The sequence below is a fragment of the Candidatus Pelagibacter bacterium nBUS_27 genome (genome assembly GCF_051200985.1).
Classification (GTDB): domain Bacteria; phylum Pseudomonadota; class Alphaproteobacteria; order Pelagibacterales; family Pelagibacteraceae; genus Pelagibacter.
The window spans coordinates 699,216-754,963 of record NZ_CP172845.1; the positions used below are offsets into that span (position 1 = coordinate 699,216).

Sequence of the window (55,748 nt, forward strand, 5' to 3'; positions counted from 1 at the left end):
TCAAATCTTTAGTGTCGACCCAATCTCCTCTTTTCTGAGACGAGGTAACATCTGAACCCATATCATTATATAAGTTTTGAAAAATTCTATCTTTGTCTTTAAGCATTTTTTAAATCCATAAGTGTTTTTCTATTATTTTCAGGCTCATTATTTACACGACCTCTATAGGAACCCGGTTTAGGTTTTTCACCATTTAAAATCTTTTCTAATATTTCCAAAGTTTTTTCTTTATCAAGATCTTCATAATAATCATCATTGATCTGCATCATAGGAGCATTTACACAGGCCCCAAGACACTCAACTTCCATCCAAGAACAACTTTTATCACTTGATAGCTCTGTTTCATTCTCAGAGATTTTTTCTTTACAAGCTTCAACTAGCTTATTTGCACCTCTAATCATGCATGGTGTAGTTGTGCAAACTTGCACAAAAAACTTTCCAACAGGAGATAAATTGTACATTGTGTAAAAAGTAGCAACTTCATAAACTTTTATGTAAGGCATCTCTAAAAATTTAGCTATACATTTCATTGCAGCTAATGGTATCCAGTTATTGTTTTGCCTTTGAGCAATATAAAGTAAAGCCATCACTGCACTTTGTTGTTTACCTTTTGGATATTTAGAAACAATAGTTTTAGCAGCTTCTAAAGATGAAGAATTAAACTCAAAAGTTTCTGGTTGATCTTTAGCTGGCCTTCTTAAACTCATCTATCCACCTCTCCAAAAACAATATCTAAAGAACCTAAAACAGCTGGAACATCAGCTAACATATGGCCTTTTATTAAATAGTCCATTGATTGAAGATGTGAAAAACCTGGCGCTCTAATTTTGCATTTGTATGGTTTGCTTGACCCATCTGAAATTAAATATACACCAAATTCACCTTTGGGAGCCTCCACAGCAGTATAAATTTCATCTTTTGGCACTCTATAACCTTCTGTAAAAAGTTTAAAATGATGAATCAAAGCTTCCATAGATTGTTTGATTTCTTTTTTAGATGGAGGACTTATTTTTCCATCTAATGACTTTATGGGTCCTTTTTCCATCTTTGCTAAACATTGTTTTATTATAGAAACACTTTCCTTCATCTCTTCAATTCTACACAAATATCGATCGTAACAATCTCCATTTTTTCCAACAGGAATCTTAAAATTTAATTGATCATAACAATCATATGGTTGAGATTTTCTTAAATCCCAAGGTATCCCCGATCCTCTTATCATAACTCCTGAAAAAGAGTAATCCAAAGCATCTTCTTTAGATACAATTCCTATATCTACATTTCTTTGTTTAAAAATTCTGTTATCAGTTAATAAACTTTCAAGATCATCAATAATTTTTGGAAATGTTTGACAAAATTTTCCAATGTCATCTTCTAGTCCAGTTGGTAAATCTTGATGAACTCCCCCAGCTCTAAAATAATTTGCATGAAGTCTTGATCCAGACGCTCTTTCATAAAAAGTCATCAATGTTTCTCTTTCCTCAAAACCCCACAATGAAGGAGTTAAAGCCCCAACATCTAATGCCTGTGTGGTTACATTCAAAATATGACTTAAAATTCTACCTATTTCACAAAACATTACTCTTATGTATTGAGCTCTAATAGGAACATCGATATTCAATATCTTTTCTACAGCAAGAGCAAAGGCGTGTTCTTGGTTCATAGGAGCAACATAATCTAATCGATCAAAATAAGGTACTGCCTGCATATAAGTTTTATTTTCAATTAATTTTTCAGTTCCACGATGAAGTAAACCTATGTGTGGATCAGCTTTTTCAACAACCTCTCCATCTAGTTCTAAGATTAATCTAAGAACACCATGGGCAGCAGGATGCTGTGGTCCAAAATTTAAGTTTAAGTTTTTAATTTTTTTTGTCATTATTGTCTATTTCATCTTTGATATATTTTGTTCCTTCCCAAGGACTTTCATAATCAAAATTTCTATAATTTTGCTCTAATTTTACTGGTTCACTAATAACTTTTTTTTGATCTTCACTATACCTAACCTCCGTATGGCCAGTTAAAGGAAAATCTTTTCTTAAAGGGTGACCTTCAAAACCATAATCTGTTAATATTCTTCTAAGATCTGGATGATCTTTAAAAGACACACCGTACATATCAAAAACCTCTCTTTCCATCCAATTAGCAGATGGAAAAATACTTGTTAATGATTGAATTACCTCGTTTTCATTTATCGAGTAACTCATAATAATTCTTTGATTAAACTCATGGCTTAAAAATAAATAAACCATTTTAAATCTTTGAGTATTCTCTGGGTAATCTACAACTGTGATATCTATAAGTTGTCTAAATTTTGTTTCTTGGTTTGTTTTTACAAAAAGTGTTACATCAATTAAATCCTCTTTATCAATTTCTATATACAATTGATTGTGTTTTATTTTGGTACTATTAATTTTAGTAGTTAACTCTGAATTTATCTTTTTTTCTAAATCTATTAAGTTATTCATAACTATCTAATGAAAGAGCCTTTGTTTCTTATTTTTTTTTGTAGCTGCAATATTCCATATAATAAAGCCTCAGCAGAAGGCGGACATCCAGGAACATAAACATCAACTGGCACAATTCGATCACACCCCCTAACTACAGAGTAAGAATAATGATAATAACCCCCTCCATTTGCACAACTACCCATCGATATCACATATCTTGGCTCAGGCATTTGATCATAAACTTTTCTTAAAGCTGGAGCCATTTTATTAGTAAGGGTGCCTGCAACAATCATAACATCAGATTGTCTTGGGGATCCTCTTGGAGCAGCTCCAAATCTCTCTAAATCATATCTTGGCATTGCTGTTTGCATCATCTCAACCGCACAACATGCAAGACCAAAAGTCATCCAGTGTAGCGAACCTGATCTAGACCAGTTTATTAAATTATCTAATGAAGTCGTTATAAATCCATTCTCACTAAAATCTTTAGCGAGTTGTTTAAATTCTTCTGGAACTTGATCTATTTTATTATTCATTATGATTAATTTTTATTCCCAGTCTAAAGCACCTTTTTTCCATTCATAAATAAAACCAATTGTAAGTATGAACAAAAAAATCATCATTGAGGAAAATCCCAATATACCAATATTGCCTAGTGAGATAGCCCAAGGAAACAAAAATGCAATTTCCAAATCAAATATAATAAATAAAATAGCGACTAAATAAAACCTAACATCAAATTCCATTCTAGAATCTTCAAAGGGCTCAAACCCACACTCATAAGCTGATAGTTTTTCTGGATCAGGTTTTTTTGGTGAAAGTATATAATTTATAACAACAAAAGCACAACTAAGTCCTAATGCTATGACCAAAAATATAATTATTGATAAGTAATCTTTTAAAAATTCAGATAACATGGAAATCTATATAGCAGTTTTTATCCTTAGTTGAAGAGCTGATACGTCACATTTTAATTGATATTATTTAAGTAAATTGAGGAAAAGTGGCGGGAGTGAAGGGACTCGAACCCTCGACCTATCGCGTGACAGGCGATCGCTCTAACCAACTGAGCTACACCCCCACTTTTATTATTTTGGTGGGTAGTAAAGGACTCGAACCTTTGACCCCCTCGGTGTAAACGAGATGCTCTACCAACTGAGCTAACCACCCACAAAATATGGCTACTTATTACATCAACAGTTTGGTAAAGTAAATTAATTATTATTGAATACTAGCTTGAGATTTATCGTCTTTTTTAGATATATCTACCTCAACCCACTCGGTTCTTTTAAGTTCCTTTGTTAGAGCAACTTTTAAAACTTGATCAGCATATTCAACTGGCGTGATCTTAATATCATCAATTATTTTTTTAGGCATATCTACCAAGTCTTTTTCATTTTCTTTTGGTATCAATACCTCTTTAATTCCAGCTCTATGAGCTGCTAAAAGTTTTTCTTTTAACCCACCTATTGGTAAAACTTGTCCAGTTAGAGTCACTTCACCAGTCATTGCAACATCTCTTCTAACTGGAATTCCAGTAATTGATGAAACTATAGATGTAACCATTCCGATTCCTGCTGATGGGCCATCTTTTGGTGTCGCACCTTCTGGCACGTGAATATGAAAATCTTTTTTTTCAAATAGCGGTGGAATAATTCCATATTCTAAACATTTAGATCTTACAAAAGATTTAGCAGCTTTAACAGATTCTTGCATGACATCTCCAAGCTTACCTGTAATTTGCATTCTACCTTTACCAGGCATAGTTACAGTTTCAATTTTTAAAATTTCTCCACCATACTCAGTCCATGCAAGACCAGTTACAATACCTACTCTGTCTTCAGACTCTAATTCACCAAATTTAAATTTAGCTATACCTAGAAAATCAGATAAATTTTTATTATTTATATTTACTTCCTTCTCTTCACCAGCAACTATTTTTTTAACAACTTTTCTTGCTAGTTTTGAAATTTCTCTTTCTAAATTTCTAACACCAGACTCTTTTGTATAACCTCTAATAACTTCTTTAATGATATCGTTTTCTAATTTCATTTCTTTATCTTTCACACCATTGTCTTTAATTTGTTTGGGTAAAAGATATTTGTTAGCAATACTTATTTTTTCATCCTCTGTGTAACCAGCAAGTCTAATTACTTCCATTCTATCTAAAAGTGGCGGAAGGATATTTAGTGTATTTGCTGTTGTAACAAACATTACATCAGACAAATCATAATCAACTTCTAGGTAATGATCATTGAACGTCGTATTTTGTTCTGGATCCAAAGCTTCCAATAAAGCAGATGAAGGATCTCCTCGATAATCATTTCCAATTTTATCTATTTCATCTAATAAAATAAGTGGATTTTTAGTACCAGCTTTTTTCATCATTTGTATTATTTTTCCAGGTAACGAGCCTATGTAGGTTCTTCTATGTCCTCTTATTTCAGCTTCATCTCTCATACCACCTACAGACATTCTAACAAATTCTCTATTAGTTGCTTTAGCAATAGATTTACCTAACGAAGTTTTTCCAACTCCAGGAGGTCCAACTAAACATAAAATTGGTCCTTTAATCTTTTCCATTCTTTTTTGAACTGCAAGAAATTCTATTATTCTTTCTTTAACTTTTTCTAGTCCAAAATGATCTTTATCTAGAATATTTAAGGCTTTTGTTAAATCAATATCAACTTCACTTTTCTTGTGCCAAGGAAGTTCTGTCATCCAATCAAGATAATTTCTAACGACAGTTGCTTCAGCTGACATTGGACTCATATTTTTTAATTTTTTAAGTTCTTGTAAGCATTTCTTTTCAACTTCTTTGGGCATTTTAGCTTTTGTGATAGCCTTATTAAGGCTAGTAGTTTCATCTTTACCATCCTCAATTTCACCTAATTCTTTTTGAATAGCTTTTAACTGCTCATTTAAATAATATTCTCTTTGAGTTTTTTCCATTTGAGTTTTAACTCTACCTCTAATTCTTTTTTCAACACCTATGATGCTTGTTTCGTTTTCCATTATTTTGATAATAGCATTTAGTCTTTTCTTAACATCTACTGTTTCAAAAATTTGTTGTTTTTCAGAAATAGTTGCGTTGATATGAGATGCTATATTATCAGCAATTTGAGAAGGGTCATTTAGTTGTTTAATCGTATTAATAGTTTCACTTGAAACTTTTTTATTAATGGAAGTTAACTTTTCCAATCTTCTTAGCGCAGTTGCCGCAAGTGGGTACAAATCTTCGTCCTTAGCAACAACATCATTATAATGAGCGTAGTCACAAGTTATAAATTTATCATTATCTTTAAAATCTAATATTTTTACTCTTTTGATACCCTCGACTAGGACTTTAACAGTTCCATCAGGTAGTTTTAAAAGCTGTAGAATGCTTCCCTCACATCCATACATAAATATATCTGTTTTTTTAGGGTCATCAATTTCAGAGTTTTTCTGAGTAACTAAAATTATTTTTTTGTCTTTTTTCATTACCTCGTTTAAAGCTGAAATAGACTTGTCTCTTCCAACAAATAGAGGAATTACCATACTTGGGAACACAACTATGTCCCTTAAAGGTAATAGAGGTAATGTGATTTTAACATCCATGACTTTAATATGGATATTATATCTTATATTGCAATAGGTTTTTGGTAGTTATTAAAGATATTAAGCCGCTGATGGCTTGTTAGTCTTTATTTTACTGTCCCCTTTAGTATGAACTAATATAGGTTGAGACTGTCCTTTAGCGGCTCCTGCGTCAACTATAACTTCCTCTATGTTGTCTTGACTTGGTAAATCATACATAGTTTTTAATAAAATATTCTCTAAAATTGATCTTAAACCTCTTGCACCTGTTTTCTTCTTAATTGCTTTTTGAGCAATTTCTTTTAATGCATTTTCTTTAAAAGTTAACTTTGCTCCATCAAGCTTGAATAATTCTTGATATTGTTTTGTTAATGAATTTTTTGGTTCTTGTAAAATTTTTATCAATGATTTTTCATCTAAGTCTTCAAGTGTTGCTATCATGGGTAGTCTACCAATAAATTCTGGAATTAAACCAAATTTTAATAAGTCTTCTGGTTCAAGTGTTTTCATCCACTCACCTGTTTTCTTGTCTTGTGTATTTTTAACATCAGCGCCAAAACCTATTGATGTACCTTTATCTCTTTGAGAAATAATTTTATCCAATCCGGCAAAAGCACCTCCACAAATAAACAATATATTTGTTGTATCAACCTGTAAAAATTCTTGTTGTGGATGTTTTCTACCTCCTTGGGGCGGAACACTTGCAACTGTTCCTTCCATAATTTTTAGTAAAGCTTGTTGAACACCTTCACCTGATACATCTCTAGTGATTGATGGATTTTCTGATTTTCTACTAATTTTGTCAACCTCATCAATATAAACAATTCCTCTTTGTGCTTTTTCAACATTATAATCTGAAGCTTGTAATAATTTTAAAATTATATTTTCAACATCTTCACCAACATAACCTGCTTCTGTTAAAGTTGTTGCATCTGCCATTGTAAAAGGAACATCTAAAATTCTAGCAAGAGTTTGTGCCAATAATGTTTTACCACAACCTGTTGGGCCAACTAACAAAATGTTAGATTTTGCAAGCTCAACATTTTTACTTGTTTTGCTTTCATAATTTAATCGTTTGTAATGGTTGTGAACAGCAACAGATAAAACTTTTTTTGCATGTGGCTGACCAATTACATAATCATCTAAAACTGAACAAATTTCTTTTGGTGAAGGAAGTCCATCTTGATGTTTTACAAAAGTGTCTTTGCTTTCCTCTTTGATAATATCCATACATAATTCAACACACTCATCACAAATAAATACAGTAGGACCAGCAATTAATTTTCTAACTTCATGTTGGCTCTTTCCACAAAAAGAGCAGTAAAGAATATTTTTATTATTTGTTGTCATAATGTTTTTTTAACGAATCAATTAAATTACTGTATTATAGAAGACTCCTACTAATCAAGTTTGGATTATATCGCATCCAATATATGGTGGTTTAAGATCTTTTTTCTACTACTTCGTCTATTAGACCAAAGTCTTTAGCAACTTCCGCAGTCATAAAATTGTCTCTTTCTAGAGCAGACTTAACTTCATCCACAGATTTGCCTGTATGTTTTGAATAAATTTCATTCAATCTTTTTTTTAATGAAGAGACTTCATTTGCATGTATTTCAATATCTGTTACTTGACCCTGAAACCCTGCTGAAGGTTGGTGAACCATAACTCGTGAATTTGGAAGTGAAAATCTTTTACCCTTTGTTCCAGCTGCAAGTAAAAAAGAACCCATTGAAGCAGCTTGTCCAATACATAAAGTTGAAATATCCGGTTTAACGTATTGCATAGTATCATAAATTCCAAGACCTGCTGTAACAAGACCGCCAGGACTGTTTATGTATAAATAAATTTCTTTCTTAGGATCTTCCGCCTCAAGAAATAATAGCTGTGCAGTAACCAATGATGCTACGTTGTCATTAATTTGACCTGTTAAAAAAATAATTCTCTCTTTTAAAAGTCTTGAATAAATATCATAAGCTCTTTCACCCTTATTGGATTGTTCGACAACCATTGGGACTAAAGTGTTCATGTGTTCAAAAATATCTATTGTCATAAGTTGATTCGTCCTAACTTATACAACTTGAGATTACTTTTTGCTAACTTTTTTTGCTGCTGGCTTTGATTTTGAAGCTTTTGAAGGTGATTTTTTTTCTTTAGTAGATTTTGCTTTAACTTTTTTATCTTCGCCATGATCATGTTCATGGTCGTGATTGTGATCATGTTTATGTGCATCTTTTAGAATTTTTTCTGCCTCATCTTTAGAAATCTCTTTTTTATTTGGCTTAGCTTTTTCTTTAATCAAATTAAGAATTTTTTCTTCATAAACTGTTCCTCTTAAACTAGCTACAGCCGAAGGGTTTTTTTGATAAAAATCCATTACCATCTTTTCTTGACCTGGCATCATTCTAAGTTGTTTTTGAACCTCAGCTTGAATTTCTTGCTCTGATACCTGAACTTTATTTTGTTCACCGAATTCATTTAATATTAATCCTGTTTTAATTCTAGTTTTTGCTGTCTCAGTAAATTTAGCTTTATTTTTCTTAGCTTCAGCTTCATCCATACCTTGTGAAAGAATTTTAACTTCTTCTTCAATTAAATTTTCAGGAACCTCGTCTATTTTAATTTTTTCAATTTCTTTTAATATTTGGTTTTTAGATAATTGATCTAATGAATTTTTATATTCATCATTTATCTGTTTTGATATTAACACCTTTAGATCATTTAAATCTTTAGCACCTAAATTTTTTGCAAAATCATCATCAATTTTTACTTCTTCAGGATTTTTTACATTTAAAATCTTACATTTAAATTTAGCAGATTTATTTACTAATTCTTTTTCGGGAAAGTTTTCTGGTAAAACTGCATCTACAATTTTTTCATCATCTTTTTTGACACCAATAAGCTGTTTGTCAAAACCTTTTAAAAACAAATCTTTACCAAGTGTTAATTGAGTATTTTTACCTTCGCTACCTTTAAATTCCTTACCATCTACAGTAGCTTGATAATCCAATGACACTAAATCACCCTCTTTTGCTTTGGTCTCAGCACTTGCTTCTTTAAAGCTAGGTTGATTTTTAGCTATTTCTTTAATTCTTTTATCTGTTTCGCTATTATCAATTTTAACAGAATATTGATCAAATTTTATACTTTCTATGGATTTAACATCTACTTTAGGTAATTCAGTTACAGACAAGACATATTCTAGCTCTTTATCTTCACCGTAAGTTTTTAGATCTAATTTTGGTTGACCCGCTGGTTTAATTTTATTTTCTTCAAGAGCCTTTGTTGATGTATCTTTTAATACTTTATCTAAAACTTCTCCAAATACAGCTTTACCGAATTGTCTTTTTAAAACTTCTTTTGGAACTTTTCCTGGACGAAAACCTTTTAGATTTACAGTGCCTTTAATCTCTTCATATTTTTCATCCATATAAGAGTTCATTGTCTCTTTATCGATAAAAACTTTAACGTCTTTATTTAAGCCTTTTATATTTTCTACAGTTACTTTCATAATATTTTAATGGTAGGGCGAAAAGGACTCGAACCTTCACATCCGAAAATATTGGTTCCTAAGACCAACGCGTCTACCAATTCCGCCATCGCCCCACAAATTACGTGGTTTTATATATTATTGAAACTATTTGTCCAATGACAATTGATCAAAAATTAACTATTTATCACCTATAATTTAAAAAAAATTTTGAAAAATGATAATTTCACCTTGTATTAGTATTTGTAAAACTGATCCCTCCACAGGTTATTGCTACGGATGCGGAAGAAATAATGATGAAAAGAAGATTTGGAAATCTGAAGATACAACAGATGAATGGAAAAAAGAAAATTTAGATAATATTAAAGATAGGCTTAGTGGTTGGCAGCTAGATAGTTTTAATGAGTCCTATCAGCACAAAATTAATAATGGAATTTCTCTATTTAAGAAAAATTTAAAAAATGAATAAATCAACAATTGTAATTATAATTTATATTATAGGTTTAATTTTTGGTGCCGTAGTATTGGATATGTGGAATGCCCAAACTAGTCCTAAAGCTTTAATAGGTATTGGGTGGACAACATTATTATTAATAGGATTATTTTTAACTGAAAAAAATGAAAAAAATTAAATTTTTAAATTATCTGGGTTTAATATTGTTTTCTTTAATTGCAGCTAATAGTCTAAATGCAGAAATTATCATCCTCAGTTCATGTGATAATAAAAAAGATGGTTTCTTAAAGAACGAATACATTTTAGATTTAGAAAAGTCATTAATGACTAGAAATTTTGTTTACAATAATAAAACGTTCAAAAAATATCGTATAACTGATCTCTCGGTTAAAAAAGAAAACACTTTGACAAAATTTATATACCAAGAAGATGATAAAATTTTAACTGATAAAATTGGCTACCCTCAATTTTATACACAATTATTATTTGAAATAGACAATCCAAATATTATGATAAAAACAGTAATTAATAATGAAGAAGGAATTTCTTTTATGTCTTCATGTAAAAAAATTGAAAGATTTGAAAAAGAAAGTTAATTTTTCTTTTTATTTTTTTTTGTAGAATTTTTGTTTTTAAAATTAAACCTACTGCTATTTGTAATGCTACTTCTATGTTTTGCGTAAGCTTGTTTTTGAGCTTGTTTCATTGCTTTTTTAGAAGACATAATATCTATAATCTAATATTCTATTTCCAATCAATATCAATTACTTAAATGAATTATAAATTTAATAGACTGAATAGAACAATTATTAAATGCAAAAAATGCCCAAGATTAGCTAATTTCATTAAAAAAGTTTCTAGAGAAAAAAGAAAGCAAAATATTAATGAAAACTATTGGGGCAAACCTGTTACGGGATTTGGTGATATAAATGCAAAACTTTTAATACTGGGATTGGCTCCTGCAGCACACGGGGGAACAAGAACAGGACGTGCATTTACTGGTGATAAATCTGGAGAATTTTTATTTCATTGTTTGTATAAATCTAAAATTTCTAATCAACCATTTTCAAAAAGTTTAAATGACGGTCTTAAAATAAAATCTACATATATCACAAATATTTTAAAATGTGTTCCTCCTGGAGACAAGCCACTAAATAAAGAATTAGATAATTGTTCTAAATATTTTGATACTGAAATTTCAAATCTTAATAAATTAAAGATAATTATTACGTTGGGAAAAGTAGCTTTCGATAACTGTCTCAAATTTTATAAAAAGAAATACACTTTAACTAAAAAGATGCATTTCAAACATGGAAAATCCTATCTATTACCTGATAATGTAACTTTAATGCCCAGCTATCATCCTAGTCCAAGAAATGTAAATACAAAATTAATTTCTGAAAAAATGATGGTTACTTTATTTAAAAGAGCTAAAAAAATATCTAAAGCTTAATACTATCGCAAAAATAAGGTTTAAAATTATCAAAAATTACATCTGGTACTTTGACTGGTTTACCTTTTTCATTAATGAAAACTAAATGAACTTGCGCCTCAACTATCGAAGATTCGTCTTTAGTAATAAACTGATTCATAAAAAATGATGTCTTTGTAACTGATTTTACAAATGATCTAACAACTAATTGATCCTCAAGATGAGCAGATTTTTTGTATTCAATGTTGCAAGATTTAACAATAATAAGCGCACCAAATTTTTCTTTTATTTGTAAATTACTCAATCCAATTGTTGCTAAAGCTTCTGTTCTGGCTCTTTCAAGGTATTTGAGGTAATTGGCATAATATACAACTCCACCTGCATCTGTATCTTCGTAATATACTTTAACATTGTGGTAAAAGTTTTCATGCATAAAAGTATTCTATCAATAAAAATGATAATTTAATAGAAACTAAGATATAATTTGAATAATAAAAATTTATATTATTTGGTTAATTGGAGTTATTTTGTGGAATTTTGGTTTTCCTAACGCACAACCAATAGAGGATGTTATTGTGGCAATTCTTTTATCTTTTTTAAGTATAGGATTAAAAAAATATTTTTAACTTTAATTAATTGGCAGAAAAATAAATATTTTGAAAATAAGAGACAGCTTTCATTTTTGAGTTATCAGTATCTACCATAATCGCTAAGCCATCTAATTGGCTTACATCTAAATCATGAAATTTTTTAAAATCATCTTTAACATTTGCCTTAACTGTAACCCACTTATCCAAATTTTCTTTTGTGGTTGCCAAAACATTATCTATAGATTTTTTTGTATATGGACTTGGTGAATTAAATCCCACCCCATTATTACTCGAAAATACATAATTTATAGCCCTATTTGATAAAACAGTTGCTCCTGTTTTTTTTATGACAAAAACGCGCGCCGCAAAATCATGTCCCTTTTTGGTATTTTCTTTAATTCCCTTTAAATCTCTCTCTATTTTCCAAGTAATATTGATATATGGAGTTTTATTAAGATCAATATTTATCTCTTTTCCAAGTCCTGAAGCTGCATTATCAGCAACAGCTTTTAAATAATTACCATTCTCATTAGACCCTATAGAATAAACTGTTTTATTATCAGCTCCTCTTACTTTTCTTACTTCTAATTTGGAAAGCTCTGAATTTGTAAATTCAAAAACATTTGTGATATCTGCGTTAGCAGAAGAGAAAGAAATAAAAATTAAAGAAATTAAACTAAAAATTCTGATCATAAAAAACTTATAAATAATTATTTTTTAATTACAACTTTTAGACATATTTTAAACATTCTTAATTCAATATTTGTCATTAAATCAAAATAATGAAAACAATTTCAATTTTTTTATTATTAATCTATTGGTCTGTAATGATTTTTGCACCAGTTATAGGAAAAGATGCTAATATTAATAAAAATGAAAAAATTATTAAAAATTTTTAGCTACTAATTGTATTAATACGTAGATCTACCACCACTAATATCAAACACAGCCGCTGTAGAAAAAGAATTTTCCTCTGAAGAAAGCCAGCAAACCAATGCTGTAAACTCGTGTATTTCAAGAAATCTTCCTCTGGGTACCTTAGAAAGCATTCTTTGAACATGCTCTTTACTCATTTGATCTAAAATTCTTGTTTTGGCTCCTGCTGGTGTTACAGCATTTACAGCTATATTCTTATCAGCAAGTTCTTTTCCAAGAGACTTTGTAAGGCCTATTGCGCCTGCTTTTCCAGAACTATAAGCACTTGCATTTGCATTTCCATCTTTACCAGCAACAGATGCTACGTTTACTATTCTACCATAGTTATTTAGAATCATATTTGGAACTATTGCTCTGCAACAATTAAATGTACCATTAAGATTTATTTGAACTATTTTATTCCACGTCTCAACGTCATACTCCCACAAAGGAGCTGTTGGGCCTGTAATCCCAGCATTATTAATTAAAATATCAATATTTGATTTTGCTGTAATGTCTGAAACTATTTTTTCAATTTGTTTATAATTCGAAACATCTACTACATTATAACTTAAATTAGGATTATTGACTTCATCAACAGCTGATTTGAGCAAGTTTTCGTCAATATCCCAAATAATAACTTTAGCACCAGAGTTTAAAAACCGTTTTGCAATATCAAGACCAAACCCTTGACCACCACCAGTTATTACAGCTGTTCTATTTTTAAAATCAAATTCATTCATAAATTTATTTTTTTGCGAGCAAGTAATAAGTTATTGAGGAGACAATTGCACCAATTATCCATGCGTAAGATTGTAAAAACATTAAATTAACATTCCAAATTGTTGAAGCAGAAAAAATAAAACCCAAAATTAAAGAATATGTTGCTTTGATGTGCCATCCTTTTGAATAATAATATGCGCTGTCGACTTCAACAGAGTAGATATCTTTATTACTTAAGCTACTTTTTTTTATCAGATAATAATCAGTTATTATTACACCAAATAAAGGTCCAAAAAATGCACCAAATGTATCTATAAAAGATAAAATTCCAATTTGACTTAAAAATGTAAGCCAAAAAATTCCAATTAAAAAACCTATAATTGAAATTATATAACTAGCACTTTTTAGAGTTAGTTTACTTGGCATAGAATTAATAAGTGAATATTGAGATGGGATAAAATTTGCTACCAAGTTTGTAGAGGCTGAAGCAACAATTATAAAAAAAAGAACTACAATGGTAATTTGCAAATTATCAAATTTACCAATGATATCTGTAGGATTTGTAAAAATTCTGTCTAAATCTTCAAATTTTTGATTTAAAAATGTGTCAGATCCAATAACAATAAACACAGCAAAAAATGAAAATATAATTAGATTTAAAATTAAACTGTAATTTCCTTTTTCTAAATTTTTCTCATCTTTTACATATCTTGAATAATCTCCAAAACTCAGAATTATTATTGAAAAATATGTAAAAATTGTTCCTGCTACTGTTACTAATGGCACTAAATTATTGATATCTAAAAAATTTTTAAAATCTAAAATGTCAATAAACGCTTTAGATGTGACCTTTACATCACTTAAAAGTACAACAAAGAAAAAAAATATCATTCCAACATAAACTGTAATAGCCGAAATATTAATTAACTTTTTATTAAATTGAATTCCCACACTAAATATTAGTGCTTGAAAAATAATAACACCGCTAAACGATATCCAGTCAATAATGTTTAGTCCTAACAAAAATGTAAGAAAGATTTCTTGATCTAAAAGAGAATTATCAATTGAGAAAATTAATATTCTTATAAGATAACCAATAGCTTTTGATAAAAAATATGTTTGAATACCAAACATAAATATTCCAACAATACTTCTAAATAAACCAAAAAATTTTGCACCTCTAAACCCTAAAGAAGACCTTAATAAAACTGCAAATGGTAAGCCAAATTTTTGTGAGGGTGCACCGATTAAATTTGAAAATAAATAAACTAACAATGATCCTAATATAGTTCCAAAAAAAACTACAAAAGTATTCAAACTATAAATCGTGTATAATGAAGCAATTAAAGAAAATCCTATTATACTTTGAACATTAACGCCCCAATAACAAAAGAGGTCTTTCCAATCCCATTTTTTATAATTTGGGTTAACTGTAACAAGATCCCAGTTTGAAAGAGAATATTTTACTTTTGGCTGATTCACTAAAAATTATAATAAACTAATAATTTCTACTGTCCATATAGATAGGCAGGTAACCACAATGCGATCTTAGGGAATATAATTATTAATACTAAACCTATTACCTGAATAACCATGAATTGCATCATTCCATAATAGATATCTTTTAAATCCCATTCTGGAACAACTCCTTTTAAAAAATATGCAGATAAGGCTACAGGAGGAGACAGCCAGGCCGTCTGGAGATTGACCGCAACTAAGATTGCAAACCAAGTCAAATTAAACCCTAATGCCTCAACTAAAGGTAAGATTATTGGAATTATAATCATGACAATTGGAACCCATTCTAAAGGCCATCCTAGCAAAAAAATCATCACCATGATCAAAGCTAAGATTAAATACTTATTCATCTCAAGACCTAGCAAAAAGTCAGTTAGTAACATTGGAGTTCCAAGTCTTGAAAAAACTGCACCAAAAAAGTTTGAAGCAGCAACTAAAACCATTATTAAAGCTGAAATTTCTAAAGTTTTAACTAATGCATCTTGTAATTTTTTTAATGTTAATTTTTTATATGCTAGAGCTAAAAGCAAAGAACCCATTGCTCCACATCCAGCAGCTTCTGTTGGTGTTGCAAACCCAAATAAAATACTACCAAGTGCTGCAAATACTAATGCTGCAGGTGGAACCAATCCTAAAAAGAACTCAATCCAAACAGCTTTCATACTTGTTGCTCTAAGCTCTGGTGGTAACACTGGACCCAAACTAGGATCAATCCAACATCTAATAGTTGTGTATGCAGCATAAAGAGTAGCAAGTAAAATCCCTGGGATAATCGCTGCTGCAAATAAATCAGTAACGGGTATTTCCATAATCGGTCCCATTACAACAAGCATAATACTTGGTGGAATTAAAATACCTAAAGTACCTCCAGCTGTAATTGTTCCAGCTGCTAATCTTACGTTATATCCTGATTTGTTCATGGACTTTGCAGCCATGATTCCTAAAATTGTAACTGAAGCACCAACTATTCCTGTTGCGGCAGCGAATACCACTGAAACAAATAACACTGCGTAATAAAGTGAACCTCTAACTTTTGCTAACATCAACTGGAATGCAGAAAATAATCTTTCCATTAATCCAGCTTGTTCCATCATTATTCCCATAAAGACAAAGAGCGGGACGGCAGCCAAGGTTTGTTCGGTCATGACCATTGAGAACTGCAAAGTCATTAAATAGAACACTAATTTACCAAAACCTAAGTAACCAAATACAAATCCTAAAAATATCAATGTAAATGAAATTGGAAATCCAACAAATATAGAGAACAACATTACTCCAATTAAAATAAAACCTAAAATCGCTGGATCTACAAACTCTGCTAACATTTATTCTTCTTCTCCCGGCCAAACACCTTTTGTGGCAGCCCAATAACTTTTAAATAACTCTGAAACTCCTTGAATAAGCAAGAAAACTATCCCAAACCATAGGGAAGCTTTAATAGGCCACATATATGGCATCCAAGCTGTATCCATTCCTCTTTCACCTCTCATTATCGACTCTTGAACAAAGCCAGTAGTCATATAAAGAAAAACAATTAATCCTGGGAAATAGAATAAAAGGTATAACCAGAAATCTATTCTTCCCTGTGTTTTGGTTTTAAAATTTCTATATAAAAAATCTGCTCTAATGTGCACACCTTTTGATAGTGCATAACCTGCACCTAACATAAATAAAGCACCGTACATAAATCTGCTCATGTCGTATGCCCACATTGTTGGTGCTGTAAATAATTTTCTGGCTAAAACTTCATATGTCATTGCCAATATTAAAGGAACTGTAATCCAACAAACTGTATTACCAACCCACTTATTAAATAAATCAATCTTTGTAATTGAAGATGCCATCCACTTGGGCATGCTCTTGGGCATTGGTCCTGAACCACCTCTTCTTTCAGCTATCATTTCATCTGAAATATCGAGCTTCATAGGTTTAACTGGTTTTTTGGGTTTGTGATTTCTTGGCATGTAAAAATTCTTTAATTAATAAAAATAAAGCGGACAATTTCTTGTCCGCTTTATATAAAGTTTTAATACTATTTTAATGTCGCTGCGTGAGCCATTCCTAGCTTAGCATTAGACATTTGAGATCCAGACCAGAATGGTACTGCAATATCTGCAAAGTCTTTTTGAGACTGCCATACTTGAGCAAAGAACTTGTTCTTAGCAGCATTAGTCTCTAAAGATTTTTTAGCAGCAGCCATATACGCTGGGAAGTAGTCAGCTGGAGTATCATGTAAAATTACACCATGTTTTCCAGTTAACTCAGCAAGAGCTTTTCCGTTTTCGTATATTCTGTAACTCATTGATTTTGATAGAGATGCATTCGCAGCAACTTCTAAAGCTTTCTTCTCTAAAGCAGACATTTTCTTATATTTGCTTCCTGTTAAATAGAAGTCAGCGTTTACTACTACTTGGTGAAGACCTTGTAGGTAGTAATGTTTTAGAACTTTTTGGAAACCGAATGTCATGTCAGGTTTTGGACAACACCATTCAGCAGCATCAATTGTTCCTGCTTCAAGAGCTGGAAGAATATCTCCACCACCCATTGCAACAGAAGCTACACCAATATCTTTATAAGTTTGTCCTGGAATTCCTGGAGGAGTTCTGAACTTGTACTTTCTAAAGTCTGCCATGCTGTTAATTGGCTCTTTGAACCAACCTAAAGCTTCTGGGCCTACTGGTTGTAACATAAATCCTTTGATGTCTCTTCCCATCTCAGACCATAGTTGGTCGTAAAGTTCTTTACCACCACCATATTGGAACCAAGATAAAAATGCGATGTTATCAATACCAACACCTGCACCTGCTACTGGCGAACCAAATAACATAGCTGCTGGGTGATCACCTGACCAATAGTGAGTCCAAGCGAAACCACAATCGATAAGACCTTTATCTACTGCATCTAAAGTTTCTTTAACACCAACTACTGATCCAGCTGGCATAATTTCGAACTTAAGTGAACCTTCTGTTAGTTCAGTTACTGTGTCCGTGAAATCTTTTAACATTTTCACTTCGTCAGCTTTTGCACTAATTACAGTTTGACACTTAAGAGTTTGTGCAGAATTTGCTCCTGTAACAGTCATTACTGTTAAAAGAAGTGTTCCTACAACTAATGATATGATTTTTTTCATATTGTATTTTCCCTCTTGTTGTTTTTTTTATAAAAAAAGTACCCTGCCAAAATTTTAAAAGTATAACAAGGGCTAATATGTATTTATTCAACATTTTTTAAGTAAATTTGCTATAAACAAATAATTTTAATTTATAAGAGTTCTAAGTTAATGGAAAATTTTGATTTTATAATTCTTGGTGCTGGATCTGCAGGATGTGTACTTGCTAATAGACTATCTAAAAACCCAAATCATAAAGTTTTACTTTTAGAAGCTGGTGGTAAAGATAACTATCCTTGGATTCATATTCCTGTTGGATATTTTAAAACAATGCACAATCCAAATACTGATTGGTGTTATCGAACAGAGCCCGATGAAAGTATGAACAATATTTCCATAAGATATCCTAGAGGAAAAACTTTAGGTGGAAGTTCATCAATTAATGGTCTTCTTTATATAAGAGGTCAACATAGAGACTATGACATTTGGAGACAATCCGGAAATTCTGGTTGGGGGTGGGACGATGTTTTACCCTACTTTATAAAAGCTGAAAATCAAGAGAGAGGAAAAAGTGAGTTTCATGGAGCTGACGGCCCACTATCAGTTTCTGATCAAAGAATTCATTTGCCTCTTTTAGATGAATTCCAAAACGCTGCTGAAGAGTTTGGTATTCCTAAAACTAAAGATTTTAACACTGGTGATAATCATGGATGTGGTTATTTTCAAGTAACCCAAAAAAATGGTTTTAGATGTAGCACATCAGTTGGTTATTTAAATCCAATCAAAAATAGAAAAAATTTAAGAATTGTTACTAATGCTCATATAAAAAAAATAATTTTTGAAAACAAAACTGCTAAAGAAGTAGAATTTTGGCATGGTGATGAACTTAAAAAAGTGCAAGCCAATAGAGAGATAATTCTTTCCTCTGGAGCAATTGGCTCACCTCAAATTTTACAAGTATCAGGTATTGGTAATGCAGAAAAATTAAAAAAATTAGGGATAAATTTAGTACAAGAATTAAATGGAGTTGGTGAAAATTTACATGACCATTTAATGTTAAGACCAATATATAAAGTTCATGGACTAAAATCACTTAACAAAAAAATTAATAGTTTGTTTGGTAATTTGATGATTGGATTAGAGTATGTGTTTAACAGAAGTGGCCCAATGACAATGGGTGCCAGTCAACTTTGTATGTTTGCCAAAAGTGATCCTTCTTTAGAATTGGCAGATTTGCAGTGGCATGTTCAACCAATGAGTATGGATACATTGGGTGCTACTAAAAACCATGATTTTCATGCCTTCACCCCTACTGTTTCAAATATAAGACCCACAAGCAGAGGTCACGTGAGTATAGTAGATCAAGATTCAAGAACTTACGCTAAAATAAAACAAAATTATCTTTCAACTGATCACGATAGAATGGTTGCCGCAAGAGGCCTTAAATTAACTAGAAAAATAATATTAGAGTCTGAAACGTTTAAAAAATATGCACCAGAGGAATATAGGCCTGGAATAAATATTAATGATGATGAAGAATTAGTTAAAGAAGCTTCAAATTATGCACAAACTATATTTCATCCTGTTGGGACTTGTAAAATGGGTCAAGATGATATGTCAGTGGTTGATGAAAAATTAAGAGTTAGAGGTCTTAACAATTTAAGGGTAATTGATGCTTCGATTATGCCCAACATCACTTCAGGAAATACAAATGCACCAACAATAATGATTGCAGAAAAAGGTGCAGATATGATATTAAGCAGCTAATGTTTTCAGAATTATTTGGAGCTGAACAGCTCGTTATTTTAAGTCAAATTATATTTATAGATTTAGTATTAGCAGGTGATAACGCAATCATTATTGGAATGGTTGCTTCTAAATTTCCAGTAGAACAAAGAAAAAAAGTAATTTTTTGGGGCATAGGTGGAGCTGTAATTTTAAGAATTATCTTAACAATGTTAACAGCATACTTACTACAAATTACAGGATTAAGACTAATTGGTGGATTATTATTACTTTATATTGTCTACAAACTTTATGTTGATGTGATCAAAGGTCAATCTAATGAAGAAGATATAAAAGTTGATAATTCAAGCTTCATGAAAGCTATATGGACAGTTTTATTGGCTGATTTTACAATGAGTCTAGATAATGTACTAGGTGTAGCAGGAGCTGCTGGGGATCATTACGTATTATTAATTTTTGGATTAGCTTTATCAATTATTTTAATGGCTACTGCTGCAAATTTAATATCTAGATGGATTAATGAGTATAAGTGGATTGCTTGGGTTGGATTAATTGCTATTCTGGTAGTTGCTATAGAATTAATCTATACAGACTTAAAATTATTTATTTAATATGTATTTACAAAAAATTAACTTAAAAAATAAATACGCATTAGTAACAGGTGCTGGTAAAGGCTTAGGTAGAGCTTGCTCTATTGCCTTGGCTGAAGCAGGCGCAACAGTTATAGCTTTAAGCAGAACTTCATCTGATTTAGATAAATTAGAAAAAGAGATAAAAAAAGTTAAAGGCAAAATTGTTAAAGTTCCATGTGATGTAATGAACTATAATGATTTAAAACAAAAGATAGAAAAGATTAAGATTATAGATGTTCTTGTTAATAATGCGGGAACTAATATTCCTGAACCATTTGAAAAAATCAAACAACAAAGTATGAACTACTTAGTTGATTTAAACCTTAAAGCAGCTTTTAATGTTGCTCAACTTGTGGTTAAAAAAATGTTAAAAAATAAAAATAGACCTGGTTCAATAATCAACATGTCTTCTCAATTAGGCCATGTTGGCATGAGTGGTAGAAATGTCTACAACATGACTAAATTTGGTATTGAAGGATTGACTAAAGGTATGGGTGTTGAGCTGGCTAAAAATAATATTAGAGTTAATACTGTAGCACCTACTTTTGTTGAGACACCAATGGTTAAAAACTTTTTCAAAAATAAAAAATTTAAAAAATTAGCTTTAGGTAATATTCCATTAGGGAAAGCTGCAACAGAGAGTGATATTGCAACATCAGTTTGCTTCTTAGCTTCATCAGCTTCTTCAATGATCACAGGAACATCAATAGTAATAGATGGCGGATGGACAGCTCAATAATCTATAGATTTTTTTTAGTATTTTTAATCTTCACAACCTCTCAAGTTAACGCCATAGAATTTCAAGGGAAATTCACTCAAGGGCATTTTATTTTAGGTAAAACTGATCCTAAAGCTAAAATTAAAGTTAATAAAAAAGAAGTAAAAGTATCCAGAGATGGCTTCTTTGTTTTTGGAATTGATAGAGACAGAAAGTTTGACCTAACTTTTACGAAAACTTTAAATGGAAAAACATCTAAAATTACAAAAAAAGTTTTAAAAAGAAAATATAATATTCAAAGAATTGACGGCCTTGCGGAAAGTAAAGTAACTCCTCCAGAGTCAGTTTATAAAAGAATTAAAAAAGAAAATAACGCTATTGGTGAAGCAAGATCAATTAATTCTAGTTTACTTTTCTTTAAAGAAAAATTTATCATGCCTGTTGAAGGAATCATAAGTGGTGTTTATGGAAGTCAAAGAATATTAAATGGTAAACCTAGATGGCCACATTACGGTATTGATATTGCTGCAAAACAAGGAACAATGATCTTATCTTCTGGAACAGGAGTGGTAACAATGGCTGAAGATGATTTATATTATACTGGTGGAACAATTATAATGGATCATGGCCATGGAATTTCAACAATATATTCTCACCTCGAAAATATTTTGGTATCAGTTGGTGACCAAATAAATCAAGGGGATGTAATTGGGACTGTTGGATCAACAGGAAGATCAACTGGCCCACATTTAGATTTTAGAATTAATTGGTTTCAAACAAGACTTGATCCAATGTCTGTATTAAAATAATAAAGTTATATGAAAAAAACTTTAAAAGATAAACTTTCAGATAAATTAGTTAACGCCTTTCTAAAAAATAAAATTATTGCACCTATTCCAAAAAAATTTACTCAAAAATTAGCAGAAGCAGATAAATTTAGAAAATTATGTGAAAGTAAAATTAAAGAACCAATAATTGGTTATAAAGCTGGTGGGACCGGAATTCCTCTTTTAAAAAAATTAAAAGAAAAAGAACCTTTTTATGCTTCAGTTTATAAAAGAAATTTTTTAAAAAATGGTAAGCGAGTAAAAATAAATAAATCAACTTTAGGAATTGAACTTGAGGTTTGTTATTTAATAAAGAAATCTTTTTTTAACTCAAAGGGTTTAGTTGCAAACAAAAACGTTACCAAATTTATATCTCATATGGCTCCCTGCATAGAAGTTGTTGGCTATAGACAAAAAAGAAAAGGTATTACCTCTTTTGGTGATTTAAGTAGTGATTTTGGAGGAAATGTGAAGTTTTTGATTGGGCAAAAGAAAAAATATAAAAAGATTAATATTGGAAATTTAAAAGCTAATATTTCAAACAAAAAAGTTAAACAAAGTGTCAATGGAAATACAAATGCTGTTTACATTAACCCTCTTAATTCTTTAAGATTTGTTTTAAACAAAATTAAAAAAGATAAAGTTGATTTAGGTAAAGATTTTTATGTGTTTACAGGTTCTACGGTAGGTGTAGTTCCTATTCTTGGTAAAGGTTTGTACACTGGTAAAATCGATAAATTAGGTTCTGTAAAAGCAATTATTTCTTAATGGCACTTCATTTCAGTAAAGAAGAGTTTTCTAATAGAAAACAAGATGTTTTAAAATCAATGAAAGAGCAAAATTTAGATGCTCTTTTAATGTTTAGACAAGAGTCCATGTATTGGTTGACAGGATACGATACATTTGGATATGTTTTTTTTCAAACTTTAGTAATGGATCAAAAAGGAAATGTAATTTTATTAACTCGTGCACCTGATTTGAGACAGGCACAAAATACATCAAATATTAAAGATATAAGAATTTGGGTTGATAAAGATGGAATTAATCCAACAGATGATCTTAAAATAATTTTAGGAGAACTTGATCTAAAAAATAAAAATATAGGTATTGAATATGAAGCTTATGGAATGACAGGACGTAATGCTTTAAGATTAAATAAATCCTTAGAAAATTATTGTAAAGTCGAAGATCAATCTGAATTGATAACAAAATTAAGAGTTATTAAATCTAAAGAAGAATTAATTTATGTAAGACAAGCATCCAAACTTGCAGATAGAGCATTAGATGAAGCATGGAAATATGCAAAAGCTGGTGCTAATGAAGCAAAAATTTTAGCTGAAATGCAAAGAGCAGTTCTTGAAGGTGGTGGTGATTATCCTGCTAATGAATATATTATTGGATCAGGAGATAACGCCCTACTTTGCAGATATCAAGCGGAAAAAAGAAACTTATCAAATACAGATCAACTAAGCTTAGAATGGGCTGGTACTTTTAAACATTATCATTCTGCTATGTTTAGAACTATACCTATAGGAAAAGCTGATCCTAAACATATAAAAATGCATGAAGCTTGTGTTGAAGCATTAACTAATTGTGTAAAAACTTTAGTTCCAGGAAAAACTGCAGGAGAAGTTTTTGATGCTCATGCAACAACTTTTGACAATTTAGGATTTAATAAAGCAAGAATGAATGCTTGTGGATATTCATTAGGTTCAACTTTTTCACCTAATTGGATGGATTGGCCAATGCTGTACACTGGCAATCCTTATGTAATAACTCCTGGTAATGTGTTCTTCATGCACATGATACTCATGGATTCAGATAGTAATTTAGCCATGAATTTAGGTGAAACTTATTTAGTTATAGAGAATGGTAATGAAAGATTAGGTAAGCAAAAATTAGATTTGGTTGTTCTTTAAATTTCTGACCTAGCTCTTAAACGTTCATAAATTAGACGCGTTTTAACACCTATATCTAAAAATGGTTGAGGTGGTAACCAAGTAGGTTTATTTCTTGCTTCTATAGTTTCTATTTCTTTTGTGTTTTCTTCGCTTGCTTTAATAGCAATTTGTTCACCAAATAAAGTACCTACACCAATACCTGAGCCATTATAACAACCGGCAACAAAAACATTATTGTCAATTTTTTCAAATATTTGCGAACTGTTTCTTGTTCTAGATACAACACCAGACCATGATGATTGAATTATATCTTCGGGTAATTGTGGAAATCTTTTTTTAATACCAATTCTTTGATTAATTGATCTTATCTCTAGATCTGATTTTTTCATTTTAAAAGGATTGTGAACTTCCGCTGTATTTCGTATCAAAATTCTTTTATCTTTAGTCATTCTAATTGTAGCGCCCATTGGTCTTACGGGTAGTACACCCCACTCTTCTGGTTGACCAATAGTTTTAAATTCATCATCAGTTAATGGTCTTGTCATACTTGCGGTTAAAGTAATTGGAAAATTATAGTTTGATTTTATTCCTAATGATTTCAAAAAACCATTTGTAGCAAAAATAATTTTCTTAGTATTAATTTTACCATTTTTAAATTTACAAGAGATTATATCTTTAGTTTTATTCCAACTTATTAATGATGAATATTCATATAAACAAACATTCTTTGGTAATACGTCAACCATTGCTCTAACTAGTTTTCCAGGATGCAATAAAACTCCACCCTTGGTATGAAGTGCTATATTATAAAAATTAGTACCTAGTCTTTTAGATAATTCATTATTAGATAATAAATTATGCTCAAAATCTAATTTTGTAAGAGTATCAGAAAAGTTTCTTAAAATTTTTTCATCTTCTTTTTTTGAAGATGCAAAATATTTTCCACATTCATTCCAATCACAATCTACTTGATGTTCGTTTATGAATTTCTTAACAATATTTATTCCTAATTCATAAATATCAGCTTTTTTTTATAGTTATCCAGCTCTTTATTTGAAGTGAAACCATCATTAAGTGTTGTATCAACCAAATATCCTGAATTTCTGCTGCTAGCACCCTCACCTGCTAATTGAGCATCAACTAGTATAATTCTTTGATTTGGATGTAATTGACCTAATTTTCTTGCAGCAGACAACCCAGTGTAACCCGCTCCAATTACTAACCATTCACAATCCTCATTTAATTGAAGTGTTTTAACATTTGTTCGAGGAATTAAATCTTTAACCCAACTACAACCATTATCGTTAGTCACTTCCATGAAGTGACTGTACGATAATTGGTATAAATTTTAAAGTTCTTAAGAGTTTAAAGAAGGTTGTTTTTTCATGTCTGCTTTGTTGATACCAGCAACTTTAACTGGTTTCTTCATTGCATCTCTTCTAAATGGTTCACCAAGCTCTTGGTTCAGAATTACTTCTATAAATGTTGTAATTCCTTTCTTTTGATCTTCACAAGATTGCTTGATAGCTGCTGTAGTTTCTTCCATCGTTCTAACAGAAACTCCTTTTAATCCACATGCATCAGCGACTTTTGCATAACTTAATTCTGGGTCTAACTCTGTTCCAACAAAATTATCATCAAACCAAAGAGTCGTGTTTCTTTTTTCAGCACCCCATTGATAATTTCTAAAAATAACCATTGCAATTGCTGGCCATTCTTCTCTGGCACATGAGCTCATTTCATTCATACTGATACCAAAAGCACCGTCACCAGCAAAACCTATTACCGGAGTATCTGGGCAACCGATTTTTGCACCTAAAATTGAAGGGAAGCCATAACCACAAGGACCAAATAATCCTGGAGCTAAATACTTTCTTCCTTTTTCAAATGTTGGATATGCATTACCAATTGCACAGTTGTTTCCAATGTCACTTGAGATAATAACATCTTCAGGCATACCTGCTTGAATTGCTCTCCAAGCTTGTCTGGGAGACATTCTATCTGAATCTCTTTTTCTTGCTTCTTCGTTCCAAACTGTACCTTCATCATCGTCCTCATGATCAAGACTTGATAATTTTTGTAACCAAGCTGATTTAGTTTGGTGAATAATATCTTTTCTTGCTTGTCTATCATTATCACCTGCTGTCGATGAAAGTTGAGCTAAGAGTTGTTGTGCAACTAATTTTGCATCACCACAAATTCCAACTGAAACTTTTTTGGTTAAACCAATTCTATCTGAATTCATGTCTACTTGAATGATACTTGCATCTTTTGGCCAGTAATCCATTCCATAACCTGGCAAAGTTGAAAAAGGATTAAGTCTTGTTCCTAATGCTAATACAACGTCAGCTTTTTGAATTAATTCCATTCCTGCTTTTGAACCATTATATCCTAATGGGCCAGCCGCTAATGGGTGACTTCCTGGAAAACTATCATTGTGTTGATACCCAGAACAAACTGGTGCATCTAATTTTTCAGCAAGTTTTTTACAATCTTCAATAGCTCCACCAATTACAACACCTGCGCCTGATAAAATTACTGGAAATTTTGCGTTAGATAATAAGTCTGCAGCTTTTTTAATTGCATCTACTCCTCCACCTTGAGTTTCCAATCTTACGATTGGGGGTAAGTCAATATCAATTACCTGTGTCCAATAATCTCTTGGAACATTTATTTGTGCTGGGGCTGAACCTCTAATTGCTTTTTCAATAACTCTATTTAAAACCTCGGCCATTCTAGAAGGGTCTCTAACTTCTTCTTGATAACAAACCATATCTTTAAATAAATTCATCTGCTCAACTTCTTGAAAACCACCTTGTCCCATAGTTTTATTTGCAGCCTGAGGTGTAACTAATAACAATGGAGTATGATTCCAATATGCCGTTTTAATAGGTGTGACTAATCCAGTAATTCCAGGTCCGTTTTGTGCAATTACCATTGACATTTTACCAGTGGCTCTTGTGTAACCATCAGCAATTAATCCACCATTAGTTTCATGAGCAACATCCCAAAAAGTTATCCCAGCATCTGGAAAGATATCTGAAATTGGCATAAAAGCAGATCCAATAATTCCGAATGCGTGTTCAATTCCGTGCATTTGTAAAACTTTTACAAAAGCTTCTTCTGTTGTCATCTTTGTCATAAAACTAGAACTCCTCTAAAGTGTAAATTTAAAATATTTAAAAATCGTTTGTTAATTTTTGCGATTAATATATAAGATTTTACAAATTTCAAACAAACAAATCGACACAATAAATATGGCTACAGACATTATAATTCATGATAAAAAAGACAACGTAGGAGTAGTTGTTATTGAAAAAATCACTCCAAAACAAGACTGTGCTTGCTGGATAATGGAAGATGACAGTTCAACAAATATTCAATCAGTAGATGAAATCCCTTTAGGGCATAAAATTGCTATGACTGATCTTAATGAGGGTGATACAATCCTTAAATATGGTCATGATATAGGTAAAGTGGTTAAATCAATTAAAAAAGGTGAACACGTTCATGTTCACAATGTTAAAACAAAGAAGTGGTAATAATATGGAAATTCCAAAAAGTTTTTTAGGTTATAAAAGAGAAAATGGCAGAGCCGGAACCAGAAATCATGTAATCATACTGCCTGTTGATGATATTTCAAATGCATGTGCTGAAGCAGTTGCAAATAATATTAAAGGAACAATAGCTCTTCCTCATTCATACGGAAGACTTCAATTTGGGGCTGATTTAGAGCTTCATTTTAGAACTATGATTGGAACAGGGTGCAATCCAAATGTTGCGGCAGTAATTGTTATTGGTATTGAGCCAAAATGGACTAAAAAAATTGTTGATGGTATTGCTAAAACTGGGAAACCAGTTGAAGGATTTCACATTGAGCGTACTGGAGATATTGGTACTACAATGAAAGCATCAAAAAAAGCTCAAGAATTTGTAATGTGGGCTTCAGAAAAACAAAGAGAAGAATGTCCAATGAGTGATCTTTGGATTTCTGTTAAATGTGGTGAATCTGATACAACATCTGGATTAGCTGCAAACCCAACAGTTGGAAATTTAATGGACAAACTAGAGCCGATGGGTGTTCATTTATGTTTTGGTGAAACTTCAGAATTAACAGGTGCAGAACAAGTTTGTGCAACTAGAGGTGCAACTCCTGAGGCTTCAGATAAATTCATGAAAACTTGGAACTCTTACAATGATTTTATTTTAAAAGAAGCTACAGATGATCTTTCAGAAAGCCAACCAACGGCAGGTAATATTGCTGGTGGTTTAACTACGATTGAAGAAAAAGCTTTTGGAAACTTCCAAAAAATTGGAAATTGTAAATTTATAGATGTTTTGGAACCAGCAGAAGAACCAACTAAAGGTAAAGGTTTGTACTTTATGGATACCTCTTCAGCAGCAGCAGAGTGTGTTACACTTCAAGCAGCAGCAGGATTTAACATTCACTTATTTCCAACAGGTCAAGGTAATATCGTTGGTAACCCAATTGAGCCAGTTGTTAAGCTTACAGCTAATCCATTGACTGTAAAAGGTATGGGTGAACATATTGATTGCGACGTTTCAAAAATATTAACTCGTGAAATGAATATGTCTCAAGCTGGAGATGAATTAATCAAAACTACTTTGAGAGTTGCTAATGGAAGATTAACTTGTGCTGAAGCTTTAGGTCACAAAGAATTTGTGATGACTAAGCTTTATAGAAGTGCATAAAATCTTTTGTGCCTGTTAATTTCCAATACTTAAAGTCAATCATACCAGGTGTTGTTTTAGCTTTAGTCTTTTGTTTATTTTCACAGGGAATAAATAACGTCTTAGCTATAGAAATTTTTGGAACTCCTAAAAGCCCGATTTCAACAGTTCTCATTGCAATATTACTTGGTATCTTAATGGGTAATGCATTTACTCCAAGACCAGGTATGATGATTGGATTAGAATTTACTCAACAATATATTTTAAAATTAGGAATTATTTTTTTAGGTATAAGATTAAGTTTTGAAGAACTTATTAAATTTGGATCAATCGCTATTCCTTTAATCATTTGTTGCATTGTGGGTGTGTTAATACTTGTAAAATTATTGATTAAGAAAGTACCTATCTCATCAAAAATGTCTTATTTGATAGCTATAGGCACAAGTGTTTGTGGGGCAACTGCCATTGTTGCAACAGCACCAGTTATTAATGCAAAAAAATCAGAAGTAGCTTACGCAATAGCAAACATTACATTATTTGGTGTAATAGCAATGATTATTTATCCTTATTTTGCTGAATGGTATTTTGATAATGATGCTTTAAAAATCGGTTTGTTTTTAGGAACATCAATTCATGAAACTTCTCAAGTTGCGGCGGCTGGGTTAATTTATGATCAGCAATTTAATAGTCCTGAAACATTAAATGTTGCAACTGTAACAAAGCTAATAAGAAATACTTTTTTAGTAATTCTAATACCTTTGTTTGCATTTTTGTATAATCGAGGTGAATTAAAAGGCCAAAATTACTCTGTTTTGAGTATTTTTCCTTATTTTGTAATTGGTTTCATAGGAATGATTATTTTAAGAAATATTGGCGACCAACTCTTTACACCTAACAACAACAGTTACGATCTTTGGATAAATTTAATTGGATATTTAAAAACTTTAGCTACAGTATTTTTAACAATGGCTATGGCTGCTGTAGGTATCTCAATTAATTTAGGTGAATTAAAGTCAATGGGCTACAAACCGTTTGTTGTAGGTTTAATAGCAGCAGTAACAGTCGGATTTATAAGTCTTATATATATTGAAACTTTAACTAAATTTATTTAGTCAATTTAAGATTTTAAAAATAATTTTTTTCTTGAATTTGAAAAAAATCGTCTTATGAAAGCAGCACTAACACCCAGAAAAATTGCAAACATAATCGAAAACAATCCATAAAAGAAAGGCATTTCTTTAGAAAATTGTTGAATGAATAATGAAAAGAAATTTAAATCAGCATCTGACACCATGTTAATTTTACTTTCTACGTGTTCAGCAAAAAATGAATCATAGGCAATAGCAATACCAACCACTAATAATAAAATCGCTAGTAAAGCTCTTAAACCTGAGCTATCAATTTTCTCACCTAGTTTTTGTCCGATTTGAACACCTACAATTGACCCGACGACCAACATCACAACTAACAACAGATCTATAGATCCATAATTGAATGAATGTAAAAATGTAACTATGACACTTACAAAAATTGTTACAAATAGTGAAGTACCTGGAACTAATTTTGTTGGCATTTTAATAATGTAAATCATTGCAGGAACCAAAATGAAAGCACCACCAATACCCATAATAGCTGCAATAAAGCCTACCATTAAACCAATTATAATTGGTGTAAAAGCACTTTCATATAATTTAGATTTTGGAAATCTCATTCTTAATGGAAGACCATGTATCCAATAATGAACGTGTAATTTTTTTTTAATTAAAAGATTTTTTTTTGCTTTGTCGATCTCACCTAAACTTTCAACAAGCATTAATGTACCAATGATTGCTAGTATGTACATGTAAGCTAAAGAAATTACAGTATCAATTTTACCAATTCCTTTAAAATATGAAAACGTATAAATTCCTAATGCAGTTCCAATAGTACCACCCACAACAATCATTAAACCCATTTTGTAATCTAAAGTATTTTTTAAATAATGGGTTGTTGATCCAGAAACAGACGTTGCAAGTATATTGTTAGCTTCATTAGCAACAGCATATGCCGGGGGAACACCTAAGAAAATTAAAAATGGTGTCATTAAAAATCCACCACCAACACCAAACAACCCTGAGAGAACTCCAACGATTGCACTTAACAAAAGTATTTCAATTGGATTAACAAATACTTGAGCTATTGGTAAAAATACATCCATAAAAAAATTAAAAGTCGTTTAAAAAACAACTTAGTTAAATGTGATAAAAGTTCCAACTAAAATAACACCCCAATAAGCGGCTAGGCTCATAAATATACCAGTTTTTATTAAAACAGATTTTAGATTTGTAATTTTATTTATGATTTTTATGTTTGAAAGTTGCATTAACTGCGTCATTACACCCGCAGGAATATTTGTCAAACAATTATTTTAATTCTTTATAATTTTTATTATTTAATAGATGGTAGCACCAAAGACTTTGATTGCACCATCCTCCTCACCTAAAACTAGTCTTCCAAGAAATTCTCCTGAGATTTCTTTGTTCGTCTGTTTGATTAAGACAGTCACATGAACACCTCTTCTAAGACAACCAAATGGTTCAAATGTTTCTTTTAAATTGGTTATTATTTTATTGTTGGCCCACTGCTTACCGAGTTCTACCTCATTGGCTCCAAACAACATTTGAGTTGAAAAATCTTTAGTAAAACCACCATAATCTCTAAGATTTGATGATTTAACCAAATTATCCCAGATGGGTTTAGCTATCTCATAAACCTCATCGTCTGTCTTTGACAATATATCCATGTTGTTGACTTAAAGTCTTATTAAGAAGCTTTTTTCTTCTCGTTCTCGTCCACTATATGGTAGACGGGAACTTTTTCCATACTAAACTTACCAGTTTTAGGATCTCTTCTAGAAACAGTCAAACAATGCCAATTATCATCATCAAGTTTCATATGATCACCTCTGTAATAGTATCCTGGCCATCTAGTTTCTTCTCTAAACATTGTATGTTCTGTTACACACTGAGAAGTAAGAGCTCTATGTTTTAACTCCCAGGCTCTCATCAGTTGGTGGTAATCTTCAGCTCCAACATTTTCAAGATCTTCCTCTAACCAAGCTAAAAGCTCCAAACCTCTTTTAAGCATGTTAGCATTGGTCATATAATTAGTCGCAATTCCACCTACATATTCGTCCATAATTCTTTGTAGACGTTGTAAACCTTGAATTGGTGAAATGTAACTTGGAGATACTGTTCCTCCAGTAATTTCATTTTGAGCAACTGTATACGTTTCAAGTGGTTTATAGACTTTAGTTTTAAAATCCTCACATTGATTATCAGAAACCTTTAAACCTTCAGCTTTTTTGTCTTCAATGTATTTAACTGCAGCTTTAGCAGCTAATCTACCTTCAGTAAAAGAACCTGATGAAAATTTATGAGCACTTCCACCTACTGTGTCACCTGCACCAAACAATCCATCAATTGTAAGCATTCTGTTATATCCCCAGAAATATTCTGGTGGAGATAAATCTTCTGGACCACTAACCCAAGCTCCTGAACATGTAGCATGAGAACCCATTACGTATGGTTCAGATGTTGTTAATTCTGGATTTGTGTATTTTGGATCAATATTTTGAGATGCCCAAACAACCGCTTGACCAACTGTCATACCTAAAAAGTTTTCCCAACCAACAGTTTCTAAATGAGGGTCTTGGAATGCCTCAGTTGTAACCATGTGAATTGGTCCACCACCAGCCATAGTTTCTTGAATAAATGCATGGTTTCTCAAACAAGTTGGAGTAGGATGATGATCAATATACTCACCAACAAGCTCTTTAGTTTGGTCATACCATTTCTTCTCATAGTTTTCACCATTAGCATTTTGAGTATAAGTTTTTAAATGTAAGAAATATGCACCAACTGGTCCATACCCATCTTTAAATCTACATAACACAATTCTGTTTTCCATTTGTGTCATTTTTGCTCCAGCAGCAATAGGCAAAGCATAAGCTGAACCATTACTCCAAGGAGCATACCAAGTTCTTCCCATTCCTTCACCAACAGCTCTTGGTTTAAATATGTGAGAAGCACCACCAGCTGCAACTATTACAGCTTTTGCTCTAAACACATGGAAATCACCAGTTCTCATATTAAATCCAACAGCACCACCTACTCTGTTTTCTTGAGACTCATCCATCAATAAATGAGTAATCATAATTCTGTTGTAAATTTTATCAGCTGACTTTTTTGCAGCTTCTGCAACGATAGGCTTGTAACTTTCACCATGAATCATTATCTGCCACTTACCTTCTCTAAGATATCTACCAGTTTCCTCATTTTTCATCATTGGAAGACCCCATTCATCAAACATGTGAACTGTTGAATCTACGTGACGAGCCATATCATAACCCAAATCTTCTCTAACCATTCCCATTAGATCATTTCTTGCATATCTTACATGGTCTTCTGGTTGGTTTTCACCCCACTGCATTCCCATATAACAGTTAATTGCATAAAGACCTTGAGCAACAGCACCACTTCTATCGATATTAGCTTTTTCAACACAAATAATCTTCATGTCTCTTCCCCAGTGTCTAGCTTCAAAAGTAGCACCAGTTCCAGCCATACCACCACCAACAACTAGAACATCGCAATCTTCGTAATGTGTTTTATGTTTAGCCATTAGTAGTAAACTCCTTTTTTAAATGAATCTTTTGGAACAACTGGTAGTTCTCCATCAATATTAAGACCTTGCGGTTCTGTATATAATCTTTGAGAATTAATTTCACCTTGGTTTGGTTTATCACCATCTGCAAGTTTTGGAATAAATTTTCCCCATGGTTTAGTTGTAATTGGTGAAACAAAATCTTTTGTAGTTCCATTTCTAAATTTAATTTTCCAAGAAATGGTTCCTTTTTCTTCTTCTCTTCTTACTCTAACACTGTGGCCCATTGGAGCAAAATCAGCATATCCTCTAACATCAATAGCATGATTAGGACAAGCTTTTACACAAGAATAACATTCCCAACAAAAATTTGGTTCAATGTTTTTTGCACGTCTAATATTTTCATCAATGTGCATTATATCTGATGGGCAAATATCTACGCAATGACCGCAGCCATCACATCTAGTCATGTATACAAATGTTGACATATTATTTTCTCTCCTTATTTAAAATTTTCATAATTAATAATGTTTAGGTTGTTCTCTTTTAATACCTAAACCAAACTGTTCAGGCGCATCTGCTGGTGGTGGTAAATTATCTCTAGACCCATCAGCTTCAGCTAGATTTTTTTGTATTGCAGCACCAGGTTTGTAAAACATGTGTGCAAATTTTGACCAGTAAACTCCTCCAAATAAAACTAAATTTGAAACAACAAATAAAGCTAAAAATAAGAAAGAAAGTTCTGTCTGACCATTAGATTGAGTATATGACCAAGCCAGTCCAAAAGTCGAACATGCTAATAATGCTAATACAAATAAATCTGCTTTAATAATTCTATACCAAGGATGAGCTTCGGCCGAAACATCAACTCTTAAGAAAAACCAAAACCAATATCCACCAACACATGTCAAAATAGCACCAACATGCCATAACATTGACCACATAGATGATGATGATTTATCAGCACCTGTATAACAAAATACTAACACTGCTGATGACACCCAAAAAATAATTGTGCCATACATACCAAGCACGTGGGATAATCTTCTTTTTCCAAATCCAAGTTCAGCAGTAGTACCAATATCAACAACAGTTGTTTTTGCAATTATAGATGCTTTTTCACCAGCTCCTATTTCTCTAGTTGCCTGAAGCTTAGCTTTTTTCGCATTATTTAAAAAATACGTCAAATTTTTATGATGTATCATTTGAATTATTGTTCCCAGCGCAATTAAAACAATCATTGCTATAATAAAAGATTGCATAGCAAATGGAGATACTGTCTCTGCTAGTATTGAAAATGGATTAGTCTCTAACATTTTACCCTTGTGTTAAATTTTTATGAATTAATTAATGAGTTTTCTAATCTAGATATTTCGCTAGATCAACCCTAACTATTGGGCAATTTGTCTTTAATAACAACCTATAATTTAAATTTTACGCTTGTAGTGTTGATTTTTTTGGATCACTGACCTTACGCCACCCTGGGGATTCTCAACATCATTTTCCCTTCTTGGAATTAAATGAATGTGGCAATGCATAATTGATTGGCCTGCAATTTTACCAGCGTTTGTTCCCACGTTAAAAGCTTTTACAGTTTTGTCTTTACTTAAAATTTCTTCTTTAATTTTTTTAATTAAATCATTGCATGCAAGCAACTCTTCATTAGTTAATTCAAAGTAATCAATTAAATGTCTTTTTGGAATTATTAGACAATGATGATTTGAAACAGGATAAGTATCATAGCTCGCATATGCCAAATCATTTTCATGGGCAATACCACTAGCTTTTGAATTACAGAACAAACAAGGATTATTAGGATCTCTCATAATTTATTTATATTTTGGACAATTATTTATAGCTGAATTGTAATGTTTTAATAGTTGGTTATAAATTTTGAATTCTTTTCTTTTCCAATTAACTTGATTAATTGTTCTGACTGACGCAATTCCTTTTCCTGAGCCAATTAAAATAATTTCGTCAAATTCATTTAAGGAATTTATTAAAATATCTTTTTTTATAATTTTTTTAATTTTTGACTTAAAAAATTTATAAGTAATTCCCTTATAAAATTTATTTATTGGTGAAAAAATTTTTTTATTTTTTACAAAAAGTATATTCGATGTTCCTGTTTCAAGAATTTTTTTGTTAGAACACAATCCAATATCTGATTTAGAATTATCAAGTTTTGATAAATGTTTTAAAATTTCTTTATATTTCAAATTTTTAAATTCTGGTTTTTGTCGCTTTAAATTAACTAATTTTAAATTAAAATTTAACTTAGGTTTAATTCTCTTACGCAAGGAAATTGATAAAGTATTTTTGTTGAGAGCAACTCTTAAAAGATGATTGTATTTTATTTTATTATCCAAATTTTCTTCAATTAATCTTAAAATATCAGATTTAATAGATGACTTTATAATAGAATAAGCTTTGGTAGACTTAATTAAATTATTAATATGATCTTTAAAAAAGAGAATTCTTGGAGGTGAACCGAAAATCCACATGGTAGTAAATACACCATGATCACCCCAAAGATCTTTAAATTCAATTTCCTTAAGATCTTTAAGCTGATAAGATTTTTTTAATAAGTAGTTTACCATTTAAAGTTAAAAAAGATTCTGGGTGAAATTGAAATCCATAAATTTTATCAATGTTATTTTCAAATGACATTGCGGCTCCTGAAATAACACATCTCATCGTTATGTCAAAATTTTCTGCCTTGAAAGGTTCTTTCAGTTTTAAAGAGTGATATCTACCAACTTTAAATTTCTGTCCAGTATTAAATAGTTTGCTTGATTTATTTACCAATACTTCTGATTGAAAGCCGTGGTAAATTTTACTTTGCTCAATTATACTAGCTCCTTCGCTAAATAGTATTTGCTGAAATCCAAGACAAATTCCTATTATTCTCTTCTTGCCTTTGAGTTTTTTATAAATTTTTGAGGATGCAGGGTAATCTTTTGGTGACCCAGGTCCTGGAGAAAAAACAACTGTAGATGCTTGATTTAATTTTAATTTATTAATTTTACTAAAATCATCACACTCAACATCATCAAATAATGAAAATTGATGAACCACATTGTGTGTAAACGAGTCTTTATGATCAATTACATATATCATTTGTACAAATCTATTAGTGCTTTTGCCTTAATAAAATTTTCATTAAATTCATGTTTTGCATTACTGTCAATTACAACACCTGAAGCAACAGAGATCTCGGAAATATCTTTATAATTTAAGATAGATCTAATAATAATATTGAATCTCATATCACCATTAAATTTAATAAAACCAAAGCTTCCTGTGTATATATTTCTGTTTTCTTTTTCCTGATTATTTAGAAGATTGAGAGTATTTATTTTTGGACAGCCAATAACTGAACCACCTGGCATCATAGCTTTAATGATATCTATGTTTTTAACATTCTTTTTGAGTTTGCCAGAAATTAAACTTACATAGTGATAAAGGTCTTTATATTCTTCGACAGATTTTTCTTTTTTTAACCTTACACTTCCAGGAACACATATTCTTGAAAGATCATTTCTTTCCATATCAACAATCATATTATGTTCTTTGGTTTCCTTAATATTATTTTTAAAAAAATTTAAAGCTTTTGTTTTGTTAATATTCTTAGTTTTTCTTAAAGTTCCAGCTATTGGCTTGGTTGAAACAGATAAGCCATTTTTGGTGATCAAATTTTCAGGTGAGCAGCTTATAATTGAAAAATTTTTATCTTTAATCATAAATGCTTCTGGTGCTAAATTAGATTTAGCAAGTCTACAAAAAAAGTCTAAAGGATCAATTTTCGATTTATTCTTGTATTTTGTACATATTTTAATCTGATATGTGTCACCAGATCTTATTTTTTTCTTAAATCTATTAAAAATTTTAGTGTATGACTTTTGATTAATATTGATCTTAAAGTTTTTATCTATTTTCTTGTCACTATTAGATTTATAAAATAAATTGTCTTTGAGACTTACTTTGGTCTCTGGTTTGTAAAAAATTCCTTTGGGAAAATTAATAGATTTTTGTTTAGGAAGTTTAACACCTATAAGGTTGTTCAAAATTTCATAGCCAAAAAATCCAATAAACAAATCTGTATCTTTTATTTTTTTTCTAATTTTTAACTTTTTGTTTAAAAATTTATTAATGTTTTTATTGCTGAGAATTATCTTTTTTGAAAAATCTGAATAGAGATCAAAACCTTTTTTACTTTTATATAAAATAAAAGATTTATTGGAACTATTGATTTCGTTAAGTAAATAATTTTTTGTCAATTTATTAAGTAGTTTGTAATCTTTTAACCTGCTTTTCAATAATTGGTAAATGTATCAAACCTGCAAAAATTGATAATGCGATAGAAATGTACCAAGCATAATCGTAAGAACCATAAAGATCATGAATAACTCCTCCCAAATAAGCTCCAAAAAAAGAACCTATTTGATGGCTTAAAAACACTATACCATACAATAAACCTATATATTTTGTTCCAAACATAAATCCAACTAATCCCATCGTAGGGGGAACCGTTGATAACCATAAAAAACCAAATGTAATTCCAAAAAATATTGCCATGAATGTGCTTGGTGGTGAAAAAATAAATACAGCAATCACTAAACCTCTAGCCAGATAAATTGCACTTAATATCAATTTTTTACTAAATTTTTGAGCAAGATAACCAGATGTTAATGTTCCAAAAATATTAAACAATCCAATCATTGATAAAATCGTAACAGTACACCACTCAGGTAAACCTCGATCGTTTATGTATACGGGTATATGTGTTGCAACTAATGTGATGTGCCAGCCACATACAAAAAAACCTAAAATTAGATAAATAAAACTTTTGTTATCAAATGCCTCTTTAAGTGCTTCAGTTGCAGTTTGCTTGTCATCAATTTTTCCACCTACCACATCTTTAGGTGTAGTTAGAAAGAATGCTAAAATTGATCCAATAAACACAAACACTGCAAAAAATAACAAAGTATTTTCCCATCCAAATTCAACCAAAGAATATCTAGTAAAGATTGGAGAAACAAAAAAACCAAATGAGCCTGAAGCTGTAACAATTCCCATAGCTAAAGTTCTATTAGATTGAGGAAAATGTTTAGCAACAACTGAGACAGGGATGCTGATTGCTGTGCCACCAAGAGCAATTCCTATAAAAACTCCAATTGCTGTTACAAAGTATAGTCCTGTATTAAATTGAGAATAAAGCATCAAAATACCAAATAAATAAAATACAAAACCAATTAATACAGCTATATGTCCGCCATACTTATCAGTGATTATTCCAAACCAAGGTCCAAATACTCCCCAAAGCAACATCTGAAGTCCAAGAGCAAATCCAAATTGAGACAGAGTTATTCCTAAATCAGTTGAGAAATCAAAATAGAACATTCCAAAAGTTTGTCTGATACCAAGAGAAATAATTACAATTGAACAGGCCGATAACAAAGTAATTAAAACTGTTTTATTTTTTATAAATCTTTCAGATGACATTTAAAATCTATTTTAAATGTTTTAGGGCTTGTTTAATATCAGCTATAAGATCATTAGGATCTTCAAGTCCGATATGTAATCTAACAAGATGCTCATTTTTTTCTAATTTTAAGTAACTTCTATTGCCTTGTTCTCTAATATTTTGATGTAAAGCTAAACTTTCAAACCCACCCCAACTATAACCATGGCCAAATAGTTTTAAATTATTCACAAATTTAACCACTGATTTTTCGCTTTTAGCTTTAACTCTTAATCCCATCAAACCTGATGCTCCAGAATAATATTTCTTCCACATTCTAAAATTGTAAGAATCTTTTTTATATGGATATAGCAACTTAATATTTTTAAATTTGGATAAAAACTCTGCAACTTTTTTGGCGTTCTCTCTATGTCTGTCTAACCTAACATCTAAAGTTCTTAAACCTCTTGTTATCAAATAAGCGTCATCAGGTCCTAATCTTAAACCAGTAACTTTTTCTGCAGCTTTAACTTTAGCAAAAACTTTTTTATTAACTGCTAAGCTTCCCCCCATCACATCAGAATGACCTGAATAATATTTTGTTGCAGATACAATAGACATATCAAAACCAAGTTTAATAGGTTTTAAAAAATATGGAGTTCCCCATGTATTATCAATTGCAGTTAAAATTTTATGTTTTTTTGCTATAGAAATAATTTTACCAAGATCTTGAAAATCAAATGTGTTGCTTCCTGGATTTTCTACAAAAATTAATTTTGTTTTATTTGTAATAGCTTTTTCTAATGTCTTAAGATCATGAGGATCATAAAATGTAGTTTTAATATTAAATTCTTTTAGAAAATCTTGTGAAAGTAAACGTGTTGGACTGTAAACTGGATCAGCTACAATTATTTCGTCACCTGGTCTAGTAACGCTAAAAATTGCAAGAAATACCGATCCAAATCCGGTTGGTGTTAAAAAAGTAAAATAGCTTTCTTCTAATTTTGATAAAATTTGCTGTAATATATGGGTAGTAGATGTTCCCTGCCTTCCATAATCAAAGTGTCCACCCGTAGGGTTTTTTTTCGCTTTATTTTGCATTTTTCTAATATCCTGCATCGATTTGAATATAATCGTTGATGCTCTGACAATTGGTGGATTAACAGACTGATTGTGAAAGTCTTTTGCGGTATGTTTTAAAAATGTTTTAAAAGAATTGCTCATAATAAAATTTGATATGTTTAGAAGACAATGCTATATCCCGTAAAAAACGTCAATAAAATTAATAAATAGGATTAAATGAGTTACCCAAAGAAACATAGAGGCCGAAGAAAACAAGGCTCTAAAAAGAGAAGAGCAAAGAGAAAAAACAAGAAGAAATAATTCCTCTATTCTTTAATCCAACCACCCCCAAGAACCCTATGGCCATATTGATCTTTGCTATAGAATACGCATGCTTGCCCCGGTGAAATACCATCTTCAGGATTGGTCAAATTAACATGGGCAGTATTATCATCTTTTAGATCTACTTTTGCTTCAAGAAGATTTCCTGTAGATCTCACTTTGACAAATATATTTTTATCCAGATCCTTTTTATCAGTTAATAAATTAAGATCTTTAAGAGATATGTCTTTTTTTCCAAGATTTTCTTTTGGACCAACTATAATTTCGTTATTATCTGAATTTATCTTTAAAACATAAAGAGGCTCTACATCAGAAACTTTAATTCCTTTTCTTTGTCCAATTGTAAAATTAATAATACCATCATGGACACCAATTACTTTTCCTTCTAAATTCTTAATATTTCCTTTTTGAAAGGAGTCTGGTCTAAATTTTCTAATTACTGATGCATAATCTCCGTTGGGTACAAAACAAATATCTTGGCTATCAGGTTTATCAGCAACATTTAAATCTAATTCTTTTGCAATCTCTCTTGTTTTATCTTTTAGCATTCCACCTAGAGGAAATCTTAAGTAATCTAATTGTTCACGTGTCGTATTAAATAAAAAATAACTTTGATCTCTGTTTTCATCAATTGCTCTATACATATTGTTAGTGTTATTTGCTGTAATGTTTTTTACATAATGACCTGTTACTAATGCATCTGCATTAAGATCTTTTGAGACTTCAAATAAATCTTTAAATTTTACTGTTTGATTACATTGAACACAAGGTATTGGAGTTTCACCATTTAAATAACTATCAACAAAATTATCTATTACACCTTGTTTGAACTTATCTTGATAATATAAAATTTTATGCTCAATTCCTAATTTATGAGCAACACGTTTTGCATCCATGATATCTTGTCCTGAGCAACATTGTTTAGATTTAGCTACTTCTTTTCCATCATCATAAAGTTTTAAAGTTATTCCTATAACTTTATAACCCTCATTTTTCATAATTCCGGCTACAGTTGAAGAATCTACTCCACCTGACATAGCCACGACTACTGTCGTATCCTCAGGCTTTTTATCAATTCCAATAGAGTTTAATTCTTTATTCATAAGGTGGTATTTATACTTATTTACAATATAAGTTAAATTAAATGATTTTAGATTATGAGCCAGGTGACAAAGTCACTAATCCAAACAATAAAGACTGGGGTATTGGGCAAGTTCAATCTATTATAAATGGAAAAGTTACTGTTAATTTTGAAAATGTTGGTAAAAAAGTTGTTAATTCAAATTTAATAAATCTAGAAAAACTCTCTAACAAAAAGGATATTAAATGAGAATAATATTAATAATAGTAATAAGTTTAATTTCATTTTGTAATTTTGCTTCTTCTAAAGAAAAGCTTTTACCTAATACTCTTTTAGAAATTAAAGTAATTGAAAACTGGGAACCAGTTAAAAACTTTCAAAAGTTTAAAGAATATTCAAAAAAAACACCTATGAGAGACTATTATAAAAGAAAAGATAAAGAGCTTAATTGCTTTAATAGAATTAAAAATGTAGATCCCTACCCCAAAAATGACAACTCACATCAGGCATGGTTTACATGCCAAAGTTATTTACATTTTGCTGGAATTAATAATCCTCAAATAATAGGTGATATATTATTACATTGGGCATCAGCAAAAAAAGATCCAATGATTGTAAAAAGAGTATCTGGATATAATGTTGCTGGATATGATATTCCTAGTACGATTGGGACCTTTGCTCAATTTTATGCTGTTTGGCACAAAGAAATTAATTATACAAAACAAGAGAGGCAATTAGTTGATAAATATCTGGTCCAAAAACTTTTTGATCAAAAATTCAAAGTTTTAAATAAAGGTACTAGAAAGTGTAATATCAAAAAATTAAAAAGTATTTACTCAAAGAACACAGGAACAAATAATTGTGGAAACATTAGAATGAAAGTTGCTGTTGGTGAGATTATGCTTGGCTTTAGATTGGAAAATCAAGAGTTGTTAGACAAAGGTCACGAAGATATTTATGTTGTGCAAGCTTTTATCAACAAAGATGGTATCAACATTAACCACGCAAGTAGAGGTGCTAATACTGTAAACTATTCATGGGAATATACAGGTTACTCAAGTATTCTAGCAGAAGTTTATAAGCCTGTTGGATATGATTATTTTGAACATACTTTTCCTCGTGGAGCTAAAGTAAAAGATTATTTAAAATTCAACTACAGGCTTCTTAAAGATTTTAAATTAACAGCAGAATGGGCAAAAAGAAATGTGGGCTCAATGTTCGAACCATATAAAAATATATCAAAACTCACTCAAGCTGAATATTTACAAACTGAATATGCTGAAAATGTTTATTCTTTTGAATATGGTGATAGAGAGTTCATAAAAGCACATCCAAGATTTACAAAAAAATATATGCCTGAAGTTTATTCAAGTGTTTCTGAAGAAGAAATTAAAAATTTTTATAAATCAAGAGAAGGTCTAATCTCAGCTAATAAAGGTGTTAGTTCTTATGGCTTATATATTGGGAATAATTGAGAGTAATATAAAATAAATTTTTATAATATGGATATAAAAAAAATTGTAGAGGACTTAATAAATTCTTTTTTAGAAGCTGGAGAATTATCATTAACTCTTCGTGAAAAGGGATTAAAAAAAGAGATAAAATCAGACAACACCCCAGTTAGTAATGGTGATTTGGAAGTTAATAAATTTATCACACAAAAAATCTCTGAGGTAACACCTGATATCCCAATTATATCAGAAGAAACTTCAGATAATAAAAATAACACACAACTAAAAGATTTTTGGTTAGTTGATCCTATAGATGGTACATATGATTATATAAATAATCTCGAAGAATTCACAATAAATGCTGGTTTAATTATTAATAACAAGCCTGTAGCAGGATTAATTTATGCACCTGCAAAAAAAAGAATGTTTTATTCTTATGGTGAAGGAAGTGCTTTTGAATTAAGCAATGGAAAAACTTCAAAGCTAAGTGAAAAAGAGACCAAAGTTAGGCCAATTAAATTTATTTCTTACTCAAACAAAATTAAACCAGAAATTCAAAAAATATATCAAGATATTGGTGTAGTTGAAAACGTAAGAATGAAAAGTTCACTTAAATTTTGTGTTGTAGCAGCTGGCGAATATGATGGTTATGTTGCTGAACCAAGAGCTTATGAATGGGATATAGCTGCAGGTCATGCAATATTAGAGCACTCTGGTGGAACTGTTACAGATTTTAATGGTAAAGAAATTCTTTATGGAAAAAAAGATCTTAAAAACCCAAGTCTAATATTAAAAAGTAAAAATATATTATAATGGATGAACAGTTAAGAATTATATTAATTATAATAGTTTCTGTATCTATTTTTGGTTTATTAGTTTTTGTATTTGTTAAAAACTATGTAAGACAAAAAATTAATAATTTAGTTGAAGAAGAAAAAGATACAAAAACTAAAGTAGATTAATTATTTTTAGGTATTCATCTTTTTCTATATCCATTACTTTTCTGGAAGTCTCAAAATCAAAACCATTTCTAGCTAATAAAGAAATATCTTTTTTGTAAAATAAAGTTCTATTATCTTCAGCTCTTGCTGGTCCTATTCTTTTTTTTTTGCAAATTTTTATTGCTGAAAAAAAATCTTGATCAGAATTATCTTCTTTAATTTTATCGACAGTGTCTTTAATAAACTCATCATGAATTCCTTTACCTATTAGGTAGTTTCTAATTTTATTAATAGAGCTTCCTCTTTGGATCATACTTTTTGCTTTGCTTTCAGAATAAAATTGGTCATTAATAAATTTAGTTTTTTCTAAATCAGACAAAACAATATCAATCAATTTATTGACATCTTTTTTTCTTACATCAGAGGAAGAAAGTTTCATATATTTCTTCAACAAATAAGTCTTTAACTGCTGTTTTGAAGGGGCATATTTTTCAACATAAGCAAATGCAAAATTTCGCATCTCTTCTACAGTTACTTGCAGTGTTTTTTTTCTATTTCTTATAGGAATCATGGATAGATTTTATATAATATATTTAAATGATCGAACAAATTTATACTTATTTTTCTATTGAGACACTTTATATGTGGATCAACATTGGTGTATTACCGTTTTGGTTTATACTAATTTTTTTTCCTCAGTCTCATCTTGGTAGAATTTTTGTTGCATCGGTATTTCCAATATTTATCTTAAGTGGTATCTATATTTTTGTTTTATATAAATCCTATTTAATTGGTTATGATTTTATTGGAAATTTTACATTATACTTAGGTTTAGATGAACTCTCTAGATTATTTGAAGATCATCTATATTTAATGCTCTTTTGGACACACTTCATTGCAATCAATTTATTTGTGGGTGGGTGGATTGTTAAAGACTCACAAAAATTTTATATCAATAAAATCTTAATAGCTTTTCCTCTAATAGCTACTTATTTAGTAGGACCGATTGGTTTATTAATATATTGGATCATTAGAATATTCTATGCAAAAAGAATGAATTTATATGAGTGATCATATAGATTTTTATTTTGATATAATCAGTCCCTATTCTTACATTGCCCATAAAAAAATAAAAAAAATCAAAGAAAACAAAAAAATTACATTTAACTATAAGCCTATTTTATTAGGTGGTCTTCACAATCTAGCAGGTATAAGCGCTCCAGCTTTTAACAAGTATAAAATGAAAAATATGCAAAGTGATTGTGAATTAATTTCAAAAAAAAATGACATTTCTTTTAATTGGAATTTAAAATTTCCAATAAATTCATTATCAATTATGCGCGGATATTTACAAGTGAATGAAGATCAAAAAAAAGATTACTTGGATACTTTTTTTGATGCCTATTGGAAAGATAATTTAGATTTATCTTCAGAAAATGAATTATATAAATTGCTAAATTTTTTAAATATTGATACAGAAATTTTTTTTAAAGAAATCAATCATCAAAAAATTAAAGATAATTTAAAAGAATTAACCAGTGATGCTTTTAAAAAAGAAGTTTTTGGTGCTCCAACTTTTGTGGTAAAAAATAAAATTTTTTGGGGACAAGATCGTTTGGAATATGCTCTTGAAGAATTAAGCGATAATTAAACTATTTTAAACTTGCTTTGTTTAATCGCTCCAAACCCACCATCAATATGAGAAACTTTTTCAAAACCCATATCTTTTAATGATTTAGCTGCTAAAGCAGATCTCATTCCACCTGCACAAAATAAAACCATTTCTTTATTACGATCTAATTTACCTTGTTGAAAATAAGGGCTATTTGGATCTAGCCAAAACTCTAACATTCCTCTTGGAACATGATGTGAATTTTCAACTCTTCCTTCTTTTTCTAATTCTCGAACATCTCTGATATCAATTAAATTACAATTGTTATCTTCAACAATTTTAAAAGCTTCATCAGTATTAATTGTCTTAATTTCTTTTAGTGCTTCTGCGACTAAAGTTTGTGCTGATTTAATTGTCATAATTATATTTAAAATAACTTAAAAACATTATATTGCTAGCAAATTATGTTAAAAATTAATACCAAGGCTCCTAATTTTATTTTACCCTCAACATCAAAAGAAAATTATTCGTTAAAAGACTCTATCGGAAAGTTTGTTGTAATCTATTTCTATCCAAAAGATGATACTCCGGGCTGCACTATAGAAACTAATGATTTTAACAAATTACTTTCAAAATTTAAAAAGTTAGATTGTGAGATATATGGAATTTCAAAAGATAATCTTAAAAGTCACGATAAATTTAGAGATAAATATAAGGTAAAATTTGATTTATTAGCTGATGAAGAAATTAAAGTACTTAAAAAATATAAAGTTTGGGGTAAAAAAAAATTTATGGGACGAGAGTTTATGGGGATTATAAGAACTACAATTTTAATTGATAAAAAGAGTAAAATTATAAAGATTTGGGATAATGTGAGGGTTAAAGATCACGCAAAAGAGGTGTTAGAAACTCTAAAAGGAATTATAAAACAATAAGAAAGGCCCCTTATTTCTAAGGGACCTTTAACGTTATAGAGAAAGAATTTTTTAGTCTCTAATTGCGTAAGCAATTACACCTGTTTCAGTAACATCAGTTCCTTTTGCTTGAGCCTCTTTACTTAAAGTAATTCCTACCAGAGAGTTAAGCACTGACCAGATAATATATGAAACAATAAATACAAATATATTTATTGAAACCACTCCAATTAACTGTGCACCAAACGTAGCATCTGGGTTTGTTAATGGCACGGCTAATGTTCCCCAAATACCTGAGAGTAAATGAGCTGGTATTGCTCCAACAACATCATCAAGTTTATAACTAAATAGTAATTTAGTTCCGAACACAACAATGACACCACCAACAGCACCAATTAAAATTGCAGTTAAGGGTGATGGAGCTAATGGTTCTGCTGTTATGGCAACTAATCCACCTATTGCACCATTCAACATTTGAACTACGTCAGTTTTACCAAACATTAATCTAGTAACTACTGCCGCTGCTAATACACCACCACAAGCTGCTAAATTGGTATTAATAAAGATTGTAGAAATCGAAACAGCGTCAGCAAATGATCCAAGAGCTAATTGTGACCCTCCATTAAATCCAAACCATCCTAACCAAAGTACAAAAACACCGATTGTAACTAAAGGTATTGATGAGGCTGCAAAAGGTTTGATAGGTGTTGGCACACCAGATTTTGTAAATCTACCATATCTTGGTCCAAGTATCATTATACCTGCAAGCGCAGCTGCACCACCCGTTGAGTGAACTAATGTTGATCCAGCAAAGTCAGAAAAACCAATTTCAGCTAACCAGCCCCCGCCCCACTGCCAACCCATTACGATTGGATAAATTACTCCAGCTAAAATAGCTGCAAAGAAAAAGAATGGCCATAATTTGATTCTTTCAGCCATAGCTCCTGAACAAATTGAAACTGTTGTTGCACAAAATACCATTTGGAAAAACCAGTCAGATCCATCTGAATAGCCAGTTTCTAATGAACTGGCATCAGACCAAGGTACAAAATTTCCTATATATCCACCTTCTGGAATACCGTATGCCAAGTTGTAACCAACTAGCCAAAACATAATTCCTGATATTGCATAAAGACCAATGTTCTTTGCACAAATTACAGAAACACTTTTTGAAGTTACCATACCAGATTCAAGCATTGCAAAACCTGCAGCCATGAACATGACAAGGAAACCACAAATTAAAAATAATAGAGTATTAAAGATAAACCCTACTTCTGCTGATACTGTTGTTTCAGCATTTCCAACACTAGTTAAACTCATTAACATTACTAATGAGAGCAATGGTGTTGATATTAGTTTAATAATTTTTTTCATAAAACCTCCCGTTAATAGAAGACTTATAAATTGATGAATTTTTAAAACTAACGCTGATTAGGAAAATTTGGTATGCAGTTTTTGCATATAGTAACAGCCCTAAACGTATTTAAATACGTTAGGGCTGTTAAAAAAAATGATTACTTGTTGAATACTTCTTTTAAAGCTTTTGCGGGTAAGAATTTTACTTTTTGAGAAGCAGCGATTTGGATTTGTTCACCTGTTCTTGGGTTTCTTCCAACTCTTGCTTTTCTTTTAGCTACTTTATAAGTACCAAATCCAGCAATTTTCACTGAATCATCACCTTTTAGTGCATCTAAAATAGTGTTGGTAATTGTATCAAATGTTCTTTCAGCATCTGCTTTGCTCAAGTTTAATGAGCCAGAAAGCTGTGCCATTAGTTGTTTTTTGTTCATTTTAGCTCCGGTTTAGTTGATTAATTATCATACTTATCATAAACGTTGATAAATCAAGCTTTTTTTTAGTGTCTTTATTTTTAAAACATACAATATCTTGATATTCATTAAATAAGTGTTGATTTTACTTACTTTTTTAAAGTTCAAATAAGTTTAATTAATTGAACAAACCTAAGTCTTTTAGGTCATTAAATGTTGTAAAAAACATCAATGATAGCAACAAAAACATCCCGATTCGAAAAAAACCTTCTTGCGTTTTTTGAGACAAAGGGCGTCCTAAAATTTTTTCAAAAGCATAAAACATTAAGTGTCCGCCATCTAACATTGGGATAGGAAATAAGTTAATTAAACCAAGACTTATTGAAATATAAGCCATTATTGAGATAAATGGTAAGATACCAATTTCTGCGACTTGACCAGTAATCTTAGCAATTCTAATAGGTCCCCCTAATTGGGAGGTATCACCAGTACCTTTAAACATACTGCCAATATATTTTAGTGATGTAGCGCTCACAAAATAAACTTCTTTAACAGAATGAATTAAAGCTTGGGCTGGTCCTAATTTAACATGATTGATTTCATTATTGTAAGCACCAAGTTTAATACCAACCATTCTTTTATTAATTTTATTACCTAAATTATCTTCGCTTAAAACTATATTAGGTTTAATTTTAAGCAAATACTCTTGGTCAGATCTCTCAACTTTAAAATCGATAATTTCACCTGTGGAAGTTGTGATAAATTTTGAAACATCCATAATGCTATTAACTTTATTGCCATCAATTTCCAAAATAACGTCATTTTGTTTAAGTCCACCAATCATAGCTGGACTATCTTTTTGAACTTCATTAATTACTGCTGGAGTAAAATCTTTTCCAATAAAAGTATAAATTGAAAAAAAGATTGCTATTGCTAAAAGAAAATTGGCAAGTGGTCCACCAAATACTATTAAAACTCTTTGATACAGAGGTTTTAATACAAATAACCTATCTTGATCTTCTTTATTATATTGTTTTAAAACTTTCTCTTGATCAGCTTGTGAAAATACGTTTCGATCCCCAAAAAACTTTACATAACCACCCAAAGGTATCCAGCAAATTTTCCATCTAGTTCCTGATTTATCATTCCATCCAAAAATTTCTTTACCAAAACCTATAGAAAAATCTGTAACTCCTACTCCATATCTTTTGGCAAACCAATAATGACCATATTCATGAATAAACACCACAACCAGAATTAGAATTAAAAAAGGGATTATATATGTTAGCATTATTAATTATTTTAAAGATCCTTCTAAAACATATTTTAATATTCGAACTGCTTGTTTTTGATCAGATGCAACGGCTGATGCAGCTGCATCAACTTCTTTAAGTGCATGTTGATGATCGTCATTATGAATAACAATTATTGATTTATTTAAAGCTGCTGCATAACCAGCATCAAAAGCAGCATTCCATTGTTTGTATTTTTCACCAAATTTAACAATAATTACATCACTGTCTTGAATTGATTTTTTAGTTCTAATTGAATTAATATTGGCACCTTTTCTATCTTTCCAAAAATTTTTTTCTTCAGCTCCTAAAATTTCGACACCACAATTATCAGAAGTTTCATGATCAGTAATAGGAGATGTAAACTCAATACCTAGTTTTTCTTTTTTACAAAGTTCAACAATTTCATTTCGCCAATCACTATGTATTTCACCAGCTAAATAAACTTTTAACATTAATATCTCCTAATTATTATTATTATACAAAATGATATATCAAATATTAAACTTAACTTTAACTGTATAAAACCACACAGTTAATTGTAATTACATTCCTATTCTTTTACTTAATCATTGACATCATACTATTAATAACTATATAACTAGTTATATAACTATGTTAGATACTGATAGAGCGGCAGAAGGATTTAATGCAGTAGGCTCAAAACATAGGTTAAGTGTTCTTCTAGAATTGGTTAAAATAGGTTCAAAAGGCTTATCAATTGGTGAAATACAAGATCTCCTTAATATACCATTATCAACACTAGCTCACCATCTCGATTATTTAAAAAAAGCAAATTTAATTAAACAAGTAAAAAAAGGTAGATCCATTTTAAATTTTGCTCAAATTAATCATATTCAATCTTTAGCTGATTATCTTTTAAAAGAATGCTGTGTAAATGAAAATAAAAGAAAATAATGAAAGCAGCCTTTTTAAGAAATATTAATAATTTTAACCTTAAAATTAATAATGTTTGGACACTTGTTGTTTTAATCTCCTTATTAATTTTCATATTTGAGTCTAATAATTTTAATTCTATTTTAGTTTTTGCCTTAAAGGCTTTAATGGGAACTATTCCTTTTATTTTATTTGCTATCAGCTTAGTTGCATATTTAAAAGCAACTGGTGCCGAAAGTTTAGTTTCAAAAGCATTTAAAGGAAAAGGAGTTAGAACGATTTTTATCGCAACATTAGTTGGTGGTCTTGCTCCATTTTGTTCATGTGAAGTAATACCATTTATAGCAAGTATGCTAGCTTTAGGAGTTCCGCTATCTGCTGTGATGGCTTTTTGGTTATCTTCACCTTTAATTGATCCTCCTGCTCTGTTGATCACTGCAAGTGCTCTTGGTTGGGATTATGCAATAGCAAAAACGATTTCAGCATTAACTATTGGTTTAATTGGTGGCTTTGGAATTTATTTTTTAACAAAACTTGGGATGTTTACAAGCCCATTAAAAGATCAAAATAGATCTAGTAGTGACTCATGCTGTGATACTAAAGATCCTTTTAATCAAGAGCTTATCTTAAAATTTTGGAATAATTCAGAAAGAACTAAAATTTTTAGAGATGAATTTATAACGAATGGATTATTTTTATTAAAATGGTTATCGCTTGCTTATTTAATTGAAGCATTAATGGTTCAATTTATGTCTGCTCAAGTAATTGGAAGTTTTTTGTTAGGAGATGGATTGTTATCTATTGTTATAGGAGCTTTTGCTGGTGTACCTGCTTACTTAAATTCTTATGCAGCACCAGCTATTGTGTCAGGATTAATTGAACAAGGATTGAGTGCTGGTGGTGCTATGGCTTTTCTAGTTGGTGGAGCAATCAGTTCTATTCCAGCAATGACAGCTGTTTGGTCTCTGGTGAACCGCTCTACATTTATCGCTTACTTAACTTTCGGTTTTGGAGGAGCTATTTTATGTGGAATAGCTTTTCAATTTTATGTTAATTTTTAAACGAAGTTTAATTTATTTTTTGAATTAATGATGTGCTGTTATTTGTAGGTTTGTTTACATCTTTTGAAACTTCATGAAAAACAAGATTAGGTTTACTACATTCCTTTAAAAAGGCTGAACCTTGTAATTCTAAATTCAAATATCGATTAACATCTGTTTGATTAATAATCACAGGTTGACGGTGATGTATTTCAGTGATGTTTTCTTTTGCTTCTTCTGTAATTAAACAAAATTGATCTTCTTCAAAAATTCCTGCAAAAAATATTGGTTTACTATCTTTTCTTGTAAAATAATGAGGTGTTTTCTCATTTTCTTCTCTTTTCCATTCATAAAAACCATCAGCAACTGCAACACATCTATTATTTTTAATTAGTTTTTTAAATGAAACTTTCTCATCAATAGTCTCCAATCTTGCATTAATTAAAGCTTTAAAATCTTTATCTTTGGCCCAACCTGGAATTAAACCCCATTTAAGTGCTTCTAAAGTATTTCCATTTTTATATTTTTTAATCACTGGAAGTTTTTGATATGGGTGTGCGTTATAGTTTTCAGTATCTTCAACTTGAATTGCAGATTTAACTAATTTACTAGTTTTAGTAACTGGGTTTTTAACAACATATCTTCCGCACATGTGTATATTTTAGCAAATAGAATGAGTTGAGTCGATATGATGGTTTTAAGCATATTGGCCCGCAACATAACCAGAAGACCAAGCCCATTGAAAATTATATCCACCTAAATGTCCAGTTACATCCACAACTTCACCAATAAAGAATAAATTTTTATGTTTATTAGACATCATTGTTTTTGATGATAATTCTTTAGTATTAACCCCACCTAAAGTGACTTCTGCTGTTCTGTACCCTTCAGATCCTGTTGGATTGATTAACCAAGAATTTATATTCTCACTTAATTGTTTTAATATTTTATTAGATAATTCTGAAATATTTCCACTTACTTTATTTTCACTACAAATAATTTGAGCTAATCTTTTTGGCAAAATTTCACTTACAATATTTAAAATATCAAATTTTGGATTTAACTTTCTTTTTTCCTCTAATAATTGATAAACATTTAATTTTGGTGAAAGATTAACTTTAATATTATCACCCTGTTTCCAGTAAGATGAAATTTGTAAAATAGAAGGGCCACTTAAACCACGGTGTGTAAATAACATTCCTTCTTGAAACAAAACTTTATTAAAAGAGACTATCGCTTCAACTGAAAGTCCTGTTAACTCTTTACACATTTCTAAAATCTTTTCACTAAACGTTAAGGGCACTAAGGCAGGTAAGGTTTCAATAATATTGTGATCAAATTTTTTAGCGATTTCATAACCAAATGAAGTGGCACCAATTTTTGGAACTGATAATCCACCAGTTGCAACAATCAACGACTCTGATGAATATTCTTCAGTTTCCGTTGATACAAGATATTGATCATTATCTTTTTCAACATTCTTTATAATAAATTCTTTTAAAACAGTTACATTTGCTAACTCACATTCTTTAAGCAACATCTCAACAATTTGTTGAGCACTATGATCGCAAAATAATTGTCCTAATTTTTTTTCATGAAATTTAATCTCATGCTTATTCATTAAATTGATAAAATCATTCTGGGTATATTGACTTAAAGCTGATCTTACAAACTTTGGGTTTTGAGAAAGAAATTTGCTTGGATTTGAGTTAATATTAGTAAAATTACATCTACCTCCACCTGAAATTCTAATCTTTTCACCAATTTTTTTATAATGATCAACGAGTAAAACTTTTCGACCACGTTTGCCAGCTTCAATAGCACTCATCATGCCAGCTGCACCTGCTCCAATTATTATAACATCATATTTAATGCTCATTATTCCCTAAATATTAAATCTGAAAAAATTTATCTTAGTAACTAAATTGATTGTCTTTTAATTAACTCTTCAATTTGTTCAATCATTACCTTTGAAGATTTCATGGCAGGATAAATTTCTTGTGCTTTTTTATAACTTCTTTTTGCTTTATCGTAATTCTTTAACTTTATATTAACCATACCTTGTCCTGCCAAAGCTCCAAAATGTCTTTCTTCTAATTCTAGAACTTTATCAATATCATCCTGAGATTTTTGAAACTCTCCAACCATATAAAGTACTGTTGCTCTCTTATTCCAAGCTTCTGCCCAATTAGGATCTAATTCAATCGCTTCCGTAAAGACATCTATAGCTCTATTTAATTGTTGGTCTTGTACTAATCTTGAGCCCTCATCTAAAAGTGATGTCAATTTTTGATCTGTAGGATGTGTGCTCCAAAGCATCCAAATTTGTTGTGCAATTCCTGATGATAAAGATGGAATATTCTTTTTTAATTCTAAGAATAATTTATCAAGTTCAATATCTCTGTCATTCGCACTTACAGTTATTGTAGAAAGAAATAAAATAATGATTGAAAGAATCTTTTTCATAAAAAACGATAACAAAAAAATAATATTAAGTCTTTATAGATTTTCTAAGATCGCTTTTTTTAGAGTGTTACCAATGATAATTGTGCCTTGGTCATTTGGATGCATGCCATCACTTAAATTAAATTCAGGTTTTTGTGCTACACCCTCAAGTAGAAATGGAATTAATTTTAACTTATACTTTTTAGATAAATCAGAGAAAATTTTATCAAAAGATTTTTTATATACAGAACCATAAGAGTTTGGTGCGATCATTCCAGCTATGACCACTTTAATATTTTTGTTTTTTGCAATTTTTATAATTTCTTCTAAGTTATTTTTTGTCTCCTTAGGGTTTATACCTCTAAGCATATCATTAGCTCCAAGACATAAGATCATAAGATCAATATTATTTTCTGATAAAGTCCACTCAGCTATATTTAATCCGCCTGCAGAAGTGCTTCCTGAAACACTACCATTAACAATTTCTATGTTGTGTCCCTCTAGCTCTAAACTATTTTGTAAAACTACTGATAAATGTTGTTCATTAGGCAATCCATAACCTGCCATCAAGCTATCTCCAAATAATATTACTTTTTCTATTGCACTTACCTTTATGGTGACTAGACAGAGTACGATTATTTTAATAATAAAACTTTTATTCATGAGCATTCTTCTTAAATTAAATAAGGTAAATCTTAAATACAAAACTGGCAAAGATAATATCAGAGTTTTAAAAGATGTTAACTTAACTACCAAGAAAAAAGAAACAATTTCTATTGTTGGAGAAAGTGGGTCAGGAAAAACTAGTCTAATAATGTTAATCGGAGGGTTAGAAAAAGCTACCTCTGGAAAAATTTTTTTTCAAGATCATGAAATAACAAAATTAAATGAAGATAAAGTCTCTGAAATAAGAAGAAAAAATATTGGAATTATATTTCAGTCATTTTATTTAATCCCTAATTATACAGCAGTTGAAAATGTAGCCCTAACTCTTGAATTGAATAAATTCAAAAATCCTGAAAAAGAGGCTAAACAATTGTTAGATCGATTTGGATTAAGTCATCGATTTAATAATTTGCCAAGTCAGTTATCAGGTGGCGAACAACAAAGAGTTGCTATAGCTCGAGCCATTGCAATGAAACCAGAATTAATCTTAGCGGATGAACCTACTGGAAATTTAGATACTGAAAATTCAGTAATGATTTCTGATATATTATTTAAATATGTAAAAGAAGAAGGTTCCTCACTCATTATGGTAACTCATGATCCAAAATTAGCTAATAAAGCAAAAAGAAAAATTAAAATTAAAGATGGAAAAATTAAATAATCCATCTGAACTAAATTTAATTTTTAAATATGCTTTAAAAGATTTAAGCAGAAATTATAAAAAACTCGCCAGTATTATAATAACTCTTTTTATTAGTCTTTTCATTTTAAGTGCCATCTTCACAATTGAAGATAGCTTAAAAAAAGAATTAAATGATAATGCTAAATCTTTATTAGGAGGAGATCTTGAGATAGACTATAATCGTAATGAAGGAAATCTTGAACTGGTTAATCAAGTAAAAAAGTTTACAACAATTTCTCAAATGATTGAGTTCAGCACAATGGTCTCAACTACTGGTAGAGAAAAAAACAAATCTCTTTTTACCAGAATAAAGACTGTAGACACTAAATATCCATTATATGGCTCTGTTGATTACGAACCAGTAGGTGCATTTGATAGAATGCACAATGAGCCCAATACTTTGCTAATAAATGAAAGTTTATCCAAAAATTTAAATCTAAAGATTAATGACAAAATTAAAGTTCAAAATCAATTATTCACAATTATTGGAATTGTAAAATCTGTCCCTGATGTCAGTGGATTTGTAGCTTTCGGTGATTGGGCACTTGCAGGCGATCAAACATTAGAAATTTTAAAATTAAATGGAATTGGTAGTTTTTTAAATTACGAATACAAAGTAAAATTCAACGAAACAGATGATGCTAAAAAACTAGAAAAAAGAATTGAAGAT

Annotated in this window: 67 protein-coding genes and 3 tRNA genes (2 of these 70 cut by a window edge); 24 read left to right on the forward strand and 46 right to left on the reverse strand. The window is 30.5% G+C overall.

Translation table 11 applies throughout. The features are described from left to right. The 13 genes from nuoF to ACIJYG_RS03890 form a co-directional block, all read right to left on the reverse strand. Positions 1-106, reverse strand: partial view of an NADH-quinone oxidoreductase subunit NuoF gene (gene nuoF, locus ACIJYG_RS03830; RefSeq protein WP_435095296.1) — the beginning only. Its footprint begins 1,226 nt before the window's first position; 106 of the gene's 1,332 nt are visible here — the first part of the coding sequence; its start codon is at positions 104-106; its stop codon lies beyond the left edge, outside the window. After that, positions 99-707: an NADH-quinone oxidoreductase subunit NuoE gene (nuoE, locus tag ACIJYG_RS03835; RefSeq protein WP_435095299.1), complete on the reverse strand. Its 609-nt coding sequence runs from the start codon at positions 705-707 to the stop codon at positions 99-101. Before nuoE ends, nuoF begins: the two co-directional genes overlap by 8 nt. After that, positions 704-1,879: an NADH-quinone oxidoreductase subunit D gene (locus tag ACIJYG_RS03840; RefSeq protein WP_435095302.1), complete on the reverse strand. Its 1,176-nt coding sequence runs from the start codon at positions 1,877-1,879 to the stop codon at positions 704-706. The genes nuoE and ACIJYG_RS03840 overlap by 4 nt, the downstream gene beginning before the upstream one ends. Then, entirely contained in the window at positions 1,863-2,468 is a 606-nt protein-coding gene (locus tag ACIJYG_RS03845) for an NADH-quinone oxidoreductase subunit C (RefSeq protein WP_435095305.1), read from the reverse strand. The genes ACIJYG_RS03840 and ACIJYG_RS03845 overlap by 17 nt, the downstream gene beginning before the upstream one ends. A 2-nt stretch (positions 2,469-2,470) precedes the next feature. Further along, positions 2,471-2,986 carry a NuoB/complex I 20 kDa subunit family protein gene (locus tag ACIJYG_RS03850; protein WP_435087343.1) on the reverse strand — a complete coding sequence of 172 codons (516 nt, stop codon included), beginning with the start codon at positions 2,984-2,986 and terminating at the stop codon, positions 2,471-2,473. A gap of 12 nt (positions 2,987-2,998) precedes the next feature. Beyond that, on the reverse strand, positions 2,999-3,367 hold the full coding sequence (locus ACIJYG_RS03855; RefSeq protein WP_435095308.1) for an NADH-quinone oxidoreductase subunit A: 369 nt from the start codon (positions 3,365-3,367) through the stop codon (positions 2,999-3,001). 87 nt (positions 3,368-3,454) lie between these two features. After that, positions 3,455-3,531: transfer RNA gene (locus tag ACIJYG_RS03860), tRNA-Asp, on the reverse strand. Positions 3,532-3,544: 13 nt separating this feature from the next. Then, positions 3,545-3,620 (reverse strand) — tRNA-Val (locus ACIJYG_RS03865). A 51-nt stretch (positions 3,621-3,671) separates the two neighbouring features. Beyond that, entirely contained in the window at positions 3,672-6,050 is a 2,379-nt protein-coding gene (gene lon, locus ACIJYG_RS03870) for an endopeptidase La (RefSeq protein WP_435095311.1), read from the reverse strand. 60 nt (positions 6,051-6,110) lie between these two features. Beyond that, complete coding sequence (gene clpX, locus ACIJYG_RS03875; RefSeq protein WP_435095313.1) at positions 6,111-7,379, reverse strand: ATP-dependent Clp protease ATP-binding subunit ClpX; 1,269 nt, start codon at positions 7,377-7,379, stop codon at positions 6,111-6,113. Between the two features lie 91 nt (positions 7,380-7,470). After that, positions 7,471-8,082 (reverse strand): ATP-dependent Clp endopeptidase proteolytic subunit ClpP, encoded by a 612-nt coding sequence (gene clpP / locus ACIJYG_RS03880; RefSeq protein WP_435095316.1) that lies wholly within the window; start codon positions 8,080-8,082, stop codon positions 7,471-7,473. Positions 8,083-8,115: 33 nt separating this feature from the next. Further along, positions 8,116-9,540, reverse strand: a complete 1,425-nt coding sequence (tig, locus tag ACIJYG_RS03885) for a trigger factor (RefSeq protein WP_435095319.1) — start codon at positions 9,538-9,540, stop codon at positions 8,116-8,118. A 10-nt stretch (positions 9,541-9,550) separates the two neighbouring features. Then, a tRNA-Leu gene (locus tag ACIJYG_RS03890) sits at positions 9,551-9,635 on the reverse strand. A 101-nt stretch (positions 9,636-9,736) separates the two neighbouring features. Here ACIJYG_RS03890 and ACIJYG_RS03895 point away from each other — a divergent pair. Genes ACIJYG_RS03895 through ACIJYG_RS03905 form a run of 3 tightly spaced genes read left to right on the forward strand, consistent with a single transcriptional unit; the run spans position 9,737 to position 10,569 of the window. Further along, positions 9,737-9,988: a DUF1289 domain-containing protein gene (locus ACIJYG_RS03895; RefSeq protein WP_435087354.1), complete on the forward strand. Its 252-nt coding sequence runs from the start codon at positions 9,737-9,739 to the stop codon at positions 9,986-9,988. Next, positions 9,981-10,151, forward strand: coding sequence for a hypothetical protein (locus ACIJYG_RS03900; protein WP_435087355.1), 171 nt, complete (start codon positions 9,981-9,983; stop codon positions 10,149-10,151). Before ACIJYG_RS03895 ends, ACIJYG_RS03900 begins: the two co-directional genes overlap by 8 nt. Next, positions 10,138-10,569, forward strand: coding sequence for a hypothetical protein (locus ACIJYG_RS03905; RefSeq protein WP_435087356.1), 432 nt, complete (start codon positions 10,138-10,140; stop codon positions 10,567-10,569). Before ACIJYG_RS03900 ends, ACIJYG_RS03905 begins: the two co-directional genes overlap by 14 nt. Here ACIJYG_RS03905 and ACIJYG_RS03910 read toward each other — a convergent pair. Next, on the reverse strand, positions 10,566-10,697 hold the full coding sequence (locus tag ACIJYG_RS03910; RefSeq protein ID WP_435087358.1) for a hypothetical protein: 132 nt from the start codon (positions 10,695-10,697) through the stop codon (positions 10,566-10,568). The genes ACIJYG_RS03905 and ACIJYG_RS03910 overlap by 4 nt on opposite strands. A 48-nt stretch (positions 10,698-10,745) precedes the next feature. On the opposite strand from ACIJYG_RS03910, the gene ACIJYG_RS03915 reads away from it, so the two are divergent. Further along, positions 10,746-11,426, forward strand: coding sequence for a uracil-DNA glycosylase (locus ACIJYG_RS03915; RefSeq protein ID WP_435095322.1), 681 nt, complete (start codon positions 10,746-10,748; stop codon positions 11,424-11,426). Here the strand turns inward: ACIJYG_RS03915 and ACIJYG_RS03920 are convergent. From ACIJYG_RS03920 to ACIJYG_RS03950, 7 genes are all read right to left on the reverse strand, one after another. Next, a complete protein-coding gene (locus tag ACIJYG_RS03920; protein ID WP_435095325.1) occupies positions 11,416-11,838 on the reverse strand; it encodes a YbgC/FadM family acyl-CoA thioesterase in 423 nt (140 codons plus the stop codon). The genes ACIJYG_RS03915 and ACIJYG_RS03920 overlap by 11 nt on opposite strands. Before the next feature lie 199 nt (positions 11,839-12,037). Further along, complete coding sequence (locus ACIJYG_RS03925) at positions 12,038-12,688, reverse strand: DUF3047 domain-containing protein (protein ID WP_435095328.1); 651 nt, start codon at positions 12,686-12,688, stop codon at positions 12,038-12,040. Positions 12,689-12,906: 218 nt separating this feature from the next. After that, complete coding sequence (locus ACIJYG_RS03930; RefSeq protein WP_435095331.1) at positions 12,907-13,653, reverse strand: SDR family NAD(P)-dependent oxidoreductase; 747 nt, start codon at positions 13,651-13,653, stop codon at positions 12,907-12,909. Between the two features lie 4 nt (positions 13,654-13,657). Beyond that, positions 13,658-15,115, reverse strand: a complete 1,458-nt coding sequence (locus ACIJYG_RS03935) for a cytosine permease (protein WP_435095334.1) — start codon at positions 15,113-15,115, stop codon at positions 13,658-13,660. A gap of 26 nt (positions 15,116-15,141) precedes the next feature. Next, positions 15,142-16,476, reverse strand: coding sequence for a TRAP transporter large permease (locus tag ACIJYG_RS03940; RefSeq protein WP_435095337.1), 1,335 nt, complete (start codon positions 16,474-16,476; stop codon positions 15,142-15,144). Then, entirely contained in the window at positions 16,477-17,115 is a 639-nt protein-coding gene (locus tag ACIJYG_RS03945; protein WP_435095340.1) for a TRAP transporter small permease subunit, read from the reverse strand. Between the two features lie 68 nt (positions 17,116-17,183). Continuing rightward, on the reverse strand, positions 17,184-18,281 hold the full coding sequence (locus tag ACIJYG_RS03950) for a TRAP transporter substrate-binding protein (RefSeq protein WP_435087370.1): 1,098 nt from the start codon (positions 18,279-18,281) through the stop codon (positions 17,184-17,186). Between the two features lie 150 nt (positions 18,282-18,431). Between ACIJYG_RS03950 and ACIJYG_RS03955 the strand changes: the two genes are divergently transcribed. The 6 genes from ACIJYG_RS03955 to ACIJYG_RS03980 are packed head-to-tail and all read left to right on the forward strand — an operon-like array spanning position 18,432 to position 24,102. Next, positions 18,432-20,027: a GMC family oxidoreductase gene (locus tag ACIJYG_RS03955; RefSeq protein WP_435095343.1), complete on the forward strand. Its 1,596-nt coding sequence runs from the start codon at positions 18,432-18,434 to the stop codon at positions 20,025-20,027. Then, entirely contained in the window at positions 20,027-20,617 is a 591-nt protein-coding gene (locus ACIJYG_RS03960; protein WP_435095346.1) for a TerC family protein, read from the forward strand. The genes ACIJYG_RS03955 and ACIJYG_RS03960 overlap by 1 nt, the downstream gene beginning before the upstream one ends. Position 20,618: 1 nt before the next feature. Then, a complete protein-coding gene (locus ACIJYG_RS03965) occupies positions 20,619-21,377 on the forward strand; it encodes an SDR family NAD(P)-dependent oxidoreductase (protein ID WP_435087374.1) in 759 nt (252 codons plus the stop codon). After that, positions 21,362-22,165: a M23 family metallopeptidase gene (locus ACIJYG_RS03970; RefSeq protein WP_435087376.1), complete on the forward strand. Its 804-nt coding sequence runs from the start codon at positions 21,362-21,364 to the stop codon at positions 22,163-22,165. The genes ACIJYG_RS03965 and ACIJYG_RS03970 overlap by 16 nt, the downstream gene beginning before the upstream one ends. Positions 22,166-22,174: 9 nt before the next feature. Then, positions 22,175-22,951 (forward strand): fumarylacetoacetate hydrolase, encoded by a 777-nt coding sequence (locus ACIJYG_RS03975; protein WP_435095349.1) that lies wholly within the window; start codon positions 22,175-22,177, stop codon positions 22,949-22,951. After that, on the forward strand, positions 22,951-24,102 hold the full coding sequence (locus tag ACIJYG_RS03980) for a M24 family metallopeptidase (RefSeq protein ID WP_435095352.1): 1,152 nt from the start codon (positions 22,951-22,953) through the stop codon (positions 24,100-24,102). Before ACIJYG_RS03975 ends, ACIJYG_RS03980 begins: the two co-directional genes overlap by 1 nt. On the opposite strand, the gene ACIJYG_RS03985 is transcribed toward ACIJYG_RS03980, so the two are convergent. Genes ACIJYG_RS03985 through xsc form a run of 3 tightly spaced genes read right to left on the reverse strand, consistent with a single transcriptional unit; the run spans position 24,099 to position 27,226 of the window. Then, complete coding sequence (locus ACIJYG_RS03985; RefSeq protein WP_435098856.1) at positions 24,099-25,103, reverse strand: NAD(P)/FAD-dependent oxidoreductase; 1,005 nt, start codon at positions 25,101-25,103, stop codon at positions 24,099-24,101. The genes ACIJYG_RS03980 and ACIJYG_RS03985 overlap by 4 nt on opposite strands. Continuing rightward, a complete protein-coding gene (locus tag ACIJYG_RS03990; RefSeq protein ID WP_435095355.1) occupies positions 25,091-25,402 on the reverse strand; it encodes an FAD-dependent oxidoreductase in 312 nt (103 codons plus the stop codon). The genes ACIJYG_RS03985 and ACIJYG_RS03990 overlap by 13 nt, the downstream gene beginning before the upstream one ends. Before the next feature lie 39 nt (positions 25,403-25,441). Then, positions 25,442-27,226, reverse strand: coding sequence for a sulfoacetaldehyde acetyltransferase (gene xsc, locus ACIJYG_RS03995; protein ID WP_435095358.1), 1,785 nt, complete (start codon positions 27,224-27,226; stop codon positions 25,442-25,444). Positions 27,227-27,341: 115 nt separating this feature from the next. On the opposite strand from xsc, the gene ACIJYG_RS04000 reads away from it, so the two are divergent. Genes ACIJYG_RS04000 through ACIJYG_RS04010 form a run of 3 tightly spaced genes read left to right on the forward strand, consistent with a single transcriptional unit; the run spans position 27,342 to position 29,888 of the window. Then, complete coding sequence (locus ACIJYG_RS04000) at positions 27,342-27,626, forward strand: UxaA family hydrolase (RefSeq protein ID WP_435095361.1); 285 nt, start codon at positions 27,342-27,344, stop codon at positions 27,624-27,626. Between the two features lie 4 nt (positions 27,627-27,630). Continuing rightward, positions 27,631-28,797 carry a UxaA family hydrolase gene (locus ACIJYG_RS04005; RefSeq protein ID WP_435089260.1) on the forward strand — a complete coding sequence of 389 codons (1,167 nt, stop codon included), beginning with the start codon at positions 27,631-27,633 and terminating at the stop codon, positions 28,795-28,797. Positions 28,798-28,805: 8 nt separating this feature from the next. Further along, on the forward strand, positions 28,806-29,888 hold the full coding sequence (locus ACIJYG_RS04010; RefSeq protein WP_435095364.1) for a YeiH family protein: 1,083 nt from the start codon (positions 28,806-28,808) through the stop codon (positions 29,886-29,888). A 5-nt stretch (positions 29,889-29,893) separates the two neighbouring features. On the opposite strand, the gene ACIJYG_RS04015 is transcribed toward ACIJYG_RS04010, so the two are convergent. The 12 genes from ACIJYG_RS04015 to mnmA all read right to left on the reverse strand — a co-directional run bounded on the left by ACIJYG_RS04015 (position 29,894) and on the right by mnmA (position 41,391). Continuing rightward, positions 29,894-30,973, reverse strand: a complete 1,080-nt coding sequence (locus ACIJYG_RS04015; RefSeq protein ID WP_435095367.1) for a sulfite exporter TauE/SafE family protein — start codon at positions 30,971-30,973, stop codon at positions 29,894-29,896. Between the two features lie 234 nt (positions 30,974-31,207). Beyond that, complete coding sequence (locus ACIJYG_RS04020) at positions 31,208-31,558, reverse strand: hypothetical protein (RefSeq protein ID WP_435095370.1); 351 nt, start codon at positions 31,556-31,558, stop codon at positions 31,208-31,210. 20 nt (positions 31,559-31,578) lie between these two features. Continuing rightward, complete coding sequence (aprA, locus tag ACIJYG_RS04025) at positions 31,579-33,438, reverse strand: adenylyl-sulfate reductase subunit alpha (protein ID WP_435095373.1); 1,860 nt, start codon at positions 33,436-33,438, stop codon at positions 31,579-31,581. Further along, positions 33,438-33,908, reverse strand: a complete 471-nt coding sequence (gene aprB, locus ACIJYG_RS04030) for an adenylyl-sulfate reductase subunit beta (protein WP_435087396.1) — start codon at positions 33,906-33,908, stop codon at positions 33,438-33,440. The genes aprA and aprB overlap by 1 nt, the downstream gene beginning before the upstream one ends. Positions 33,909-33,941: 33 nt before the next feature. Continuing rightward, positions 33,942-34,736, reverse strand: coding sequence for an adenylyl-sulfate reductase (locus ACIJYG_RS04035; RefSeq protein ID WP_435095376.1), 795 nt, complete (start codon positions 34,734-34,736; stop codon positions 33,942-33,944). A 111-nt stretch (positions 34,737-34,847) separates the two neighbouring features. After that, entirely contained in the window at positions 34,848-35,246 is a 399-nt protein-coding gene (locus ACIJYG_RS04040) for an HIT family protein (protein ID WP_435095379.1), read from the reverse strand. A gap of 3 nt (positions 35,247-35,249) precedes the next feature. After that, positions 35,250-36,020, reverse strand: coding sequence for an aminotransferase class IV (locus tag ACIJYG_RS04045; RefSeq protein ID WP_435095382.1), 771 nt, complete (start codon positions 36,018-36,020; stop codon positions 35,250-35,252). Next, complete coding sequence (locus ACIJYG_RS04050) at positions 35,983-36,540, reverse strand: aminodeoxychorismate/anthranilate synthase component II (protein WP_435095385.1); 558 nt, start codon at positions 36,538-36,540, stop codon at positions 35,983-35,985. Before ACIJYG_RS04050 ends, ACIJYG_RS04045 begins: the two co-directional genes overlap by 38 nt. Next, positions 36,537-37,700, reverse strand: a complete 1,164-nt coding sequence (locus tag ACIJYG_RS04055; RefSeq protein WP_435095388.1) for a chorismate-binding protein — start codon at positions 37,698-37,700, stop codon at positions 36,537-36,539. The genes ACIJYG_RS04050 and ACIJYG_RS04055 overlap by 4 nt, the downstream gene beginning before the upstream one ends. A 4-nt stretch (positions 37,701-37,704) precedes the next feature. Then, positions 37,705-38,925, reverse strand: coding sequence for an MFS transporter (locus ACIJYG_RS04060; protein ID WP_435095391.1), 1,221 nt, complete (start codon positions 38,923-38,925; stop codon positions 37,705-37,707). A 7-nt stretch (positions 38,926-38,932) separates the two neighbouring features. Continuing rightward, on the reverse strand, positions 38,933-40,108 hold the full coding sequence (locus ACIJYG_RS04065; RefSeq protein ID WP_435095394.1) for a trans-sulfuration enzyme family protein: 1,176 nt from the start codon (positions 40,106-40,108) through the stop codon (positions 38,933-38,935). Positions 40,109-40,272: 164 nt separating this feature from the next. Continuing rightward, on the reverse strand, positions 40,273-41,391 hold the full coding sequence (gene mnmA / locus ACIJYG_RS04070; protein ID WP_435095397.1) for a tRNA 2-thiouridine(34) synthase MnmA: 1,119 nt from the start codon (positions 41,389-41,391) through the stop codon (positions 40,273-40,275). Positions 41,392-41,432: 41 nt separating this feature from the next. On the opposite strand from mnmA, the gene ACIJYG_RS04075 reads away from it, so the two are divergent. The 4 genes from ACIJYG_RS04075 to ACIJYG_RS04090 are packed head-to-tail and all read left to right on the forward strand — an operon-like array spanning position 41,433 to position 43,782. Further along, complete coding sequence (locus ACIJYG_RS04075; protein ID WP_435095400.1) at positions 41,433-41,618, forward strand: DUF3553 domain-containing protein; 186 nt, start codon at positions 41,433-41,435, stop codon at positions 41,616-41,618. Then, positions 41,615-42,844 carry a hypothetical protein gene (locus ACIJYG_RS04080; protein WP_435095403.1) on the forward strand — a complete coding sequence of 410 codons (1,230 nt, stop codon included), beginning with the start codon at positions 41,615-41,617 and terminating at the stop codon, positions 42,842-42,844. The genes ACIJYG_RS04075 and ACIJYG_RS04080 overlap by 4 nt, the downstream gene beginning before the upstream one ends. A 27-nt stretch (positions 42,845-42,871) precedes the next feature. Continuing rightward, positions 42,872-43,633, forward strand: coding sequence for a 3'(2'),5'-bisphosphate nucleotidase CysQ family protein (locus ACIJYG_RS04085; protein ID WP_435095406.1), 762 nt, complete (start codon positions 42,872-42,874; stop codon positions 43,631-43,633). Continuing rightward, positions 43,633-43,782, forward strand: coding sequence for a hypothetical protein (locus ACIJYG_RS04090; protein WP_435087419.1), 150 nt, complete (start codon positions 43,633-43,635; stop codon positions 43,780-43,782). The genes ACIJYG_RS04085 and ACIJYG_RS04090 overlap by 1 nt, the downstream gene beginning before the upstream one ends. On the opposite strand, the gene ACIJYG_RS04095 is transcribed toward ACIJYG_RS04090, so the two are convergent. Further along, entirely contained in the window at positions 43,769-44,332 is a 564-nt protein-coding gene (locus tag ACIJYG_RS04095) for a regulatory protein RecX (protein ID WP_435087420.1), read from the reverse strand. The two genes, ACIJYG_RS04090 and ACIJYG_RS04095, sit on opposite strands and share 14 nt — an antisense overlap. A 26-nt stretch (positions 44,333-44,358) precedes the next feature. On the opposite strand from ACIJYG_RS04095, the gene ACIJYG_RS04100 reads away from it, so the two are divergent. After that, positions 44,359-44,832 carry an ABA4-like family protein gene (locus ACIJYG_RS04100; RefSeq protein ID WP_435095409.1) on the forward strand — a complete coding sequence of 158 codons (474 nt, stop codon included), beginning with the start codon at positions 44,359-44,361 and terminating at the stop codon, positions 44,830-44,832. Beyond that, positions 44,825-45,412: a 2-hydroxychromene-2-carboxylate isomerase gene (locus ACIJYG_RS04105; protein WP_435095412.1), complete on the forward strand. Its 588-nt coding sequence runs from the start codon at positions 44,825-44,827 to the stop codon at positions 45,410-45,412. Before ACIJYG_RS04100 ends, ACIJYG_RS04105 begins: the two co-directional genes overlap by 8 nt. Here the strand turns inward: ACIJYG_RS04105 and ACIJYG_RS04110 are convergent. Beyond that, entirely contained in the window at positions 45,409-45,792 is a 384-nt protein-coding gene (locus ACIJYG_RS04110) for a rhodanese-like domain-containing protein (RefSeq protein WP_435095415.1), read from the reverse strand. The genes ACIJYG_RS04105 and ACIJYG_RS04110 overlap by 4 nt on opposite strands. Before the next feature lie 45 nt (positions 45,793-45,837). Between ACIJYG_RS04110 and bcp the strand changes: the two genes are divergently transcribed. Then, entirely contained in the window at positions 45,838-46,308 is a 471-nt protein-coding gene (gene bcp, locus ACIJYG_RS04115) for a thioredoxin-dependent thiol peroxidase (protein ID WP_435095418.1), read from the forward strand. A 51-nt stretch (positions 46,309-46,359) separates the two neighbouring features. Here the strand turns inward: bcp and ACIJYG_RS04120 are convergent, their stop codons facing one another. The 4 genes from ACIJYG_RS04120 to ACIJYG_RS04135 form a co-directional block, all read right to left on the reverse strand. Beyond that, on the reverse strand, positions 46,360-47,661 hold the full coding sequence (locus tag ACIJYG_RS04120; RefSeq protein ID WP_435095421.1) for an ammonium transporter: 1,302 nt from the start codon (positions 47,659-47,661) through the stop codon (positions 46,360-46,362). A 140-nt stretch (positions 47,662-47,801) separates the two neighbouring features. Next, positions 47,802-48,077 carry an HU family DNA-binding protein gene (locus ACIJYG_RS04125; RefSeq protein WP_023648697.1) on the reverse strand — a complete coding sequence of 92 codons (276 nt, stop codon included), beginning with the start codon at positions 48,075-48,077 and terminating at the stop codon, positions 47,802-47,804. 157 nt (positions 48,078-48,234) lie between these two features. After that, the gene (gene rseP / locus ACIJYG_RS04130; protein ID WP_435095424.1) at positions 48,235-49,347 is read right to left on the reverse strand and encodes an RIP metalloprotease RseP; all 1,113 of its coding nucleotides are present in this window, start codon (positions 49,345-49,347) and stop codon (positions 48,235-48,237) included. Positions 49,348-49,353: 6 nt separating this feature from the next. After that, complete coding sequence (locus ACIJYG_RS04135; RefSeq protein WP_435087435.1) at positions 49,354-49,803, reverse strand: YtoQ family protein; 450 nt, start codon at positions 49,801-49,803, stop codon at positions 49,354-49,356. A 160-nt stretch (positions 49,804-49,963) separates the two neighbouring features. On the opposite strand from ACIJYG_RS04135, the gene ACIJYG_RS04140 reads away from it, so the two are divergent. Together ACIJYG_RS04140 and ACIJYG_RS04145 are read left to right on the forward strand one after the other, a co-directional pair. Then, a complete protein-coding gene (locus ACIJYG_RS04140) occupies positions 49,964-50,266 on the forward strand; it encodes an ArsR/SmtB family transcription factor (RefSeq protein ID WP_435087436.1) in 303 nt (100 codons plus the stop codon). Next, positions 50,266-51,306, forward strand: coding sequence for a permease (locus ACIJYG_RS04145; RefSeq protein ID WP_435095427.1), 1,041 nt, complete (start codon positions 50,266-50,268; stop codon positions 51,304-51,306). The genes ACIJYG_RS04140 and ACIJYG_RS04145 overlap by 1 nt, the downstream gene beginning before the upstream one ends. Before the next feature lie 7 nt (positions 51,307-51,313). Here the strand turns inward: ACIJYG_RS04145 and ACIJYG_RS04150 are convergent, their stop codons facing one another. Genes ACIJYG_RS04150 through ACIJYG_RS04165 form a run of 4 tightly spaced genes read right to left on the reverse strand, consistent with a single transcriptional unit; the run spans position 51,314 to position 54,393 of the window. Beyond that, a complete protein-coding gene (locus ACIJYG_RS04150; RefSeq protein ID WP_435095430.1) occupies positions 51,314-51,937 on the reverse strand; it encodes an SOS response-associated peptidase in 624 nt (207 codons plus the stop codon). A gap of 45 nt (positions 51,938-51,982) precedes the next feature. Beyond that, on the reverse strand, positions 51,983-53,164 hold the full coding sequence (locus tag ACIJYG_RS04155; RefSeq protein ID WP_435095433.1) for an NAD(P)/FAD-dependent oxidoreductase: 1,182 nt from the start codon (positions 53,162-53,164) through the stop codon (positions 51,983-51,985). 41 nt (positions 53,165-53,205) lie between these two features. Then, positions 53,206-53,751, reverse strand: coding sequence for a tetratricopeptide repeat protein (locus ACIJYG_RS04160; protein ID WP_435089520.1), 546 nt, complete (start codon positions 53,749-53,751; stop codon positions 53,206-53,208). Positions 53,752-53,784: 33 nt separating this feature from the next. Further along, positions 53,785-54,393 carry an arylesterase gene (locus tag ACIJYG_RS04165; protein ID WP_435095436.1) on the reverse strand — a complete coding sequence of 203 codons (609 nt, stop codon included), beginning with the start codon at positions 54,391-54,393 and terminating at the stop codon, positions 53,785-53,787. On the opposite strand from ACIJYG_RS04165, the gene ACIJYG_RS04170 reads away from it, so the two are divergent. Both ACIJYG_RS04170 and ACIJYG_RS04175 read left to right on the forward strand, forming a co-directional pair. Next, positions 54,392-55,057, forward strand: coding sequence for an ABC transporter ATP-binding protein (locus ACIJYG_RS04170; protein WP_435095439.1), 666 nt, complete (start codon positions 54,392-54,394; stop codon positions 55,055-55,057). The two genes, ACIJYG_RS04165 and ACIJYG_RS04170, sit on opposite strands and share 2 nt — an antisense overlap. Beyond that, on the forward strand, positions 55,041-55,748 hold the beginning of the coding sequence (locus tag ACIJYG_RS04175) for an ABC transporter permease (RefSeq protein WP_435095442.1). 1,830 nt of this gene lie beyond the right edge of the window; the window shows 708 of its 2,538 coding nt (coding positions 1-708); it begins with the start codon at positions 55,041-55,043; its stop codon lies off the right edge, out of view. Before ACIJYG_RS04170 ends, ACIJYG_RS04175 begins: the two co-directional genes overlap by 17 nt.

Coding starts and splice junctions, on each gene's coding strand:
- nuoE (WP_435095299.1), bottom strand. CDS start 707: ATGAGTTTAAGAAGGCCAGCTAAAGATCAACCAGAAACTTTTGAGTTT.
- ACIJYG_RS03840 (WP_435095302.1), bottom strand. CDS start 1,879: ATGACAAAAAAAATTAAAAACTTAAACTTAAATTTTGGACCACAGCAT.
- ACIJYG_RS03845 (WP_435095305.1), bottom strand. CDS start 2,468: ATGAATAACTTAATAGATTTAGAAAAAAAGATAAATTCAGAGTTAACT.
- ACIJYG_RS03850 (WP_435087343.1), bottom strand. CDS start 2,986: ATGAATAATAAAATAGATCAAGTTCCAGAAGAATTTAAACAACTCGCT.
- ACIJYG_RS03855 (WP_435095308.1), bottom strand. CDS start 3,367: ATGTTATCTGAATTTTTAAAAGATTACTTATCAATAATTATATTTTTG.
- lon (WP_435095311.1), bottom strand. CDS start 6,050: ATGGATGTTAAAATCACATTACCTCTATTACCTTTAAGGGACATAGTT.
- clpX (WP_435095313.1), bottom strand. CDS start 7,379: ATGACAACAAATAATAAAAATATTCTTTACTGCTCTTTTTGTGGAAAG.
- clpP (WP_435095316.1), bottom strand. CDS start 8,082: ATGACAATAGATATTTTTGAACACATGAACACTTTAGTCCCAATGGTT.
- tig (WP_435095319.1), bottom strand. CDS start 9,540: ATGAAAGTAACTGTAGAAAATATAAAAGGCTTAAATAAAGACGTTAAA.
- ACIJYG_RS03895 (WP_435087354.1), top strand. CDS start 9,737: ATGATAATTTCACCTTGTATTAGTATTTGTAAAACTGATCCCTCCACA.
- ACIJYG_RS03900 (WP_435087355.1), top strand. CDS start 9,981: ATGAATAAATCAACAATTGTAATTATAATTTATATTATAGGTTTAATT.
- ACIJYG_RS03905 (WP_435087356.1), top strand. CDS start 10,138: ATGAAAAAAATTAAATTTTTAAATTATCTGGGTTTAATATTGTTTTCT.
- ACIJYG_RS03910 (WP_435087358.1), bottom strand. CDS start 10,697: ATGTCTTCTAAAAAAGCAATGAAACAAGCTCAAAAACAAGCTTACGCA.
- ACIJYG_RS03915 (WP_435095322.1), top strand. CDS start 10,746: ATGAATTATAAATTTAATAGACTGAATAGAACAATTATTAAATGCAAA.
- ACIJYG_RS03920 (WP_435095325.1), bottom strand. CDS start 11,838: ATGCATGAAAACTTTTACCACAATGTTAAAGTATATTACGAAGATACA.
- ACIJYG_RS03925 (WP_435095328.1), bottom strand. CDS start 12,688: ATGATCAGAATTTTTAGTTTAATTTCTTTAATTTTTATTTCTTTCTCT.
- ACIJYG_RS03930 (WP_435095331.1), bottom strand. CDS start 13,653: ATGAATGAATTTGATTTTAAAAATAGAACAGCTGTAATAACTGGTGGT.
- ACIJYG_RS03940 (WP_435095337.1), bottom strand. CDS start 16,476: ATGTTAGCAGAGTTTGTAGATCCAGCGATTTTAGGTTTTATTTTAATT.
- ACIJYG_RS03945 (WP_435095340.1), bottom strand. CDS start 17,115: ATGCCAAGAAATCACAAACCCAAAAAACCAGTTAAACCTATGAAGCTC.
- ACIJYG_RS03950 (WP_435087370.1), bottom strand. CDS start 18,281: ATGAAAAAAATCATATCATTAGTTGTAGGAACACTTCTTTTAACAGTA.
- ACIJYG_RS03955 (WP_435095343.1), top strand. CDS start 18,432: ATGGAAAATTTTGATTTTATAATTCTTGGTGCTGGATCTGCAGGATGT.
- ACIJYG_RS03960 (WP_435095346.1), top strand. CDS start 20,027: ATGTTTTCAGAATTATTTGGAGCTGAACAGCTCGTTATTTTAAGTCAA.
- ACIJYG_RS03965 (WP_435087374.1), top strand. CDS start 20,619: ATGTATTTACAAAAAATTAACTTAAAAAATAAATACGCATTAGTAACA.
- ACIJYG_RS03970 (WP_435087376.1), top strand. CDS start 21,362: ATGGACAGCTCAATAATCTATAGATTTTTTTTAGTATTTTTAATCTTC.
- ACIJYG_RS03975 (WP_435095349.1), top strand. CDS start 22,175: ATGAAAAAAACTTTAAAAGATAAACTTTCAGATAAATTAGTTAACGCC.
- ACIJYG_RS03980 (WP_435095352.1), top strand. CDS start 22,951: ATGGCACTTCATTTCAGTAAAGAAGAGTTTTCTAATAGAAAACAAGAT.
- ACIJYG_RS03990 (WP_435095355.1), bottom strand. CDS start 25,402: ATGGAAGTGACTAACGATAATGGTTGTAGTTGGGTTAAAGATTTAATT.
- xsc (WP_435095358.1), bottom strand. CDS start 27,226: ATGACAAAGATGACAACAGAAGAAGCTTTTGTAAAAGTTTTACAAATG.
- ACIJYG_RS04000 (WP_435095361.1), top strand. CDS start 27,342: ATGGCTACAGACATTATAATTCATGATAAAAAAGACAACGTAGGAGTA.
- ACIJYG_RS04005 (WP_435089260.1), top strand. CDS start 27,631: ATGGAAATTCCAAAAAGTTTTTTAGGTTATAAAAGAGAAAATGGCAGA.
- ACIJYG_RS04015 (WP_435095367.1), bottom strand. CDS start 30,973: ATGGATGTATTTTTACCAATAGCTCAAGTATTTGTTAATCCAATTGAA.
- ACIJYG_RS04020 (WP_435095370.1), bottom strand. CDS start 31,558: ATGGATATATTGTCAAAGACAGACGATGAGGTTTATGAGATAGCTAAA.
- aprA (WP_435095373.1), bottom strand. CDS start 33,438: ATGGCTAAACATAAAACACATTACGAAGATTGCGATGTTCTAGTTGTT.
- aprB (WP_435087396.1), bottom strand. CDS start 33,908: ATGTCAACATTTGTATACATGACTAGATGTGATGGCTGCGGTCATTGC.
- ACIJYG_RS04035 (WP_435095376.1), bottom strand. CDS start 34,736: ATGTTAGAGACTAATCCATTTTCAATACTAGCAGAGACAGTATCTCCA.
- ACIJYG_RS04040 (WP_435095379.1), bottom strand. CDS start 35,246: ATGAGAGATCCTAATAATCCTTGTTTGTTCTGTAATTCAAAAGCTAGT.
- ACIJYG_RS04045 (WP_435095382.1), bottom strand. CDS start 36,020: ATGGTAAACTACTTATTAAAAAAATCTTATCAGCTTAAAGATCTTAAG.
- ACIJYG_RS04050 (WP_435095385.1), bottom strand. CDS start 36,540: ATGATATATGTAATTGATCATAAAGACTCGTTTACACACAATGTGGTT.
- ACIJYG_RS04060 (WP_435095391.1), bottom strand. CDS start 38,925: ATGTCATCTGAAAGATTTATAAAAAATAAAACAGTTTTAATTACTTTG.
- ACIJYG_RS04065 (WP_435095394.1), bottom strand. CDS start 40,108: ATGAGCAATTCTTTTAAAACATTTTTAAAACATACCGCAAAAGACTTT.
- mnmA (WP_435095397.1), bottom strand. CDS start 41,391: ATGAATAAAGAATTAAACTCTATTGGAATTGATAAAAAGCCTGAGGAT.
- ACIJYG_RS04075 (WP_435095400.1), top strand. CDS start 41,433: ATGATTTTAGATTATGAGCCAGGTGACAAAGTCACTAATCCAAACAAT.
- ACIJYG_RS04080 (WP_435095403.1), top strand. CDS start 41,615: ATGAGAATAATATTAATAATAGTAATAAGTTTAATTTCATTTTGTAAT.
- ACIJYG_RS04085 (WP_435095406.1), top strand. CDS start 42,872: ATGGATATAAAAAAAATTGTAGAGGACTTAATAAATTCTTTTTTAGAA.
- ACIJYG_RS04090 (WP_435087419.1), top strand. CDS start 43,633: ATGGATGAACAGTTAAGAATTATATTAATTATAATAGTTTCTGTATCT.
- ACIJYG_RS04095 (WP_435087420.1), bottom strand. CDS start 44,332: ATGATTCCTATAAGAAATAGAAAAAAAACACTGCAAGTAACTGTAGAA.
- ACIJYG_RS04100 (WP_435095409.1), top strand. CDS start 44,359: ATGATCGAACAAATTTATACTTATTTTTCTATTGAGACACTTTATATG.
- ACIJYG_RS04105 (WP_435095412.1), top strand. CDS start 44,825: ATGAGTGATCATATAGATTTTTATTTTGATATAATCAGTCCCTATTCT.
- ACIJYG_RS04110 (WP_435095415.1), bottom strand. CDS start 45,792: ATGACAATTAAATCAGCACAAACTTTAGTCGCAGAAGCACTAAAAGAA.
- bcp (WP_435095418.1), top strand. CDS start 45,838: ATGTTAAAAATTAATACCAAGGCTCCTAATTTTATTTTACCCTCAACA.
- ACIJYG_RS04120 (WP_435095421.1), bottom strand. CDS start 47,661: ATGAAAAAAATTATTAAACTAATATCAACACCATTGCTCTCATTAGTA.
- ACIJYG_RS04125 (WP_023648697.1), bottom strand. CDS start 48,077: ATGAACAAAAAACAACTAATGGCACAGCTTTCTGGCTCATTAAACTTG.
- rseP (WP_435095424.1), bottom strand. CDS start 49,347: ATGCTAACATATATAATCCCTTTTTTAATTCTAATTCTGGTTGTGGTG.
- ACIJYG_RS04135 (WP_435087435.1), bottom strand. CDS start 49,803: ATGTTAAAAGTTTATTTAGCTGGTGAAATACATAGTGATTGGCGAAAT.
- ACIJYG_RS04140 (WP_435087436.1), top strand. CDS start 49,964: ATGTTAGATACTGATAGAGCGGCAGAAGGATTTAATGCAGTAGGCTCA.
- ACIJYG_RS04145 (WP_435095427.1), top strand. CDS start 50,266: ATGAAAGCAGCCTTTTTAAGAAATATTAATAATTTTAACCTTAAAATT.
- ACIJYG_RS04150 (WP_435095430.1), bottom strand. CDS start 51,937: ATGTGCGGAAGATATGTTGTTAAAAACCCAGTTACTAAAACTAGTAAA.
- ACIJYG_RS04155 (WP_435095433.1), bottom strand. CDS start 53,164: ATGAGCATTAAATATGATGTTATAATAATTGGAGCAGGTGCAGCTGGC.
- ACIJYG_RS04160 (WP_435089520.1), bottom strand. CDS start 53,751: ATGAAAAAGATTCTTTCAATCATTATTTTATTTCTTTCTACAATAACT.
- ACIJYG_RS04170 (WP_435095439.1), top strand. CDS start 54,392: ATGAGCATTCTTCTTAAATTAAATAAGGTAAATCTTAAATACAAAACT.
- ACIJYG_RS04165 (WP_435095436.1), bottom strand. CDS start 54,393: ATGAATAAAAGTTTTATTATTAAAATAATCGTACTCTGTCTAGTCACC.